Raw genomic sequence first — 57,671 nt, forward strand, 5'->3', positions numbered from 1 at the left:
TTGATTTAGTGTGGTTGGCGAACCTACACTTATTATATCATTGGAGGTTTTTTCTGTAAGCTAAAGCGGCTGTGGACGCACCTGCATAGCAGGTGGTTTATTAAAAGACTGCTATACAACAAAATGGCTGTCCTTATATTAGGACAGCCAACAAATCACTTACACTTTATTTTCTTCCGCAGCAACGCTTATATTTTTTTCCGCTTCCACAAATACACGGATCATTCGGATATATTTTCTTCTTGTTATTCTGCACCAAAAACTGCTCTGTTCTACGCTCAACAATTTCTTTACCAAATGCTTTTAACTCAGCTCTTTTGCTTTCAGGAATATCCTTCTGAGCATATAACCTGTACTGAACCTCCAAAATGTTATCTTGTTCGTCCATCACAATTGTAATAGACCAGCATTCTTTTCTATCATTTTGCGCCAAATTTGCTAATATATACTCTTCTCGCTTTTCGTTCGGATAAAGTATTATATTTGGTATTTCCACGAATAAAGCATAACTACAGTCCCCAAAGCTCATTGCCGGAAGCATTCTACCGAGTTCTCTTTCTCTTCTAGCTAAATTACTTATGGATTTATCGAAGTTTTCCCTACCTTCAGTTGACAAATCCAAAAGAAAATTAGAAAACCGAGTTACCTCATCTTCATTGATTATCACATTTTCCAAAATCTTAGTCATTCGGGGTGGAATTGTTTGCTTAGGCTTTTTATAATTGACTCCAACATGGATGCCAGATAAATACTTATCCAACTCTTCTCTATATCCAACAAAATTCACATGTTGACCTTGACCAATATCTTTAGCCTGCAATGAATACATGTTATGGAATATATACATCCCCAAATGATCCAACTCATCATATGTTGCAATTTCTACCGTTTCAGTAGCAATAGTTCTTTGCTTTAAAAAATGAATGAACTGTAATGGATTATCAAAATAGTACTTGTAAACCCACAAATCATTAAGAGAAATAGCTATTATGCCTTCATGTGCCTTTGCTATTTTAATTTTCTCCATTTGAGATGCAAACTCATTGAAATCAGAGACCGTCACATCAAACATATATATTTGATTATACTTGTTTGTATTTAAAGTAAATGCTTCCGTTTCTAGGTTATCATCGGCATAAAAAACTTTCTCATAGTCCTCGCCATCAGTTATATATTGTTTCACGCGAATGCACTGATTCTCAGCTTTTTCTACTAACGCTTTGAATGACTTTTTGTGGGCGTCAAAATCCATCATTGCTGGAGTATAAACAAACGTACCAGCTTTTACTTCTACAATGAGAAGCACATCTTTATACTCAATTAGAATATCGTTTTCTGCACTATCATTTTTCTTTAATGGATAGTGATTGGAATAGTGCACCTTACATCCAGGTAACAGATTTTCAAATACAATTCCAACCGTCTTTTCGCTAGAGTGTCCCTGAGCCGCGTTCCATCTATCGGCATAATCTTTGCCATGAGATCTTATTGCTCGTTGAAGAGCAACATAAAAGTTATCAAACAAATTATAATAGTCAAAGCAATATGCGATACCATCTATCTCTATAAATGGTTTGTACTGTATTGGCAAATTCCAAATTGGCCATCCCGGAAATTCCTCATAAGATAGAAATGCCTTATCGCTATTAATCCCCAAGGATAAATCGCTAATCAACTCATCTGTCCATTTTGTATTTTCTTTTACCTCAAACAAAGATGTCCCTATCGCTTTTAATACGACTTCTTGGCTTTCTTTCAAGTAATCTTCATCTGGTTCAGCACCTTCAAATATCGCCAATTTATCCATTTGCTCTCCGAAAGCCAACATAGCATCAAGTCTTCCGGACGACAAATTCTTTTCCAATACTGAAAGTCCTGCTATTATATCAGCGACTGATAATCCGTATAGTTCTTTCAGAAGAGCATCATGTGGCAATAATAATTCCTTTAATATCGGAATTCTAAACGCCTGGTATTGTTCGCCACGAACTTGTGACATCATCTGCGCAAAAACTATATACTCCTCATCCTCAGGACTAAGTTCTCCCATTTTCTGTTGTTGAGCTGCCCAATACATATAGAACAACGGCATCTTACTGTATAGTTCTAAACAATGATTTGCTATTTCGTGATAAACAGCCTCTTGTTTATCCTCTTCTATTTCATTTGCCTTATCATGTTCCATCGAAACTAATAAACTTTGGACATATTCTACACTTCTTAATTGAAAGGAAATGTCGGCAGGAATTTCTGATTCTGTAGTCAGTTCTGGACTCATCAACATCATTGAGTTCATTGATGTAAGAAAATTAAACAATGTAAGAGGATCTACCTTGGCAAGCTTTTCTTTGATTATTTCTATAATCGCATCGATCTTTTCTTTTTCCTCAGTGTAATGGCCTGCTAACCCCGAAATCCACTCCTTATGCTGATCTTCGGTCATATTATTATGTGTAACAACGGTATTACCAAATCTCGCTGCCTCAATTAGCCCATTACTAAAGTATTCATCAGGCTTTATTTTTTTCAAATATTATCAGTCCTTCCTTTTTCAGGCATATCCTTTATTCATATTATTTTATTGCCTCTGCAAATCTGTTAATAAAGTACGAAGGATAAGATTCTAGAGTCTCCTTTATCACTTCAAAATGAGATTTTGTTACTGAAATAATTTTGTCATCAGAAATACCCTGTGCTCCAATAATATCAGTAACTTTATCAGCAATAAGTCTTTCGTTACATATTTTTTCACAAATCGAAATAGATGTCTCGGATGAGACTCCGTATTTAACTTTCTTTTGCAGATCCATCATCCCCTGGACATTGATTCCATCATCCTCAAGATAATCAATAATGTTTCCTATACAAAAACTCAATTGAAAAGATATACTCTGACCACATTGCTTTTCTATATCTGTAACTTTTACACCAGTCTTTTTTTCGATTGAATAAAAAGTATCTCCATTAATCCAGCCTGCACAAATTGTCTCATCTATACAATCATCTTCATTTATAGAATTGTAGAATTCCACAATGATTGATAATAGTTTCTCCTGTGGATAAAAAACGGTATTTAATTCCTTTTCAGAAATCAATTCATTTACTGCTTCTGAAATGTTAATATCAATCATAGATTTCGATATCACCTTTGCATATATGCTTTTTTCAGCAATCTTTTTTGCCAAAGATGCAAATAGCTTTTCTAATAGACATTTTTCATCTTCCGAAGCCAAATAGTATGCCAAAGTCTGCTTAACCACCCCAACAGATTCATTTATAACTTGCTGCAAGTTTTCAATAGATATAAGTTCGTTTTTCCCTATTTCATAGCAAAGCTCATTCTCTATAGTTCCAATTATTTTTCGATAAGAATTTACCTTGGATTGTATGATTTTGATATGGTAATCTTTTTTATCATATTCTTCATTCAAAGCACTAATCAAAAGGCCTTTTAAATCCTTATCCCAGTCATTATTAATATTATCTATAATATAATTGATTATTGCTTCCCCTCTGAATACAACATCATAATCAATTTCCATATCCCTAAGCAACATTAGTATTGAGCTGCTACAAGCCTCCGCGTTATTAGGGTCAAATAGGGCAATAGCATCTTTCCAAAGATATGCCCCTCTTCCACCATTCCTATCATCATACAGTTTAGGATCCGAAATAAGAACACTGCCTTCTGTATATACTCCGGACCGAGCTGTCCTTCCAATCAAATTTTGAAAGCTTCTGGTTGTTATCATTTTTGTAGCTGAATTCAAACTGGTCATAACCATGTATTTGATTGGAATATTGACTCCCTGAGCCAAAGTTGAAGTACATACAACAACTTTAATTTTTTCTTTTCGAAAGGCAAACTCCACTGCAAGCCTAAGCCCATTAGGTAATGTTGAATAATGCGGAAATATACCAGCCTTTGCACCCTTTGCGAAAACTGATTTATCCCCATAATACTCTGCAATAAACTTTTGGAGTCTGTCTATTTCATCTACATCAGAGCAATCCATAATATTGGCAAAACTATAATTCTTATTTGCAACTTCAACAAGTCTTTTTATTACTGTAGAAGCGAATCGCCTTTGACTGACATAAATAGCCACTCCACCTTTTTTGCACAATAGATTAGCGTAATATAACGCTATATCATTGGCCTTTTTCTCTGGAAAAATCTTTCTCTTGCTTCCACTCCTGGTTTTTAATTCGGATACCCTAATTGCTCTTGGAATATAGAAATCTTCCTCTTCAAAAGAATCTGAATAATAATGAATCTCTTTTTCAGATGTCAAAAATCCAACTACTTTAGGTGTGCTCCTAATACTTGAATCAAATGCAACAACACCTTTTTCTCCTAGAACCCATTGTTTAATAGATTCTGCATTAGATAAAACTGCCGATAAAATAACTAATTGTTGAACATCATTAAGATGACTCTTTATATCCATCATTAAAAACTCATATAAAGCCCCTCTACTCATATCATCAAACATATGTCCTTCATCAAAAATAAAAAGATCTATAAGAGGTAAAATATCCGGCTGATGATGAAGGATAAACTGTAACTTTTCAGGAGTACATATTAGAATTTTGTTATCTGCTGTGTTATTAAAAGCATCAATGTAATCCACTTCTAAAACATCCGAAAACTGATTGATTGTAGCATCTTCTCTAAAAGCTTTCCGCATATCCCCGGTTATCTCATTACAAAGAGCTCTTAACGGAGCTATTACGAGCGCAATTCTACCTCTATTAGATAAGAACATAGATTGAATTATAAGTTCAATGCTTTTAGTTTTGCCCACACCAGTTGGTAACTGCACTATAGCATTTTTACCAACCAATAATTCTTTCTCTCCAATAAGTATTTGTGATGGCCACATCATACGAACTGAATTCTTCTTCTTAAAATAATCCGCCCATTTTGTAAAATCCAAGTTTGAATATTGAGGTAATAACTTATATGCCGATTTTTCACGTGCAATTTCAATAACAGCAAAAACACTTTCCACCCAGAATAGGTCCGTTTCTTGAGTACTATTAAAAGAACGCTCCCGAATATAACTTAACTTTTCAATAATGTTATTATCTACATTCTCTATAAATGAGCTTTCAAACGCATCAATTACCGAATCTTGAATATCACTTATTCTATGTCCGAAAAAAATAATACTAAATACATTTACTAATACCCCTCTAAAATCTTGTGGAATATCTAAGGTCTTAGCCTCTTTTATCAAGACCAAGGAACTACCAAAATCGCCATGAAAAAAATACGCAACTGCCCCCATCAGAATAAAATCTAGATCATGTATTTCTTGCTCTCTTGATTTTAATGCAGCGTCATAAAACTCGGCACACATAGAAAGATGTTCTTTATATGATTCCATCATTTCTTTATTATTATCTATTACTGCCTGCGCATACTCTGAAATAACATAGACTGTTGGAAAAGCTAACTCCCTGTAATTTAGAGGAAACCTTGGATAATCTTTATGTTCAATTTCGTATTCTAAAAGTTTTACCTTTGCTTTTTGATACTTAAGCATATATTCTGCTTTTGAAAAACTCATTTTGTGCACCTCTCAAATACTTCGTGTGTTAGTTTCATTAGATTTTTTCCATGCACAAAAAAAATACAATTCCCATGACATAGTTTAAGATCATTACCGTCAATTTCAGGAATAATGTGTATTTTTTCCTCCCCGACAGTTACTTCGTCTAGCTCTGCAAGGCTTGTGATACCAGCTGGAACATAGAATATCGAATAATCATACTTAGTTTTAAGTTGAAAACGTTCAATATCCTTGGATTCCTCCAACTTGCCATAATGCTTCAATTTTTTTCTCATATAGTTTAACGTTTGCGCTACTCTATACTCGTCCTTCACAGAATCTTCTACCGCGCTTTTTATAACCGATGTATCTGTTTTAGATAAAACCGCCTTTACCTCTGCAGCAACTAGTTTGTCTTTGGATGATGGTGTCTTGTCTTCTTTTTCAAACTGGTAACCTATAACATCAGTACCATGCTCAGATACAGTTGTTCCAGACATATTTGTTTGTCTTATTCTTGGAACATGAAATCCATAAACAAATTCTAGTAAGTCAGATATCAAGATTTCTGTTATCGTATTGGATCTTGACGTTGGCCCCAAATGAACATTTTTTTGAGGAATTACACTAGCCCTTAAATATTCTTCTGATGTTAATCCTAGTAATGTGCAATCCTCTTCTAGCTCATCGTCCGGTATATAATGTCTTCTAATATGTAAAGCCCAATCATCTAGTACATCTGGATCATTATTATATTCAATACGATAACATTTAAGTGGTATTGAATTATCCTTAATCACACCATCTTCTTTTATTATCCAACGTAGATACTCTGGTTTATTCAATCTATCCTCTCCCAACTACACAATCAATTCACTTAATCCGCCATAACATGTCACGCATGCGCTCTTTCTTGCTCTTGTAAGAGCAACATAAAGCAGACACTTCTCTCCTGTTCTGAATTCCTCAAGAGAAATATCATCTTCAAAATCTGCTCTTGTTCCAAAAGGAAGTACCTTTTTGTTTACTGCTACCGCAAAGACGTGATCGAACTCAAGACCTTTTACTCTATGCATAGTTGCTATTCTTACACCTTCAAAGGAACGATCATCAGTCTTATTGGCTTTAATTTCAAAGGACTTTATTCCAGACCTCTGTAATCCCGCAATATAGTTATCAAGCAGTTTATGAGTCCTTGCTACGATACAGATATTTTTCTGTTCTACACCGGCAGCTTCCAATTCATGGATTCTGTTAATCAAGTAGTCAAGTTCTTCCTCTGGAGTAGCAAACTCCTTAATCTCAGGTTTATCTCCATGAGTAAGTGACTGACACCCTTTACCGTTATCATAATCCTCATCAAGATCATCAAAAGAAACTCCATTAAGCAACCCAAATGCAAACTTTCGGATTTCCTCTGTAGTTCTATAATTGATTCTCAAATAGCTACTTCTTCCACGTACATTAATTCCGCATTTTGAAAGTACTGCCTTGTTTCTATATATTCTCTGATGTGAATCACCCACAATAAAAATATCATTCTGATGCTCATCACCCGCAAGTGCTCTAAGTAACCTATACGCACTTGGACTAAGATCCTGACCTTCATCAACGATAATGGATGTATACTGGCCTGTAAGTTTCTTGTTTTCAAGGATCTTACGACACTCATACATAGCAGTCTCTACGTCACGTTGCAGCTTTTCGTTCATGATATTTTGATATTCATCAAATACATCCCATATCTGCATACGAACTTTTCTATCGAGACGCACTCCTCTGCCGATTCTAGGAGCTTTGCAGTAAGATACTTTGTCATAAACTTCCTGCGCCTGGACTACCTTAACCCACTCATCTTTATAGAAGTTTTCTACAAAACTTAAGTCGCCGCCTGCTATAGCAATAGCATCTCTCCATGCCTTGTCCACTTCTTCATCATAAACAATCTGATATTCATATCCTTGTCTACGCAAGAAATTAGAGACCCACGCATCAAGATTGATAATATCAATTTTCTTCATTTCCTCAGCTGAACAAATTTTTCTAAGGTTCTCTTTTATATCTTCTGCCAAGTTCTTTGTGTAAGTGGTAAAAAGGATCTTTCCTTCAGCTTCTAAATCAGCAGCAAGCATTTTTGCTCTGTGCATGGCAACAACTGTTTTACCTGTTCCAGCTCCGCCTAATACTCGTGCTGGGCCATTGAACTTCTTGCCAACGACTTTGCGCTGTGTTGGATGAAGAAAGATTCTCCACTTCTCAAGAGGCTCTTGCATAATAGCCTGAAGTTCTTCCTCTCCATCGACAATAACAAAGCTTTTTTTACTGGCATCAGTTTGAAGAGCTGCCGCAAAGTCATTTTCCTTAACTTCAACATGGTCTATCTCTGGATACAAAGTATCCAAAACTTCCTCCACCGTAAATCCATTTCCGAGCCATTCAAGACCTTCGAAAGCATCCTCTGGAATAGCCGCCTTCAATGAACGAAGTCCTTCTAATGTCTTGATTGCTTTAATCATAGGGAGCTGTTCTTCAGGAAGACCAATTCTTTCAAACACCTCATCTGAAATGCTTGCAAATAATGCAGGCTCATCAATTGTGTTTTGCTCTTCGATGACCTCTTGAACATCAAAAATCTGCACACTTCCTGTAAGCTTATTGATTGAGCACTTCTTCCTCTTAGCCCATGCATAAGCTTCATCATGGTGATCTACCCAAAGCAGAATATAAACATTACTTTCCGGTTCACGCACAACAATACCTCTATAAGTATCATCAATTCTCACAGAGCAAATATTCTTGTCGATTCCTTCATTTATCTTTTCAAAGTTAATTCCTGGATGCGTAGGATTGTTTCTGAACTTATTAAAAAACTCAGTTACCTTTCCTTGTTTCTGTCTTGGTAGTGCTGCATATGCAGTTAAAAAATCAGCCGAAATAGCTACTGTTGGCTTATTATTCATTTACAGTTCCTCCAAATACATTGATGTTAATTTCTTCACTGCTTAGCAGTACTGTCCAACCTTTACCCTTAAATACATCAGCATAATCTTCCTGTTCAGGTAAAAGCCAAGCGATTTTCTTATCTTCCCAAGCCATTTCAGCCTCAGCTATAGTAGCTCCTGATGATTCATCTGATAGCTCAAAGCCAACAACACTTGGAGCCGGAATTCCATTGTTATGCATCTCAGTTGCGCATGTTATAGCGATATCATCAATGAAATCATCCATAATATCATTCCACTTCTCATCAACCACAATATCTGTGCTTGAAGTCACTTCAGGTGCATCATCTTCAGCAATAATTGTTCCAAGGTTGCTGTATATAGCCTTGCTCATTCCAAGCTTGGATAAGAAGATGGCAGTGCTATTAAACTGCATCACATTTACAAAATGCCAAAAGCCATTCCAGTCTGGTTCATATTTATCGGTTCTTGAATCAGGAACATCATCGATAATTGCCACAACTTTAAGTGGTGCTCCCATCTTCATTCCAGCCATTTCTGTTAGAGAAACTTCAGCAAGCACGTCTATATTTCCCATATCTTGACGAGGACGCCATGTTCCGAAAATAGCCTGACCGAAATCATCCACCTCATCTAATGAACCAACGGCATTAAGCACTGATTTCCATTTACCACTCCACTCTCCATATAAAACCTGATTGCTCATCTGCTTCATGTCTACAATCGACATTGCAAACGATCTTGCGTGAGTCGCAAATAAGTCTTCTGCGTTTGGAATTGATAAATAATCAATTAATAATTCAAAGCCATTTTCCTTTTCAGGATTAATCGATTCAGCATTTGCACTCTTTACTGCCGGCTTATATACTTTCCCAGATGGCATTTTCACGGAGTTTAAAGTCTCCGTTCGGTAATCTCCCTGGCTTTTGAATACATTATGTACATCCTTATATGTAAGGGACCACACTCTATACTTACCGGATAGCATGATAGCCATACGCTTTAGTGTATCTTCCTCTACGATATCCTTGTGATAATAATAGCCGTCTGTAAATACAGCTATAGTCTTCTGATTTCCTGTCGTTCTCTTCGGTCTAATTACAAAATCAGGTCGAGACTTTACAGAAATACCCATAGATGCATCGAAGTCTACCTGTGGTTCGATTGTCCATAAGCTCTCACCAACCTGAAGAGAATAGCCTTCCTTCTCATTAACCAATGTCTTATGAATTCTAATTGGTCTTTCTGCGGTACTCATCTTTTCAAAAGCACCAACAAATTCTCTTTCAAGCTCACTATCAAACAAATGATTTGTATCTACTTGTGAAAGCTTTTTGATTTCAGTTCTATTTTCTTTTCCACTTAAAATTGTCTTTAAAAGTGTTATTGCAGAATCTCTAGAAATCTCACCAATATGCTGACTCTGTCTGTATGCATATAGACACTTGTAGCAACCATCTTTCTGAGGATCATCATTACAACTACAATGTTCCATAGTCTCTAACGCGCCCTCAAAAACATCTATAATACCGTTTTCCTCATTCATGAGCTGCTTAAGATAGCCTGTTCCACCGGGCACAGAATCATATATAACCAAATACTGTTTTCTATAATCAGCCTCAGGAACCGGAACCTCACTAACAGTTGCTCTTAAATGATCAACATTACCAAACTTCTTTTTCATTCCAAGCATGAATGCAGCTACGAAGGATTCGACTCTCACATTTGTAGCATCCATTGTTGTCGCTGGAATTAAAAGACGCAAAGCCTCGGTTTCAAACTCTCTATACAGGAAGAGACACTCTTCAAAAGGATCTGTAACAATAGTATTATCCTTTACCATCTTACAGAAACGAGAATGCTTAGGTTTTTCACCCTGAACTTGAATCTTTCCGCAATATTTACAGATAGTGAATCCTTTTCTAACACCTTCATGTCCTGCGACAAGAAGTTTATCTCCAGTGATTGATTGTTCACCGAAGTTAATCTCACGCATCGTTGCTTTCTGAAGAAATTCATAACCCCACTTGAATTCTTTGTTATCCATTTCAAATGCCTGGATAACATCCTTATCTTCATCTACCTCTACAAGAAGCTCCTTGTCATAGAACATAGATGCACGATCTTCACTGTCATCACCGATTTGGCTTTCTTCCTCTTTCATGTTGGAATATACCATCTGTACCTTGAACATTGAGCGTACCTGCCCAGCATCTGCCCAACCCGGATTACCGCACTTAGGGCATACGTGTGCTGGCGTACTTGAATCCTCAATTGAAGCATGAGAACAGTTCGGACATAATCTCCATGGCTCAACTTTAGCAGTATTAATGTCTACCTGATCAATCGTAAGTTTATGTCCACCCGCATAGAAACTATTTAAAGGCGCGAACTCGCTAATTGCAGACGAAGCAGACCTATTGTATTCATAGGTCGTACTTTCATATTTATTCTTCTCTCTATCGTTCTCGTCTTTTTCAACCCTTGTAAGGACTGCCTTTAATACAATTCCAGCCTCAGGGAATGCATAGTTTGGCAATAATCCCGCATCAGAAAGGAAGTTGAAAACATTCTTCTCGTTAATTTTTGCAACAACGCTTGTCCAAGCAGCACGTTCTGCTTTTAATTCTTTAATCTGTTCATCGTAAGATGAATCCTGTGGCTTATCCTCAAGAGCTTTAATCATCTTGTTAAGCTCTTTTATACTGCTCTGGATACCATCACGCTGTTTCTTTAAATCATAAAATTCATTGTAAATCTTTATATGCATAGGGCTATTAGTTGTACCTTCGCCCATAGCAAATGCTTTAATATCTTTGATTGAGTTTTCGTCAAGACCATCCCCATTTCCTGGATTTACGGAAAATGTCTGGATAAACATTCTTACAAGCTTTGCCATGTTGTTCTGAACATAGTAAAGGAAGTTATTTGGGAATCGATCTTTTGAAGTATCGTCCAATTTAGCTAAGCATTGACTTACTTTATCCGGTACCAATGCAGTTCCAGATTTAACCCAGCAGTCCATACAATAGGCAGTAAACTGTCTTGCAAGTACTGCGGATGCCTTAAGAAACACCTTTGGAGGTTCAACAGCTCCAGCTATCATTTCCATCGGATCCTGATAGAAATAGAGATCATGAGGTCTAGCATTAGCAATTGCAACAGTTAATGCATTACCATCTTTACGTCCACCACGTCCTGCTCTTTGGGCATAGTTTGCCTGTGCAGGCGGAATAGAACTAAGGATAACCGTAGACAAGTCTCCAATATCAATACCCATTTCAAGAGTAGGTGTACACGACAAAAGATTTGGATCCCATGGTTTTTGTTTATCTTTAGACTTTTTGAATTCACGCTCTAAATTCTCACGGTCGTCTCGTTCAAGTAAGCCAGTATGCTCCTTTGCAACAATACGAACAAGCTCACCCTGGCTATATAATTTGCCATAAAAATCCAATCTTTTATCTTCTGCGATATGCATATGACCATTGCAATCATGCCTTGTACAGCATGCACCATCAAAGAATTCCGCATCCGATTCTGACATAGATATTTGGGTACCGCACTCATCACAAACAAGCTGCTTAACTTTGCTTGTTACCCTACATTTTTCAGGATTAATTGACCAAACATCGACGTTATCAGGAGTTTCTACCTTATCCAAAACTCCTACTTTCGTAAGTTCCTCAAGAATAATCTTCATGATATCAGAAGCATCCGAATCCAATGAAAACATTGGAAGATACTTATTAATCCACTTTGAATACCATGACTTACTCTCAATACCATCAAATCCCTTTAATTTCTTAGAACCACGATTGATGGCAACAAACTTAGGAACATTAAGACCTCTGTTTACTCCAGGAAGCCATTTTTTTCGTTCATTAGAAAGATGATAATAGTTGGCTCCATTATTAATGAATTGCTCGAAAGCATAGTAAGTAAAGGCACCATTTGTTTTCATCTGATATAAAACACCTAGTACCATCCTTGTAAATGTTTCTACATCTGCGCTCTGTAGTCTACCTACTTCGTTCGCAACTCTTTCCATTATTCCTGGAATCGCTTTTTCGTACTCAAAAGAAAGTACCGAACATCCAGCCTTTTCAAGAGTTCTACCGATTCTTGAAAGGATTCCATACTCCATGAGGATTTCATATTTAAATCTCTGCTCTACAAAACTTAACAGTGTAGCTGCATCTTCATCTTTTCGAAGTGTACCTTCATTGCACATTCTCTCGTATGCGCGCATCCACGTAAGATTTGCAGGTATAAAATTGGCAACAAAATAATCGTCACCAAGATAATTTTTCCAGTAAGAAACAACCCTCTGAATAAACTCATCAAAAGAGTATTCTTCAGAATCAATGTTAATAAACTGAGTTATTGCGGTTCTGAGTCCAAACTTCCAAGTTCTTGAATTATAGAATCCTGCATGATGAGCAGCATCCTGAACATTATCAGTAAATGCTAAAAGTTTCTTATCATCATTGAACTTTGACGCATACAGCTCCGATATTCCCGCACTTATAGCAGTCGCACTTCTTAAACCTATAAGAGACATTGTTCCCTTACCATTACAGAAAGGACACTTATAGGCTTTAGAATTATTTCTACCTTCCGTCTTTAAGTCTGGTACCCAAATCGGAATCGTTTTATGTCCATTTGAGCATAGAGTTCTATTTGGCTCATCAAACATAATCTCCATACATTCAGGACATAATCTCATACGATTATTAAGATTAAACGCCTCTTCACCTTCCTTGTGTGGGAACATTATTCTCACTTTGGAATCACCAGAGAAGAATGCATTGTAAAAAGCCCTAATATCTCTTATTTCTACACTGCCATTATCCTCTACAGATGCCCAACCAGTCTGTCCACACTCACGGCAATTGATTACCGGCAAATAATGTTTTGCCTGATGTTCATTAAGATCTGTTGAAAGTGCATATTTAATATCCTTTTCTGCCACTTCGCCAACAAGTCTTCTTAACTCTCGCATCCATACCTGAACTTGAACATTTAAAAACGGACGAAGTTTGCCCGATGATGTTCTAGTTCTGGCATGAGAAATCAGAGCATAAAGTGCATCGATAACGATACATGCAAGCTCTTCACCCAATTCACCCAATAACGGGAATCGCTTAATCAAGTTTTCATATGCAAAAGAATTCTGCATATATGAGCCCTTAGCTTCCGCAATAATACTCTGCGTAAAGTTGTGATGCATAAGCTTCTTTCCAAGTTCAACCCTAGCATCATCACTCATGATATTAGCTATTGCTGTGCCATCTTCAAGCCAGCATTCTGCGGCGGCATAAAGATATTCTTTTTCATCTTCCCCAGAAGATAATTCCTTTACTCGAAGAGCTTCTTCTCTTGAAGGTATTTTATAATCAGTTACATCATATCCAGCAAAGAACTCTTCCGAAGACAAACGATCTTCAGTAACAACTGCATCCTCATCAAATATTTCTCCAAATACATCTGAAGCATATTCTCGAATACTCTTAGCACTATCTTTTGCACCCATTGTTGCAGAAGTTCCGATGCAACAGATTTGTCCAGGCAACACATTAAGACGTGCTTTTAATCTTCTAAGAAGGCACGCCAAATCTGTTCCTTGAGCTCCATCAAATGTATGAAGCTCATCAACAGCAATATATTTTAATGTATCCGGAAGATTGTTCTTCCATAATTCAGCATCCTTAGGTCTAACTAAGAGATAATCCAACATCTTATAGTTAGTCATAAGAATATCTGGTGGTGCGGCAAGAAGTGTCTCATGATCTGTAATTACTTTGTCCGGAAGCATCATCTTCGCAGATGAATGCTCCTGGCCTCCGACATACATTCCAACACGAATTCCAGCAGACTTAAGTTCTTCGCTACCATCAACTAGCTCCGCAATACGCTTAGACTGATCTGACGCCAAGGCATTCATCGGGTAAATAATTAACGCCTTAATTCCTTTTTCCCCACGATGCTTATAGCAATATTCAAGAATAGGATAAAGGAAACACTCTGTTTTACCTGAACCAGTTCCTGTAGCAATTAACGTAGATCTACCATCTTCACCTGTAAGACGTTCAAAGGCTCTTTGCTGATGAACATATGGGCTAAACGGCTGATGAATCGCCTCAAATAAATTTTTATCCCCTTCATAAACACGGAAAGGCAGACGCACTGCAACATATGGCTCATGAAACACTGCATCTTTTGTGTTTAGCATATTCCTAATAGACCCTTTGAATATCGGGTTCGTTATAGGAAATGATGTATCAATATAATCAATCAGGCCTTCCTGATATTGTCTTGCAAGAATTGATGGTAACATCTTGCCTGCCTCCAATCTTAATTAAACTAACCTTTTCTCAAAATGATGCCATGCTTCTTCATAATCTGATAATCTATTACACTTGAAGAATGGTGGAATATAAAGCTTTTTGAATAGAACTTCCTCATCACCAAGGTATCCAGCTTTATTCTCAATCTCCACAGGCATCGTCTCTATTCTTACATGTGAATTCCATTCTTCTTTTGAACAACCTATCCCATTAATACTTCTACTATTTGTATAAACGATTTTGCCTTCCTGATCATACCAAGTATCTTGTTCGTACATTTGCATTACTGGGAACTGTACTTTATAAATGGTTTTAAGCTGCTCTAGTGTCATTCCTAATTCCATTGCGACTAATACATCTAATTCAAGTAGTGCTTGTCTTCTTTGATAATCATTTCTAATCGGTGTGTTACTATTCCACTGTTGTGAGATATCACTAAAAGTATCCTTTGGTAAAAGTTCACTTTCTTTTCCCCACTCACACTCTCGATAACTGTCTCTATATTCTTCTTCCCAAAGACTTGAATAATTTGAAGAAAGACAATTAAGTAGCAATGCTCTAATTCTAATGTCATCCGCAAATCGACTCTCAGTCATTAATGGGAATGAAGAAAACGTGTCAAAATGTGCATTAGATTTTCCTGTCACCCTCATGTAATAATCATATGGCAATGAAGCCATTGCCCCAGCAATAATTGCTACATCACTTTTTACAACCATTCCAAATATTCCATTAATATAGGAAGTTCCAGGCGGAAGAATCGATGTATAAAGCGATCGTTCGCTAGTAAGGTTAAGCATCTTTCTCGAACATATCATATAATTCTGATTAAACTTATTCCCCCAATTTGTGTCTATTATTGCCGTAGAAAAATCCTTTTTATTTGCAATATCATAGTTTACTCTTGGAAGATAATCTTCAGGTATAATACTTAAATCAACCGTATCATAATCGCTATTTAATTCACACTTGACTCTAGATGATTTATTAAACGGATTAGCCAATCCTATATGTGGCCCCGAATATATTGCTGATTCTAACGAATCTGGAATATGCACTTCTCTTCTAATTATTTTCTTTTTTTGATCATTAGCCTCGTGCCACATTTCCGAACAAACAATATTTGTACCCAAGGCCTTTATCTGCATATTATAATTTGCAAAGCATTTTAAAACTGAAATATATTCGTTTAGGTGGATTATTGGTAATCTTGCTTCCATCCAAAGATCATTTCCATCAAATACACGAGCAAAAATCTTTAATTCTTCCTTTGATACGCCAATAATGCGATTCTTATGGCCCCTAAGTTCCCAGTTACCTTCATTATTTTTCAATCCTGGGACATCTGCATCACCAAGCTTATCCGAATAACATTCCTCAATTGTAGATGGATCTAACAAATTTGATATCACTTCAAAAAACTCACCAGGGGAATTAGAATATACATTAAGGCTAAAATTGGTATTGTGATGGACCTCATCAAATAGCTTTAATTCGTTCGTAAACTGAAAATGTTTTCTAAGTTTTGGATAAAGTATTCTTCTTAAGCGCCCACCATTTGGATCATCAAAAATACCATTTGGATGAACAAATGCACTTATAGAGTCACTATTTCCAATCTCCCATGCTAATGGCAAAAAACATTTATATAAATTCGTTTGTTGCCCTTTCAGTGAAGAATATAGCATTTCTGTATTTAAAACATTCTGCGTTCCTGTAACGCCTACATACTCAGACAAATATAAGCTATATATATCTTTGTTCTTTAGAATGTTTTCTCTATTATCTGCCACTTGTGAAGCACTTAATTTTTTCACTGACAGAATTGGGTTTTTGTCACCCAAAACTGCCTGTTCATTCCAACTTGTTTTTAACCAAGGTGGATTTCCTATAATACAATCAAATCCTCCTCTTTCAGCAAATACATCTGCAAATTCAAGTTCCCAATGATTAAATTTTTGTTCCATTGCAACTTGGTTCGCTATATTAAGACGTTCATGTCTCTTTCTTAGTTCATCTAAATTAACTCTTCCTAATGTTGCATATTGAGCCTGAAATTCTAAAGCGATTTGGGAACCTTCTGTTACAAGGTTAATTCTTCCCGCATCATCATATGATGCATTTCCTTGACTATCTACAAAACTCAACTGACCAGTAGTATTCGTTGAAACAGATCCAATTGTTCCTTCAAGCAACAATGACATCTCAAAAAAGAATGTTTGTCTATCTGGTAATAATTCTGCTTTTTCGATTGGCCAAAACCAAAGCGAGCACCAATAATCCATTGCTGCTTTTAATCTGGCATATGGCCCTGCGTTATTCATGTGTTCAGATTTGAATAATTCTTTATAAATAGCATCCTTTTCCCTAGTTGTTAAATGCGTTCCTTCTGCCACATCCTCATATCCATATATACTAAGTGGTTCAAAGGTAGCCTCTTCGACTTTCTTTCTCAACTCAACTGTTTTTTTCCATAAGTCATCAATCCTTTCTGAGAGGCTAAGCAAAGTCTTAATGTCATTTTCATCGTACTTCTTAGTAAATTCTTTTCTCCACGAATTTATGAATTTTATTTTTTCCGGTTCTAAAGCTTTAATTACTTTATCAGAATAATTAGCCATTCCCGGATCGCCTAAAAGGAAATGATAAATTTCCTTTGTTCTAGTCTGCTGTCTATCTTTCGTTCGTGTCTCACTTGGCATAATTCTTCTAGGAGCATTGTCATACCATTTCCCAGCCTCTAATGCAGACTGTGAATATACCTGTCGTCTTGCTCCAATAAGTGAATTACCATTTACAAGCTGTGTACCAAACCACGGTACATAAGCACCTTTATAAATAGTATTTAGCCATAACGAAACCTCCGCTAACTCAACAGCTATCGGATTCAAATCACAACCATATACATTTCTATCTGCAATAAACATTTTTACTTTTTGCAATTCTTCAAAACGTTTATCGTAACTTATTGTCTCTCCAAGTTCTTCCTGCTTCTTTGTAAGATATGCTTCTGCAAGCTGATTAATAGTTTCATTTAAGAATGCAGCACTTCCCATCGCAGGCTCACATACTGTTAGATGTAGAATTTCATCAGCGGTCTTATCTTTCAAAAGCTCTTTAAGAGCATACTTAACAAGGCACTTAGTAAGCACCTCAGGAGTATAATATGATGCTGACTTCTCACGTTCTCTTCCAGCGAGTCGATATATGAAGGTTCCCTTCTCATACATTCGAAGTTGACCTTTCTTCTCTCCCGACTCATAACGAACACGTTCCGTCTTTTCGTCATAATTAACTAATTCATTCTCTTTTACAAAATATCCAACATCTAATTCGTTGAATTTATCTCCAGCTCTCTTTACTTCATAAAGATCTTCCTCTGCAATAAAACCTCTATAGCTAAGAAGGGCCTCATATACTGCACCCATCTGGTTAATGCCAAGAGCCGAATATGATATTCTTCCTCTTCTTTCTTTAGAATTTCTTGGCCTTGAGATGCTCATCAAGTCAACAATCTGTAGCATTGCGCAATTTCGAAGTCTTGCCTTTGTAATAAGCTTCGTAAATTCAGGATCGAAGATATGTGCTTTTAAAGCTTCAATAGTAAAAGCATCATGCATAGATGTTTTCTCAATTGCTTTTTTGTACTTTTCCAAGTTTTCCGGATAACCAAAATAAGTCATATGGAAAAGTTTTTTTAGAGTATCATCGATATAATAGCCTTCAGATAAAACTTCACTATCTTCCTTCACTTGATCACACACATCGCGAAGTCCTTCAAGAGAATATCCTTGTACGTATGTCTGAGACTTCATTGGCGCGTAACCTAGCTCTGGTCTGGCCTCGATAAAAAGCATGAAGAGAAAACGATACATATATCTAAGACATTCCAGAGTAAGTTCAGAAGCATCCACAGGGTTTCCATCCAGATTGATTCCCTGTCTTGTTTTCATATCATAGATAACTTCATTTCCAAGTATCTCTATACTTTCTCTTAATGCATATTTAAGTGCATCAGAGACACCTGCACTATGTTTATGCGAGTTTTCATCTAAGGCATCCAATACACTTGCACCATCAACTGGGCACAGGCTCTCCTTATGAAGAAGAACAGTCATGGCCATAAAAGTCGACTCTTCATGTCGACTATAAATATCTTCCATCATGAACTGAAGATATCTCTTTTCATTCCATTTATTTCTGTCGATTAACGCAATCTGATTGATTCCAAATAACAGGATAAATCTAGGTGCTTCTTCTCCTGCAAAGAATAATTTTGCAAGGATCTCATCATTCGAAATATCAACCGATGCGCCATTTTCATCCTCATCGTCACTCTTTTCAAAAATATAGCCCTGAAGGATATCATCATCGCGTTCTGCTGCAACAGACAAAAAAGCCCATAATAAAGGTGCTCCATTTGCTTTAGTAACTTCATGAAAGATAGGTACGTTTAAGCCATCCGCCACTTCTTCCGAAACACTATTTATTGATTCATATCCCAGCGCCTTTAAGTATAGAGTCGCAAGCTCCTGAATCATCGGTTTGCTCACTTCTTCATTTTTAGAGCGAAGATATCTATCACGAATGTTATAGTACTGTGTTCTTACATCACGAAGTCTTTTCCATGGTAATTGGATTTCTTCATCCTTCTCTTTTTGCTTCCACTTCTTTATGGTGTCTTCAGCATTATCCTGAAAAATAGAAGTGAAGTAATGGTTTGTGTAATATTCATTTTTATTTTCAATTCCTGTTAGAATCATTTCCATGTTATCTCACTCCTGTTACAACTGCGATAATTCTAATGTATGGGTTTTCTTCAATTTCCAGAGTGTCCTTTTCCCAGTCCATGAAGTTTGTAAAGATTGCTTCAATTTCACGTTCTTTCTCTGACTTTTTACGTTCCATTCCCGGAATCCCTAGATCAAAGAATGAAAGCTGCGCATCTTTATGTCTCAGCTCCAATTGCTCCAATCTTTCCATCTCTTCATAAATGTACGGATCAGTCTTCTCTTTATATTCAGCACACTTATCTGCCATTATCTTTCTTGCACGACCAACCACATCTTCCAGAAGATTCTGGCCCTTTGATATTTGTTCTTCAGAAACTTTCTGTGTATTTGGTACCTTTACATTCAAATGTGTTTTCTGCAATACCTCACTCATTGAAAGGATGCTTTCGAACTGACCATTTTTGTAAAGCACACCAAACCATTCATCAACGACAGTGGTTGATTTTCTATTTGGTATAAGACCAGCCACGATAAATAGCATTTCTTCCTCACCAATGCTATTAGTCAAACCTAAGACAGGCACTTCACTTCTTTTATAAAAGACTCCGGCTTTATCCTCTATCCAATTAAATACTGGATGAAGTTTCCACAAATACTGTGTTGCTGGCCATGCAGTTTCAGCTAAATCATTCTGCATACAACGCTTCATGTCATTTAAGCAGTACTCTCTGTCTGGAGATAAACGTAAATAGTCATCCGACGGCATTGCTTCTGGTGGGATGAGTTTTTTGATACGTTTCTTCAAATTGTCGGTAAGCTTAATTTCCACACCCTGCGTCCCTGATAAATCAGAATACTTTATTTCTTCCGTATCAGTGAAAATATCCAACGCATTCTTTACATAATCAAGATCAGAGAAGAGAGTTTCTTCGTCACTATATTCAACTTTAACTTCTTTCTCATCCCCAAGTCCCATTAACAATTCCAATGGATCAAATTCTTCTTCATCAGTATCAAGAAGCTTTTCAAAAGCATCTGCTCCTGCTCCACTTTCAATTGCTTTTGCAGTTTCCTCTTCCTCTTCTTCCTGATTGAACTTTCCAAAGAGCATAGCAGGATCTCCAATATTTTTAAGGGCCTGTTCCTCTTTCTTTACAAGTATTTCCATGATTCGAGCATCGCCCTTGATTCTCGGATTATTACTATCAATAAGCATATATCTGATATCTGGTTGCTCAGTCTGACCATATCTATCGACACGACCATTTCTCTGCTGGAATACCATAAGCGACCAAGGAATATCAAAATGAATCAATCTATGTGATAAGTAATGCAAGTTGATACCTTCAGATGCAACGTCAGATGCAACAATAACTCTAATTGGTGATTCTGCTCTACCGAATTCATCTACAATTCTCTGAAGCTCCTTATCACTCATTCCACCATGCATGACTTCGAGCTGATTATCCTTTAATCCAAGATCCTTCTTGAGATTTTCAGCAAGATATTTCATGGTTTCAATTCGTTCAGTAAAGATTACCAAACGATCATTATTCTTTGATGGAGACCATCCATATTCATCACTATTCAAAAGTTTTAATAACTTGGCATATCTTGAAAAATCAGCTGGACTGATTAACTCAAGAGCATCTTTTAATTCTTTCAATGATGCTATGTCAGGCATATCCCCATCCGGATATTTCTTTTCAAGTTTTCTAATTCTTGCCTCAATACTCTTTATACAAGCAGCCGGTGAAGAGAAAAGAGACTTTTCAAGACTCGTCTTAAATAAGATTCCTTTTCCTCTAGTCCTTGATTCATCCATCTCCAGTTTCATATCAGCAAAAATATCATAAGCAGCTTCTTCACGTGCAGAAGCTGCACATCTTTCAATCGTAATTACACGCTCTTTAAATGCACCTGACACCTGATCTTGAATATCTTTCTTGAAACGTCTAATAAGAAGTCCTTCAATATCATCCTTTGTATAGTTTTCCTCATCAGCAATCGCTGTCGGATCCAACATATTCATTAGGGAAGCAACTGACTGCCCTTTTCCATCATGCGGTGTAGCCGTAAGCATAATAAGCGTATCTGAGCGGTTAGCAAGTAGAGAGGCAAGCTTGCTTCTCTGAGAACTTCTATCTCCTCTTTTTGCTACATTATGCGCTTCATCTATAACGATAATATCCCACCATGCATTCTCAAGATGAGTACGGTACTCAAGATCATTTTTCAATGTATCAACTGAGATAATGGTCTTGTCATAGTAGAAAAATGGATTATAGTTTGTTGGAATCTTAGCTCTTACACTCTGAATACTTGAAGAATCAAGACGCACCAAAGGAATAGTAAAACGATTCCACATTTCTTTTTGGAACTGTGTCATCATACTCTTTACTGTAACAACAAGTATTCTTTTCCCCTTACCTCGTGCGATAAGCTCGGACATAAGGATTCCAGCTTCAAGTGTCTTACCAAGTCCTACCGTATCTGCTATAAGAATTCTCTGTCTTGTTTTATTCAAAGTCATCTGTGCAGGCTCAAGCTGATAAGACATTAAGTCCATAGCAGCCTTGTTACCAATATGAATCTTATTGTCAGTTGGAATCTTTCCTCTCCACTGACTCTCGATATAAACTTTTGATTTTCTAAAGAACGCAGAATCATCCGGCACAAGAGTTACCTTCGCCGGATCAACAATCTCTATATCATCTTCAACATCCACAAGGAACATCGACTCATAATCTTTTACAAGCTGAGAAAGACCTATTACATGTAAGGTCTGGTTTCCTAAACTATTCGTCTCAACTTTTTTTACCATCCACTCCTCGCCACGAACGATGATTCTCATCCCCGGAGCGTATTTCACTTCAACCTGTTCCATAAGTATCTTCTCCTGTATCAATTCTGACTTTCGTCTTTTTCAAAATGAATTAAGTCTCCGAAATCGCAATCCAACTCCATGCATATCTTCTCCAAGACACTCATGGACACAGTCTCACCCCTGCTCATTTTGGCAAGTGTGCTACTACTGATTCCGATGTTTTCGTTCTCAACAAGATCCATCTTTTTCATGTTCTTGTCGATCAATAATTTCCATAATCCGTTATAAGATACAGCCATATAATTCCTCTCTTATGGGGATTACCCATATTTGTGAAGAACCTTACGGTTCCTATAAATAGTCCTAGATTACATTATACTCGCACTTTCACATATTTTCAAATACAATTTTCGACTTCTCGAAAGTCATTTTCGAATTAATATTTAAATAGTTTTATTTTTTAAATACAAATTGTTATTCTCTTGTCAAATTCTCCCCGCTCTTCGCGCGGCACCATCTTTGATGGTGTTAGGGCGCGTCTTCGCAAAGTGGCGAGCAGTGCTTTTTTGTACAAAAAGCTATTATCCGCTCGTTGGTGGCTCATCCCCAATCCCCTTGAACAAGCTAAACGCGTGGCTACGCAATTCTTACGAATCGCTATTTTCTTCCGTTGGAAATTTTTTCAGAAATGAAAAAAGACGGGGAACCTGCAAGTACGAAACTTACAAATTCCCCGATAGATTTATAGAGTGATTCCTCGTTTTCTGGTACGTTCCTTCTTCTGCTCTTCATCACTTTTAAGGAACTGATCGATATCGTATTTTGCTCTTTGAATCTCCTGCATATCTTTCTTAACCTGACGATATTCACCGTACAGCTTTTTCTTTTCTGCAAGGATTTCGGCATACTCTGCACTGAGATCTTTTACCTTAGGAAGCTTCTTCAGATGAAGCTCATCAAAGGCATTCTTGGCAGCCTTATGAAGCAGGATTTCCTGTCTGTGTTCTTCCAGGAACTTCTTGCTATATCCGCATTTACGATAATCCGCATATACGTCTTTGGTCTTAAAGTAATCAAAGACATGTTTCTTCAAGACCTGAATCTCAGCAAGTCTCTTCTCCTTTTCCTTGATAGAAGCTGAAATTTTCGTAAATCGTTCTGTTGCTGTTTTCACATTTTTTTCAAGATCATCATAGCTTCGAATGTCATGCTGCTTCAGATATAAAACTGCCTTAGACACCTGCTTAGTATTAAAGTTCTTGGCAAAGCGGACGTAATATTTTCCTTTGCCCTGAGCCAGTTTCTTTTGAATATCGATAAGAAGGTCAAACTCATGATCTTCCTTTTTTCGTTGGTAAGTCTTTGGCTGTTTCTCAGCTTTTTCATTATCTTCAAATGCATGCTCCATCTCACCGGCAAGAATCTTCTTAAGGTCATCTTCTGAATAACCAGCACCCAGGGAACGTAATCGGATGAAGCGCTTCTGATTTTTTCCCTTTAAAGAAATATGCTTTCCACGCTTAATCTCGTATCCGGCATCTTCCAGTTTATAAAACAGCTCATCAAAATCTTTTGCGCTACATTCCTTAAGAATCTGATCAATCGCCTCTCTGATATCGTCTCGAAAGGATTTCTTCTCAGGATAGGTCGTTCGCTTAATACGCTCACTTGGCTTTTTCTTTTCTATGACAGATAAGCCATGCTCCAGGCAGATGATATCTGATAATCTCTGCAGAGCTAAGCCTACGAAAAAGAAATCCCTGAACTTATGAGTACAATCTAGACTCGTAGAATTAAAGATGATGTGATTGTGAATATGCGCCTTATCTGTATGAGTCGCTACGATAAAAGCATGATTGCCTTTGGTAAATCGCATGGCGGTTTCATAGCCTACCTGGTTTGCTTCCTCCGGTGTGATTTCTCCTGGCTTAAAGGATTGCCTGATCTGATAAGCGATGATATTGCCCTTCGGATGTCTTCCAGTAAGGCGCTCATATTCTCTTTTTGATAGCATGAATTCTTCATCAACACTCTCAGCCTGGCAAGCGTAGGAACTGATATATTGACCATGTTCCGTCTTCTCTCCATTCTTGGCATAATCTGTTCTGTCGCTAAGAGACTTCGCTACGCTTTTACCTTTATTCTGATGCATCGTGATAAGTCTTGTAGCCGCCATGCGCATTCACCTCCTTCCTTAGATTGTAGACAGGCGCTTTAGTATTTCCTTCATCACTTTCCAAAGTTCTTCCTGATGAAGTCTGATATCATCGATATCTTCTTTGTAGATACTGCCGGTTTCATTTGCTTTCTTTGCATACTGATTCATGTTGGAAGATGTGATGCCAAGAAGCCTTACAGCCTCTTTGACATCACTTAAATCCATCTGGATAAGATAACCATCAATCGCCATTTTGCGAAGATAAGCACTCTCATTTAAGATGCCGATTTCTTTCTCCCTGTCACGAATCAGTTTAGCTTCCTCAGGAGTTGCAAAGAAATGAAACTGCTCCGTTCTGTTATTCATGATTACATCTCCCTACAGGGACAAATCACAGGAGTCTTCTTCTCAGATTCCGGTATTGGAGCCAGCTTCACTTTTTCCTGCTGCTCTTTTATCTTCTCCATCACAGAAGCCTTGGTATCTGCAATAATATCCTCCTGATCTGCCTTTTCATTGATTTCTGCAAAATCAGGCACAGGAGCTGCAGGCACATTATTGATGATTCCGTCAAATGAATTATCATTCTGTTCCACCATATCCTCGATACCGCGCATATGATTTCTGCTGATAGATGGACCTGCACCAACATCCTCTATCGGATCAATGGACTCAGGAATCTGTTCCTCTACTGCATTTCCTGTGACTTCATCCCATTTTCTGATTTTCTTCATCTTTGCCATCTGGACGCTCCTTTCTTCGGATACTTTTTATACTGTTTGTACTGACGAGGTGGAAAGAGTTTATCTGCACCCTTTACAGGCTCATAGGTCTCAATCAGATCAACAATCATATCCTTGATTTCAGCCATAAAGTCTTCCGATGCAATATCTTGTTTCTCCACTTCCAAAAGTTTCTGCTCCCACTCAGCTGTCATCGATGCCGATTGAATCTGTTCCGGCATGACAGTAATAAGAGAAGTTCCCTTTTCTGTTGGAACCAGATATTTTGTTTTCTTACTACCCTGTCTTTCTACAAAACCAATACGAACCAGCTTCTCAATAACACCGGCTCTTGTTGCAGGAGTGCCAAGCCCTTTACGCTCTACCTCATCCGGCATATCTTTAGCACCGGCTGATTCCATAGCAGAAAGAAGTGAGTCTTCGGTAAATCTTTTCTTAGGAGTTGTTTTTCCTTCCTTTACCTTAGGATCTCTGGCAGGAAGCTCACGACCTTCTGATAAAAGAGAAGCATCCGCTTCCAGGATTTCCAAAATGCCATGTGAACCACCATCATCTTTTTTACCGGAGTCCTCTTCCTCCTCGTCCTGCTTTTTTCCAAGAATCCAGTCTTCCAATAGATGCCAGCCAGGACTTGTGATGCACTTACTCTTTGCCTTAAAAACTTCACCGGCACATTCTACTTCCAGGGCATACTCTGTAATCTCAGCCGAATCTCCAACAGAAGAAAGAAGCCTTGCAGTTACAAGGCCAAGAATCTTTTGTTCACCGGATGGGATTTCTGAGTAATCAGCATCTGAAACATTTTCTGTAGGAATAATCGCGTGGTGATCTGATACTTTGCTGCTGTTTAGAACCTGCTTTGTAGAAATAGGAACCATCTTCGTATATCCGTATTTATCTTTCATCAGGCAGCAGAGACGAGCTGTACTGTCATCCATATCATCTGTAAGATATCTGCTGTCTGTTCTTGGATAAGTAACAAGCTTTTTCTCATAAAGACTCTGGGTATAGTCAAGAGTCTGCTGAGCAGTAAAGCCATAATACTTATTAGCATCCCTCTGAAGACTTGTCAGATCATAAAGAAGTGGTGGCTTCTCAGTTTTCGTAGTGGTCTCCATTTTAGAAATTTTCGCCTTATCAGCTGCATTGATTTTCTCTACAAGTTCATCTGCCTCCTGCTTATGTTTAAAGCGTTTTGAGGTAACAACAACACCGGAAACCATCATCTGAACGGTATAGAAGTTCTCAGGCTTAAAGCCCTTGATCTCAGCTTCACGCTCTACAATCATTGCAAGTGTTGGAGTCATGACACGGCCAACATTTAAAGTCTGACCGTAAACTGTAGAAAAGAATCTTGTAGCATTGATACCAACAAGCCAGTCGGCACGTTCACGGCAAAGAGCAGCTTCATAGAGATCATCATAGTCTACGCTTGGTTTCAGATTAGCAAAGCCATCTCTGATCGCTTTATCTTCCATGGATGAAATCCAAAGTCTCTCAAAAGGCTTTTTACACCCTGCCTGATCATAAACAAGTCGAAAGATAAGCTCTCCTTCACGTCCTGCATCAGTTGCTTCTACAAGGCTTTCTACATCGGAACGCTTCATGAGTTCCTTTAATACCTGATACTGCTTTTTCGTGGAAGCTGTTACCTGATATGAAAATGGCACAGGGAAAATCGGTAAATCTTCCTTGCGCCACTTCTTATATTTCTCATCATAATATTCTGGGTTCGCCAGCTCGATCAGATGCCCTACGCACCAGCTGACAATATAACCATTACCTTCCAGGTAGCCATCTTTTTTCTGATTTGCTCCAATGACTTTCGACAGCGATTGAGCAACCGAAGGCTTTTCCGCAATCACTAACTTCATATAGCAACTTCCTCCTTCTTCTTTGATGTTTTGGATTTCTTAGGCCTTGCAGTCTTCGCCTTTTCCTTAATCTTTTTGGATACAGATTCTTCTTTTTCAGTTCCATTAAGTTCAGGTAAAAGCTTTGTGATTTCATCAGCTGCTTTCACAACAAGAGGATGTGCTGCCAGATCAGGAAGGATATCTTTCATCTCCTGCATATTCAATCTGTTGCCAACAACTAGGTCATATTCATTAGCAAGAAGCTGATCATCTTTGATGACAAAACCAATTGTCTTTACACCATTCATCCTGTCAGACGGAATCGACTTATAGATGTCTACTGCCTGCTGCAAGGTCAGATTCTCATGAAACTCGCCCATGGAATGAAACTCACCACATTCAGCTACATAGAAACTGATAGGTTCCTTCTCTGCGGTAAGCTCCTGTACTTTCGCATCAATCTTTGTAATAAGATCAGCTGCTGCCTCACGAATCGTATTAAGTGATTCCTTTAACTCAGGCATCTCCTTTCCCTGAGACCAGGTTGCAACATATGCAAAGCTGTAATCAGAAGTATCAATGCCATAATGCTGACACACGGTATAGGCAACGCTCTCAGCTTCCACCTCTTTGCTGTTTTTGGACTGCTTGTTATCTTTCTGAGCTTCCAAATTATGAAGCTTGGCATGAGCCATTTCATGAATTGCAGTCTTTACTGTCTGAATCTCACTCATGCCTTTATTGATAGCAATGCGATTATCTTCAACATGAAAATATCCCTTGGCACCGGACTTGATATCCTCAAATCCGATAGGTACAGGACTTGCTGCCTTGATTGCTTCAAAGAATGTCTGATATCCTTCCACACTTCCGGTAAGCTCATCTACACCGATGGATGGAAGTGGTTCACCTTCTGTCTGAGAGATATCAAAAGTACTCACAGGCTTAAATGCAGTAAGATTGATTTCCACCTTTTCCTTTACAGCTTCGCCATCTTTATCAAGAATGACTTTGCCAGCCTCATCCACCTTTTCCTGTTCTTTTTCCAACTTAAAAGGAGCCGGGGCAAGGATACGGATTCCCTTCTCACTCTTCTTTACAAAGCGTCCCATCTTCTTCCATCCGGTATAGGATTGAACAAGCGTTGCGTCCGGCTTTTGCATCATGATAAGGATATTGTTATTCACCGAGTAATGCGGAAACTTCGCCATGGTATCCAAAAGATTTTGAAACTGCTCTGAACCAAAGACATCCTGCACACCTTTTTCCAGCTTTTCTGTAATATCCTTCATTTCAGCTTTTCGCTGCTCAGCTGCCTTTTCAGGATCAAAATTTGTGGTTTTACCCATTCTCCCTCACCTCCTTTTTGTACTGATTCAATTTCCTGGTAAGAGACTTTTCCTTTTCGATTTTTCTACGTTTTTCATGCTTGGCTTTCAGCTGTTCCAAGCCTTCCACGTAACACAAATATCTTGATTTTCTTGCCATAATCTGCCCTCCAAAACAAACCAGGGCAGCCCTTATGGACTGCCCCGTGAAATCAATTATTCAATTACTCATCCTCTTCAGAATCAGGCTCTTCCGATATATCTTCCTCAGCCTCAGGAACTTCTTCATCAGGTTCCTCTTCTGCATCTTCAAGATAATCGTCCTCTTCATCCTCTAAGTAATCTTCATCAGGATCAGGTGATGTCGATACCTTCTTAGGCTTCTTTTCCTTCAAGTACTTAAATCCCATATATCCACCTGCACCAAGGAAAATAATAAGCGCTACAATAGCAGCCGGACCAACAGAAGGTTTCTTCTTTTCTTCCTTTACCTCAGGCTCCGGTGTGGTCTCAGTCTCTTCAACTGTTTCCTTTGTAGTTTCCTCTTTTTCCGCGCTCTCTAAAGATTCCTGGAGAGCTTTCTGTTCATCCTCATCCATTAGTGACAAGAGATCAGCTTCATCCACCATATTCAAGAAATGAACGGTTTCTGTACCGTTATCATCACGGTCTATGATGATATAGAAGTAATTACCTTTCTTGGTAACAACAGTAATAAACTGCTTACCACCAGCTTCCACCGAACCATAATCATCTACCAAAGTCAGATTACCATCCGGAGTAAGAGGCCCCATCTTCTCTTCTTCCTTTTCCTCAGGTTCCGCAGGCTTCTCTTCACCCTGACAGATAGAAATATCCTCTTTGCATACAGGGCACTCTTCATTTACACAGTCCTCTGTGCATTTCGTCTCACAGGTACATTCCGCTTCCGGACCTGTATGCGCAAAGGCTGTCATGGGAGTCATCCCAATAAAAAGAGCTGCAGCACATGCTACAGCTCCAGTAAGTCGCTTATTTAATTTAGTAATCTTCATCCGCTGATTCCTCCTTATTATCATCACTGTCATCATCCCCATAGATGGATGATGTAGTTTCTGTAGTTGTGTTTTCCGTCTTATTCTCAGCTGTTGGAACAGAAAGCTGTCCGGATGCAGCAAGCTGTAAAAGCTTTGCCACCTCTTCCGGAGAAAGCTTCAAAGCGCCTACATCAGACAAGATCTGACTGGCCTCTGCATCCTTTAATTTTGCCTGAGCAGCTTTTAAGCGCTCATTAGCTTCATCTCTACGCTTTTCACAGCGCCTGACTTCTTCACGAAGTTTATCTAATTTCTCAAACATGCTATTTCCTCCTATCGAATTCTTCCAAATGTGTAAAAATGCTGTTGCCAATAGTTTGTATTAATGGATGTGTACTGAATCGGATTGCCGCAATGAATCATCATGCCATTACCTACATAGATGCCTACATGACTGGCTCCTGATGTATCATAAGTTCCCTGGAAGAAAATAAGATCTCCAGGTTTTGCATCTTCTTTTGAAACTCTGGTGCAACAATTATTGAGAAGTCCATCCGCAGTCTGTCTACCATAGCTCCATCCATTACCACAGTGATTGATGACGTAGCTTACAAAACCTGAACAGTCGAAGCTGGTACTTGGACTGCTTCCTCCCCACACATATGGATAGCCAAGATACTTTTCTGCCTCACGAATCATATTGGCAAATCTGGTATCTGTAAGAGCTTCCGGTGGGATGTCATAGTCCTGATAATCACCCGGATCGGGATTGGAATAAGGATCACCCTCAAAGAGATAAGCCTTGTTACCTCTTGTTTCTAACAGAAGTTCATAACGGCTCATCTGATCCTCAGTCAGTCCCATATTTCTTACAACAGAATCCATAGTGTTGTTGGTAAGAGTTGTCACAAGAACATGCCAATCATACTCAACTTCCACCGTATAAGTGTAGGAATGCGTATTACCTTGCTCATCTGTATAATGACCGGTCCTGGTTTCTGTCCTGGTTCTCGTCTCAACGACTTCCCTTGTCGTAAGCTTATATTGTGCGTTGAAGATTTCTGTAAGCTTAGCTTCCACTTCTTCCTTCGTATAATCCTCATACAGTACTGTCAAAAGGGCTGCCAGCTGATAAGGATTATGATTGATTTCAGCCAGGTTATAACGGTATTCATCATATCCAGGATGTGTTGTAGGGATGTTGTTTACCTGCGTCTGCAGATCTGACTCCTTACTCTTATAATCCCGCTCTACAGCACGAATATCATCGTCATCTGCAGTATAAGAAGTAGCTATTGTAGTATCACTGAAGGAACCAAGCATTCCTCCTGCAAGACCGGCACTGCCGGAAAGCATCAGAATCAGAATAAGAATCACAAGCGCAATAATGATTACCAGCGGATTATCCATGATTTTCTCACGAATCCATTCTGCGAATCTGCCAACCAGGTCTTCTGCCTTATCGACAAATTTCTTTGATATGCTTCCAACCTGATTAGCAGCTTCTTTCTGTGATTTCTTATAGGCAGCTCTTTGAAATTCCTTTTTCATGTAATTCTTTTGAACTGCCTTTGTGGATGTGGTCTCCTCAGCGCCCTTTTTGACATCCTTCTGAAGTTTCTTAGAATACCTGCTCTGATGAAGTGTTTTTGCTGTATTTTCAGCAGTCGCTGTAGTCTTATTCAAAGCCTCTGTACCCACATTCTGATCTTCATTCGTTTTGTCAATCTGACGATGAACGGATACGTTCTCAGCTACTTCACGGCGGATTTTATGCCGCCCCTGTACCTGAAGCTTTTTAATCTTTTTCTTTTCCTCTGCAGTAAGCTCCAGGTCCTTTTTTCCATGACGGAACTTCTTTCCATAAGCCTTTTTAGCAGAGGTTTCACTTTTCAGCTTCTCCCCCTGGCTTTTTTGTCTGTACCTGCCGGAGGCTCTCTTCCGTGACTTTTCCTTCGAAAACTTCTTATCTTCATTCATTTACATCTCCTCCTGAGACTGTGCCACCTCATCAAGCTTGGTGGTCATGATACGATAAAGTTCCAGATCCTTAGGGAAGCGATCCACAAACGGAAGGATGACATTGCCATAAAATAAAAGCCCTTCACCTTCTCCCGAATGTGTTACATACGAGAGCTGATGAGGGCTGATATTCAGCTGCTTGGCAAGGATTGCTCGATCTCCTACCGCCTGATTTAACATATAAATAAAATCAGAGTTCTCAAAGATATTCTCAACTTCCTTAGAAGCAAGTAAGTCCTTTACGTTCTGGGTGATACCGGTCGGAATACCACCCCACTTTCTGAAACGCTTCCAGATTTCTACGGTATAGGCTGCTGTCTGCTCCTCACGAAGAAGAAGGTGCATCTCATCCATGTAGTATCTGGTAGATTTACCCTGGCTTCTGTTCTCTGTAACTCTGCCCCAGACCTGATCCTGAACAACCAACATTCCGATTTTCTTCAGCTGCTTTCCAAGGTCTTTGATGTCATAACATACAAGTCTGTTTGTGATATCCACGTTGGTTCTGTGATTAAATACATTCAGGGAACCTGTAACATAGATTTCAAGGGCTGTTGCTACATTCTTAGCTTCCGGCTCATCCTGTTTTAAAAGCGCATTGTAAAGGTCCTCAAGAAGAGGCATGTTCTCAGGAACAGGATTCAGGAAGTACTTCTGATAAATCTGATGAATACAACGGTCAATGACAGTCTTCTCAACAGGCTTAAGTCCTTCCTTTCCACCGACAATAAGCTCACACAAAGACAGGATAAAATCTGCCTTTAAGGCAATCGGATTATCATCATCGGAATAGTTCATATTGATATCCATCGGGTTGATGTACTGACTGCTGGTAGGACTGATCTTAATGACCTGACCACCAAATCTTTTTACAAGGGCGCTGTACTCTGACTCAGGATCTGAGATGATAACATCATCATCTGTAACAAGAAACGCATTTGCAATTTCTCTTTTTGCCGAGAACGATTTACCGGCACCAGGTGTACCAAGGATAAGACCATTCGGATTCTTAAGCTTCTTTCTATCCACCATAATCAGGTTATTAGAAAGAGCATTCAGGCCATAATACAAAGCCTCATCTCCTGCTTGGAATAATTCCTGCGTTGTAAACGGAACAAAAATTGCTGTAGAGCTGGTAGTCATTCCACGCTGAATCTCAATCTCGTTATAGGCAAGAGGCAATGAACTCATAAGTCCCTGTTCCTGCTGGAAATTAAGTCTTACCAGATTGCAGTTATGCTTCTGGGCAATGGAATTTGCCTGGAACACATTGTTCTCAAGCTCCTGCTCTGTCTTTCCGGTATTCAATACCAGGAATGTCAAAAGAAACATACGCTCATTCTGACTCTGCAATTCCTTTAAGAGTGCTTTTGCATCCTTACCATAGGTTGCAAGGTCTGATGGAATAATGTCCATATCATAACCGGCTCTTACCGCCTTCTTCTGCTCCTCAATCTTGCTTCGATCAAGTTCTGTAATGGTATGTTTTACCGTTTTAATCGCCTCAGTCTGATCTACTGACTGCACATGCATAGTTACAATCTGACTAGACTCCATACCAAGGAAATCTGCAAGCATTCTGTCTGAGATATCAGACGCTGTGATGCTTAAGAAGCTCATGGCTCCATAGAGATTACCCATCTGGAATAATCTGCCGTTTTTGAAATTAAGTCCTGCAGGTGCAACAAAGTCTTTTACAGAAAGGCCGCTTCCCACAAGCCATTTCCAGTCGAAGAAGAACTTCTCATCATCTCCCATATGAAACTGCTGGTGAATCAGCTCTAAGCGTTCTGCACCATTTAGTGTGTTTGCCTGGACACCAAGTCTCTTGAAGTTGTTAAGAAGATCCATCTCGATATGAATAAGTCTCGGTTTTGCAGCTTTCATAGACTCTGCATGAATACCAAAGGATAAATACTTGGTCTTGGTAAGACCATTATTACCAGCTTCCATCTGACGTTTTAACATGCCGGTATACTCATCCCTGACTTCATTAAAGCCATCGTTCTGATGTGGTATGGCAATGGACTTTTCAAACTTCTCAGCATCCGTAGCCATATTCATGAAGCTGAGTTCAAAGTGAACCGAGCTGTCAAAGAAATTCAGGAAGCTGCACCATTCCTCAAAAATCTCTGTCTGATCTTCCTGCTGTGCCAGCTGATAATTGATATCCTGAAACTGAATCGTCTTTGTATAATAATCGCTGCCTATTCTGCAAATGCCATCCTTAAACATCCTGTCAAAAGGAATGCTCTGCTGAGCTGTTCTGGGAACACCATCATTTTTCTGAGCTTCTTTGATGACGGCTCTTACTCTTTTCTGGTCTGCTCTCGATAACCCTGCCGGCATTGCGATGTCTCTTTTTTTCGCTTTCAGAAACAATTTTTTCTACCTCCTTCTCTGCTTTCTCCTGCCTCATCAGGGCAGCGTAATAATTATCTGTTTTGTAAGGCCGGATCTTCGGCCTGATAAATGTTGCCTGAATAAAGTGATGCAAGAATACCTCAAGCGGCTGTCCGTTCTTTTCATACATTGCAAAGAAAAACAGCGGCATCATTACAATCATCATGCCCATAGCTGCAAAGGTTGAGTCTCCAATCTTTTTCAAAAGGAAAAAGGTAGGAACACCAATAGCTGCAGCTATACAGAAGCAGATGAGCTGACGCTTGGTGAGGTTGAATGCCACTTTACTCTTTACCTTCGTGAGATCACGAGGCACCGGAATATAAGATGCCATTTCTTTTCCTCCTTAATGTGCGTGGAATACAGATCTTGCAATAGAACCTGTCTTAAACAAAGTGAATGCAAGAAGTAATGTGATACCAAGGACATTCCACAAAGAGCCCATGATATCTGAAGAAAATGAAACTGACTGAACCAAAGCTGCATAAATTGCAACACAAACCATGATTAAAAATCCCTGGAAGCCAAGAGCAAAAAGGGATCTCAAATAGTTCTGTCCGATCATGCTCTGTTCTCTATTGCCAAAGGTCGCAAAAGGAATCGGAGCAAGGCTGATAGTCAAATAGATTTCTATCATTCGACCATAAACAATAGCCCAGATCAGAATTGATAAAATCTCAAATAAGAACTTCACCGCAAAGGACTGTAGGAATATACCAAACAATGGCCCGACATCCATTCCTTCCAGTGTCGTCCTCATGGTATCCAGCGTAGAACCATCTACTGCTGTACTTCCCGCTATGAGTGATCCTGATTGATTGACCACATGTTGTGCTACATCAAAGACTGCCATGGTGATATTAAAGGTATTTGTAATCAGCGTTACTGCTACAAAGGTCTTGAATACCCACTTGAAAAAGATCCAAGTTTCAAAGTTTGCCAGATTGTTGTGAGCAATGACCAACTGTATCAGCTCATAACAGGCAATAAACGTAAGGATAATTCCTGCTATGGGTAGAATCACATTCTCCGACAAGTTCCTGATCAGGTTATAAACCGTAGGCTGGAACTGGTCCGGAGTCTGTGCTACCTGTGCTGTTACTTCTCCAATCTTCTGATTCAAAGTTGAAAATGTAGATGTGAGATTATCCATAATCCCACCCACCAGCATATCTTTGAGCCAATCAGTCAGTTTTTCTAACAAACTATCCAACGATTGCCTCCTTTCTCAGGGAAGGGCAGCTTGTTACGCTGCCCCTCCTGATTTTTGTTGGTGATAGGCCGGATTAGAAAAGTCCGGAAAGAAGTGGAACGAGTGTAGTACCGATGAGGGCAACTCCACCACCGGCCATGAGCTGCTTCATGCCCTGTGACTTAGCTCCAGGGTTGTCATTGCCGTAACCCTCCATAAGGTTTACAACGCCCCAAATTCCAAGACCTGCACCAAGTGCGATAACGAGTGTCTGAAGTACGCCTACTGCTGAGTTGAAAAATGCCATAATAAAATCCTCCTTGTGATTAAAAAAAATTGATTGTTTGTAGTTGCGGGCATTAAAAAAGAGCCATGGCTGATCAGGCCGTGACTCTCGTTAATTACCCTTGTAAAAAGTTCCTTATTCAGTTGTAAGCCGAATGTCTTCTGCAGTGACTTTTCCGGCACAGCGCTGCATTAATTAACGCGGAATCTTCCGCTATACTCCTCTACAGGAGTAAATACGGCGGCAGGTTATGACTCCTGCTTTACAATCGCCCTAGGGCTACGCCGCAATTTTTTATAAAATAGTTACCATTGAATCAATTGGATTTCTTTTTTTATCGCTAGATACACCTTTGAAATCGCTAGCGCGAAATCCCAAATCCAGGAAACAAATAGGATAGATGTTTTCTGGCAGGTCAAAAACCTTCTGTGTTTTAAGAACATCATTCACTCCAGCCCAACATGTATCCAATCCTATATCTGTTGCTGCCAGCATCATATGTGTTGCTGCAATAACACCATCTGTCAAATAGCTATTTCCACCCTGAAAATTACTTGCAGCATTTTTATCGGAACATACTAGAATTACCATCGGTGCTCCATAACGGCATGGATGAACACTGTCCATCCTCTGAAGAGCTTCTTCACTTTTTAGTATATACACTCGTTGTGGTTGTTTATTAAAAGCTGTTGGTGCTAAGCGCCCTGCTTCTAGAATATATTTCACTTGATCTTCTGTTGGCTTTGTATCACTGTACTTACGAACAGACTCTCTCTTCTGAATAACTTTATTAAATTCCATATCTATAATCTCCTTTGCTACATTGATTCTGTTATTTAAAAGATATGGTAGTTACTCAAAAAATCCAAAACTCCACAGTAACATAGCAAATTTCATGAATCTCATTCCTCCAGCGAACATACTAAGTATAAGTTAAATAACTCATCCTCAATTATACGGGATGAATTTTAAAAATGTCAGTGAAAAATTTCTTCTCTTATACTCCATTAGCCTAGGCATCGTTAAATAATTCGTATTCATCATTTGGATGTAGGACAAGCTTTCTGTTAAGATATTTCTCAATGTCAAACCAATTCTTCTTGTCATAATCTGCTGTTAGCGGATAGTTTGGATGCTTTGTCAGGTCATACTTATCTGAGAGAAAAGGTCTCACACCTCTCACCTGCACGATACATTTACTGCCATCCATAACTGCAAGCTCATCCATACTCATCAGCTCTTTTCCGAGCTTCTGATAATTCATGTTGTAAGACTCCTGGGAGCCCTTGGTATTTCCTGTGGTGTACATATCAATGGTTTCCTTGCCAAGAATCTCTGTAAGATCCTTAAGCGTTGTCTTCTCAGTTCCTCCAAGGAAAATCTGTGAATCCATGTTACCGATAATGGTATCAGCATTATCTTTGTAGATTGCCTTAAGCTGTGACTTTGCCTGAAGCACTAGGCAGGCACTAATCTCACGGGAGCGGATGGTTGCAACCAGCTTCTCCAGGTTAGGGATCTGTCCGATATTGGCGCACTCATCCACAAGGCACCTTACATGAACCGGAAGCCTTCCACCGTAAACATCATCAGCCTTCTCACAAAGGAGATTAAACAGCTGCGTATACACCATAGATATCAGGAAATTAAAAGTGGCGTCCGTATCTGACATAATCAGAAACAACGCCGTTTTCTTATCACCGATCGTATCCAGTTGTAATTCATCATAAGCTGTAATCTCTCGAAGCTCCTTGATATCGAATGGTGCTAATCTCGCACCACAGCTTACAAGGATTGACTTAGCTGTCTTTCCAGCTGCCAATTTGTATTTCTTATATTGGCGAACTGCAAAATGATTTGGATCTTTTTCTTCCAGCTCATCAAAGAGCATATCGACTGCGTTTTTGAACTCCTCATCATCTTCTCTGACCTCCATTGCGTTAATCATTTCAAGAAGTGTTGTGAAGTTCTGTTCCTCTATCGGAGCCTCATAATGGATGTAGCCTATAAGCGCTGAATACAGCAATTTTTCGGCCTTTTCCCAGAATTCATCACCACCTTTTCCTTCTCCTTTAGTATTGGCAATCAGCGTAGTTACAAGCTTTAGGATATCCTTCTCACTATGAATATAAGCGAAAGGATTGTAATGCATACTCTTGTTAAAGTTGATGGTATTGAAGATTTTAATTCGATACCCCTTCTTCAAAAGTGCATTGCCACATTCAAGAACTACGCTTCCCTTTGGATCAGTTACTACGAATGAACAAGGATAATCCTTACTGTCACACTGTAGCAAATTCGGCTTAATAAAAAACCTCGTTTTACCTGAACCGGAACCACCTACAACCAGCACGTTCTTATTTCTTGCGTACTTTGGCTGAGACGGTCTGGAACTAAGTGTAATCTGCTCTGTCTGGGAGAGAATCACATTATTCTTCGGATCAGGATCTTTGAAAGGTTCTATGTCGGAGGGCTTCCCCCATCTGGCTGAACCATATTCTTGTCCATGCCGAAACTTCTTTGCATTCTTTCCCTTTAGATAAACTGCAAGTCGTAGTGCTGCGCCACAGGCTGCACCAATGAGTAAATCAAAGGGATGTAAACTAGGAAGCGGATTCGTAAATGCGGTTTGAAATCCACCTCCGATAATAAGCCCCTGAAGCTTTTCCGAAACATTCATCCCGTCTGCAATTCTCCAGGCCTCACCTAAATTGGTGGCAAACAGACCTATTGCAACATAAGGGATATTCAGGATAATCTTCTTTTTTAATTTCTGATTCATCGTGTCTGCTCCTTCCTCTTCTCTACTACCTTGCGAGGTATAGAAGCAACCTTTTCCTTAAGTTTCTTAAGCTTACCAAGTACGCTCTCCTTTGCACCTTTTTCTTTTCCAAGGGTTCTCTTGGTATAATCAGCCACCAGATCAGAGATAGCATCTGCATCCTGAGCCTTGAAAAAGATCTTATACGTACCAGCCTCTTTATCTTTTACCACGGCGTAATCTACACCGTACTTCCTGGCAAGGCGATTAAACAAATGGATATCTTCACCATCCAGCTCAATTTTCTGAGCACCTTTGCCCTGCTTAATGAGCTTTTTCACAGGCATCTTACCTGTTTTAACTTTTTCCTTTTGCTTTTGATTCTGTGCTTTAAGCTGGAGACAGATTTTTTCCAAAGATTTTATGATTTCTTTTGCTGCAGGCTTCACAGCATAATCAACCACAAAATGAAGCGACTTGGCTGATAGTTCTTCATTTACCATAATCTATCGCCCCCTTCCTGAAATCCACCCATCATAGGCCAATTACTCCATCTAAGGTTGTCACAATAACCTTGGATTTTCTGGCTATTGCGATATCATCCTTCACTTCTTCATTCTGCTTATTACCACAGATAACAAGGAATCTTGCTCTACGAAGCAGATCTTCAGACATCTCCTTGAATCTCTTATGAGCTTCTGTGTCCTCAGCTGAAAAGATTCCATCAAAAGCAAGGATAGGGCAAAGTGGAAGATATCCTTCTTTTACCAGTTCCTGACAGTATTTCTTAGCATCCTCTTTTGCTATAACCGGATTCTTATTCCATGCTGCAGTAACATAGGCTCTTGGTATTGTTCTACTCATGATTTTCCTCCCTTAATCAACACGCATTGCAGAAAAGCAGGCATCTCCTGCCTTCAAAGTATCCATCTGTGCCATAGCAACCTCTAAGAGATCACCAATCTCATCATCAGGAATAGCCTTGAGCACATTCCCTGCTCTTTGAAAAATGAGAACACTGCCTACCAGGTACTCCTCACCTTCAGCCTTAAAAAGCTTATCTTTGTTGTAAACAGCAATATAATCTGACTTTCCAAGGTGAGTTCCTGCCCCACAAGTAGCCATCTGATCAAGGATTGTCTCTGCTTCCTTCATAGAAATCTGTCTGATTTTGCCGTTGGTTCCAAGAATCACAGCATGAGCATCTGGCCTGGATACATCTGTCTCCGGTACTTTTATTCCATCCTTCATAGGATCAAGCTGAATATCAATTGTAATCTGTTCCATTGTCATTCCTCCTTAGATTTTTCCTGTCGCCATGTCATGTTGGACCAGCGACTGATAATAGTTGTTAATCGTAATTGGCGCATTATAAAGTGCTGCCACTATGTATTTCTTTACATTGCGAACCTTTGTAGTCTTGTCCTTCATACTGTCCATTACAAACTGAATATGGCTGCTATCCAGCTTCATGAATCTGCTTTTCACTACGTTAATAGGCTTTTTATCCCCGGATATAGTGATAAACTTCTGATTGCTGCACAGCACATCCAGGATTATGTCAAAAATCTCATCTATCTCTTCTACTCCATAGGGATAGCGCTCTTTGAGTATCTCTATATCCAGTGACTGGTATAAATATTGTCTGTATAGCTCCCTCTCATCTTCTCTGCTCTTAGATAAGATAAGATTAGTATTACTACACTCAGTATTATTTAACTCAGTATTATTAGGTGGTGATTCTCGACATTCCGGTCTGGTGATTTTCACTACACCGGCATGGTGATTTTCACCACTCCGGTCTGGTGATTCCTGAAGCAGGATAAAATTCTTCACATAGATCCTGTCAGGTTTACAAAGTCCCTGCTTAACTCTTTCGATAAGTCCATAGCTCTCAAGCTCCTTTAAAAGCTTTAATGCCTTCTGACTTGCACAATGCAAATCCTCCTGGATACTGACAAGGGTGTAATAGACATACACTCTGCCTTCTTCATCAATCCAGTGATTCTTCTTGGAAAGGGATACCCGATTCAGAAATAATCCATACAGAACCTTGGCATCCGTAGAAAGCTTTGCGAACTTTTCATCCTTAAAGAGCACCTGGGGAATCCTATAGAAGGCAAACTGCTCAGACTCTTCTTCATGAAAATAGCCAAAGTCCATACCACACCTCTTTAGGCATTACCTGTAGCAACACTGTTACTTCTGCTGTCAGCAACAAGATTCTTATAGCAGGGAAAGCAAAATGATCTTCCATTACCGTAAGGGCAAGGATTACTGCAATTGCAAGGTGTAACTGGGCCAAGCTTAGGTGCTACACTGTGAGGCACTCTTGAAATGCCATTCTTATTAAAGTTCTTCTGAACTCTCATATATTTCTTACTCATCTTAGATATCTCCTTTCGCCATTGAAAAAGGCCTCCCTAAAAATAGGGAAGCCTCTCTCTTACTTATTGATGGAGCTTATAAAGAAGTCTCATGCTTCTTGGTTGCAGCCTTTGTTGCTGCATCCTTAGCCGGATCTTTCTTTGCAATCTCCTGTTTCTTTTCTTTAAGATCTCCAAGGACCGAATCCTTATCAGGTGCATCATGTTCAGCCTCACGCTGACGTTCCTCATACTTATCAGCCAGCTCAAAAATATGATTCTGACTGTCGTAATGATAAACATGATCCGTAAGCTGATCTGCAGGCTCAACCTGAGTAGCATTGACCTCTTTGACCATGTTTTCCAGCTCCTTGGCTGTCATCTGGCCATTGTCCTTTACAAGCAACACCTCATGGATACTGCTTGGGAGAACGAAGAAGTCACCGCCCATCTTCTGAGCTGCATCCTCCATGAAATTCGGATATGCGATAACACCGGCTCCATGAATCTTATCCGGAACTGTAGCAACAAACATCTGCTCATCTTCCGGTGCAACCTCAGGAATCATGCCAGGTGCAAGTTCACTCATCACTTCAGACATACCTCTGATCTCAGATGGTCTGATTTCAGGTGCATTCTCCATGGCATCAGCGCGAAGCTGCTCTTTGGTAATGCCATACTGATCAAGCAACTGATTAGTAACAAGGATTGTCCCGTTACCGGAATCTGTCTGATCAAGCACAAAGCGATAAACAACCGCCATATCCTCCATTCTTTCATGAGGTACGCTTTCAAGAAGTTCTGCATTCTTCTCTGCAGATACCACTTCCATAGAAAGCTTGCTCTTCATCTGCTCATAATCAGAAAGCGACTCCAAATCTACCTGAGGGGATTCACGGAATCCTTTCTCTACTGCATCAGCAAAATGCTCTGCAATCTCAGGGATTGGCGTTCCATTCTCATAAGCAGCAAACGCCTTTTCAACGCTGATGTTTACTCCAATAGAACTGTCCGTAGGTCTTACTGTGATAGCATCATAGCTTTCATTCATCTTATCTACTCTTCGAGCAGTAAGTTCAACATCAGCTCCTCTAACAGCTAGTTCAGCCTTTAAGGCATCCTGGAAACCTTCTTTGAAACGTTCATAATCCATATTCAATTTTCTCCTTTTCTTTGACAGTTTTAATAGAAACACCGGCGCGCGCTTTCCGGTTTCGGGTAACAAAAAAAGCGCCGCACACGACCTTGAGGGTTTGGTCATGTGGACGCTTAAATCTGCTTCCTATTCTTCTGCAAAAGAAAAACAAGTGAGTGGCTTTTGTTTACCTCTCACTTGTCTATGATAATAATAGCACCGTTAAATCTATAAGAAAAGTGCTAATGTCGGTCGAGACGAGACAAAACGAGTCAAAACGAGACAATGTCGGTCAAGAACTCAACAAACAGGAAGTTGCCAGCTGATTTTCATATTCCGTGAAAGAATATTAATATTTCAACAGATCATCCGTTGTGTTTGTTATGCCAATAAGTTTTACCCCTTTAGGGGAAAATTTCAGATCAACATTCCAGCACTCCACGCCTTTTCCAACAGCCTCACGCATCACCGCTGATACTTCTTCAAAATTTGTGCTATGAAGATGCGGCTTTATTTCAGTAGGCTCATACTGATGCACTGTCAGCAGGATTGCCCTCTCATGATTTTTAAGTGACCCTGCCAGTTCCTTCACGTGTTTTACCATTCTATCTGTGGAAGAAAACGGCGTTACCTTCTTTGTCTTGACCTTATCGCCATATTTCACGTTGATTGTTGTAAGAGGCGTTTTTACTTCAAGGTAAGTGCTCCCCACAAGAAAATCCAATTTTGAAATACCAAGAAAGACCTCCCGCTTCACTTCATCGTAATCGGATACCATATTATCCAACTGATGCGTACTCAGCAGAAACTCTACGATCTTGTTTGAAAGAATCAGGTTAATTCCCACCCATTTCTTATCCTTCTCATCAGGATTGTCCATCGAAACTGCTTCTACTGTATATTTAAGTTTTCTCTTTGGGTCATCGCTCACGGAAACAAGACAATGAAGACCGGCCACATCTACGTCTCCAATCCTGGTCGTGGCGGGACAATGACATTTTTCTTCCCGGCCATCAATCAGCACATTCATGGTAAACTGCGAATTGCGCTTTATGATGACCGCCTCTTTCAGTTCTTTGTTAAATATATATTCCAGCAATTATCAAACCTCCACAGACTTCGGAACAACCGTAAATATCACAAGATCCTCATCACCGTCATTTATGATACTGTGATTCTGGCCGTTCCTGCAGTAATGGCATGTTCCGGGAGTCAGTTCTTCCTCTTCCCCGTTACAGATTGCTTTGCCATGCCCGCTTATCACATAATTAATATCGGCGCTTCCATTATGTGTATGCATCCCAATGGAACTGCCCGGATGAATGCGGCAGTAGACCATCCTGTTTTCAGCATCCGCATACATCCTTGATGACATAGTGCCGGTTCCATCATTCATGCCCGGACAGGTAATCTCCTGCATAGAATTAAAGTCAAGCAGCATTTACATACCTCCAAGATCGGCAATATGAAGAGCCGGAACATCATTTTCTTTTCCGGAAAGCATCTCAAGGCAAACCATATTTGCCGTATCCACGCCTTCAATCTTCACTCTCTTTATCACACGGCACTTGATTGCAGTTCTTGCGTTGTCAATCAGGATAGCTCCATCATCCTCTGTGTAGGATATACTCGCAAGCTTATCCACAGTATCCGAATGCTTCTCCATATCACCCAAAGTAAAGCAGACCATCTGCTGTCCATTTGCAAGATTTGAGAAGCCAACAATATCGCCTTCTTCTATGGCGTTCCCTGTACTGCTCTGTCCACCGACTGCGCACAGGATGTAATCAGCAGAAATCTGTGTAGCCCATGCAACACACATTCCATAGCGCTTTCCATTCTTTTTCATTGCCAATACATTTACATTATGATCGATTGCTTTGATATCCATCTTATTTCCTCCTACGGTTGACTTTATGCAACATTTGTTGCATAATCAAGATATCACAAACAAAAAACCATTTCAACACTTCAAGTACTAGGTGCAACAAAGCCAAATAAATTGTTGCTTAACAGGAGGCGCTATGAAACATAAAAATGTTACCAACGAAATGATAAGGGATTATGTCGTGGAAGCCCTGCTTATTCTCATGCATACAAAAGATTACAACAGTATCACCATCGGTCAGATCACGGAAAAAGCAGGAGTGAACCGATCCACATATTATCGTAACTTTGACTCCAAGGAGGATATCATCCGCCGCTTCTATGCCAGGCTACTCGAAAAGAGCCTCGACAGTATTGATGAGAATGTCAAAGCATCCATGCGAAGCTATCTAAGAGTCCATTTCAACACTTTTTATGAGAAAAAGAATGAACTGCTTCTCATCCATAAAGCAGGGCTTTCTTATCTTCTCCTTGATGTACTTAACATGATCTTCATAGACAAGCAGCATCTGGAGCATGATTTCATCAAAGAGATTTCCGTATATTATCATACCGGCGGAATCTTTAATTCTTTTATTCTCTGGTTTGAAAAAGGAATGTCGATTTCCCCAGATGACTTTGCCAGCATCTGTGCGGAAATCTATCCAAGTGAGAAAAAGCCCATGCTTCTCTAAAATCGATCAATATCATCCTGAGATGCCATTTTTGTTGAAGTTTTTCTGAACTCTAATATATTTCTTACTCATCTTAGATACCTTCTTTGAATAGTGAATAGTTACTGCTCAAAATGAGCACAAAAACCTGCTAAGAAAAGTCAAGCGTAAAATTGCTTTTCCCAGCAGGTTTTCTTTTTGCCCTATTCTTATTATTTTTGTGCACACTAAAAAGGCTGACTTTTATCAGCCAATAATAAGCTATATTTTCTACTTTTTATGCTTTGTAAACTTCGCTTACACGAGCATAGTAAATTCGCAGAAACTTATTTAGTCCTGCTATCTTAGCCTGACGTTTAGATTTCCCTTCGGCCTCTTTCTTTAGAATAAACCGGTATACCGCATCATCCTCTGGAGCTTTGTGCGTTTTTAAAACTCTCATTGTCTCATAACCAATCTTGCGCAGTAGCTTTGAACCACGTTTGCTAATCTTTCGATTAGTTCCCACAAATTGGCCGGACTCATATGGCGGTGCATCTATACCTGCAAATGCAATAAGCGCCTTACCACTATGAAATCTTCTTATATCGCCTATCTCCGCAATCAGTTTAGGTGCCAAGACATCCCCAACACCTCCCATCGCTCGTACAGTTTCATATTCAGGAAGTGTCTTTGCCAGTTCTTTCATTCGTGTTATTATCTTTAGTAAGGTACTGTCGATTTCTCGAAGTACCCTTACTGCTTCCAATACTAGCATTTTGGTCGATGGGGTATTGGCAGGCAATGTTGGGATACCATCAGATGCAAGATCATAAAGCGTAGCTGCTTTTGTTCGATTCTGGTGGTATTTCTTTTCGGCAGCCCAGGAAATATAGTCCTCAATAAAGTCTTCTTTGGTCATCGCCGTTATATTATCGAAATGCCAGTACCTCTCTACGAAATCACTTAGTTTGTCCTTCCCGTTGCTCTCATTCCAACTGTTAAACTCCTTCTTTACTCCTGGCATTGTATAATCCAGCATATGCGTTAATTCAAGCAGTGCCTTTACGTGAAGCTCCATGTAATGGCAATACTGCCTTCCCAAAAGCTTTAGTTCTGAGTACACATCGTCACTTCCTTGATGGTTTTCCAAGCGATACCAGTTATCAATTCCATAGTTCGCGATAGTGATTGAATCCTGCTTATCGGTCTTTACCCTTCTAAGTCCTCTGGATGCATACTCCTTCATTTCAAAAGGATTGATCACAGCCACAAAAAAGTTCTGGTCTTGAAGCGCTGACAACATTGGCAAATGATATATGCCGGTTGCCTCCATAACTATACGAATTTCTCCATCCAGCCGCTGAATCATTTGAATCAGATTATTCAACTCACTCTCTGTGTGCCTTACCTCAAATGGGCTTGCGACAATCTCTCCATAAGGTTTCAGTATACACACTGTACTTTTTCCCTTTGAAACATCAATACCTACGCTGATCATACATAACCTCCTATACTTGAATTAGTAATTGTTTACCACCCACACTTATTACCATTCATTTTAGTTGGTTACACGGGAGCTTATCCCTACCTGCTTAAGCGAATACTTATAATAAGGGGTTGGTTGACAGTTTTTGTTGCCGGATGTGATAATCCAAAAAGCAGCTCGCCATACCAATTACTCCCCTTATTATAAAAAAATAAGTGCAGATGTCAGAGTTAATTACTCTCTAACAACTACACTTTTATGGTACTAAAAAGCAGCTATCTCGATTGAGATAACTGCTATGTAACGTTCAATATTCAATTAGGTCGACAAATTTGAATTTGTGCGATTAACTTCCGGTTTATTCTTCCATCAAGGATTATGTATTACATTTCTCTTTCCACTATTGGCAGTTCCTCTTACTTCTTCGTGGTAAAAGTAATCTACGATTGTTGGATGTCCTTTTTCTACTCTCTCATACGGAGTTTCATTATCAACAAACCTGCAATCATACTTTTTAGCCAGCTCTTCTGCTTTCTTTTCCAGCGCTTCAAAATAGCTGCGGTTCTTTTTGTTATAAATTTCGTCATACAGCGGCACCAGATCCGGATGTTTATCGGAAATGTATTTCATGATATCTGCCTTAAAACCTCCGCGAAGATTCAGATTCTCAAGCCATATAAGGTCACACTGATCTTTTGTCCTGTCTATGATTGCTTCTATATCCGTAATCCCCGGGAACACGGGTGAAATGAAGCAAATTGTACGAATGCCTGCCGCATATACCTCTTTCATTGCAGCAAGCCTTCTTTCTATGCTTACTGCCGCATCCATATCATCTTTAAACTCTTCATCGAGAGTATTGATTGACCATGATACTGTAAGTCTGTTATTTTCATTGATCTCTTTTAGCAGATCCAGATCTCTTAGTACAAGGTCTGACTTTGTGCAGATAAGTATGTCCGCACCACTGTCCTTTAGTTCTTCCAAAAGTCTTCTTGTATTTTTATATGTTTCCTCTAGCGGATTATAACCATCCGTAACTGTTCCAATGATCACCTTCTGGCCGGCATACTTCTTTGGATTCTTTATTTCAGGCCAGTCTTTCACATCCATGAAGGTTCCCCATTCCTCCGTATGCCCTGTAAAGCGTTTCATAAAAGATGCGTAGCAGTATTTACAGGCATGGGGACACCCCACATAGGGATTCACCGAATATCCTCCAATAGGAGTATTCGATTTTGTCATTACACTTTTTGTTTCTATATGATTTACTTTGATTTCTGCTTGTTCCATATTCTCTGTTCCTCCAGCACTTTGTTAAAAGCATCCGGCATTTCCTGTATCATTTCTTCTCCCATAATCGGAACAAGATCTTCTTTCCAGAATACAGGAATGTTCAGTTCATGAGCCTGTTCTGTCAATGAATAAACCCACACGGGATCTGTTTTAACAGTCCTGCTCTTTGCACCTGTCATGGTTCCCACCACAATCCAGTCAATGCCTGTAAGATCAACCTTACCCGGATCATCGAACAAAGGCTCAAAGGTAACGTGATATTTTTTTGCCTTCACATTGCTCCGCAGTGCATCAATACGCCATAACTCAGACTTTCTCGTAACTGTGACGCCAAACCATGCATTATCAAGATCTGTTTCAAAAGACAGAAGATCCGGTCGTTTGGTAAGAAAAAGAAACTGGTGCTGAGGATTCTCTGCTATCTTTTTAAAGACTTCCTCTCTCCATTCCTCATGCCAGCCCGAGAGATCGCTCATACCGGTCAGCAGAAAATTCTGCGGCTTTTTCTTTTCCATCATACGAAGCTTTCCTTGAAAAAACTGTGGCTTTTCAAAATCATCTATGATGTGATAACGCCTCGTATTGTTTCTGGCATAGCAGTATGGACATCCTACATTGCACCCAATTACAAGATTCATGTTCTGAATCTGATCTTTAATACAAATACTCATTTGTCACTCCATTCCTCAAGGTTTACCCTGATGCGGTTAAGATACTCTTCAAACTGAATAATCTCTTTATCCGTAAAATCGCGATAATAAATATTCCCCATCTCATTGGATACGGAGTCATAAGCTCCTTTAAGTTCTTTGGCTTTATCTGTGAGGAACAGAAGAGTTTTTCTCTTATCAGCTTCATCAGTTTTGCGGCTTATCAGTCCGTTTTTTTCCATCCGCTCAAGCATGGTTGTAAGTGAAGTAATTGCAAGTCCGCTTTTCTCGGAAATAATTTTAATAGGAACACCATCTTCCTGCCATAAGACATAAAGAATCCTTCCCTGAGCTCCGTTAAATGCATCAATGTTTTTTTCTGCCAGTATCCTTTCAAATATACGATCACCCAGCTGTTTTATTTTTGTAACAAGAAATCCACCATTTGTCTTCATAATTAAATACTCCTATATCGTAGTTTTATACTACGATATAGGAGTATTTTTGTCAAGCACACATATCATAACTTCCAATTTCTCAAAATAAGCACTTTTTCGTGCTGCTTCTTATCTTAATGCACTATAGCTTTATATTCTTGCTAATAATTCCTTTAAGCAACCAATCCCTTCAGCTCCCCATAGAGTTAATGCCTGAGGAACCACTGCAACAAGAATACCTACAATAAGTCCTTGCCATCCAAGAGAAGCAGATCCATTAATAAATGAACAAATACCACCAATCACAAAGAAAACACCCAGCACCCAGCATACAAGATTTGCTAGGCCACCGATAAAACCAATTGCAAGCATCAGCAATGTAAGAACTGCTTGTACAGGTAATAATGCTATTCTAAGGATAACTCTTAAAACTGTTCCAATACCATACAATACTGTCATTATAGGTTCCCCCTTTCCTTCTCCATCTTAACTTTATAAGCAATCAATCGAAGAACATAATCTGGAGCCTGTCTACGTCCCAGCTCCCATTCTTGCATTGTTCGATAAGGAATTCCAAGCCAATCAGAAAAGTCTTTACGATTCATACCAGCTTGTTCTCTAATAGCCTTAAACTGATATGCTATAAGTCTACGTTCACGATCAGCATCATCCTTATCTATATGTTCTACTTCAATTTCAATGCCTTCAACATTGTAGATTTCTTTCTTCATAGCCGCCTCCTTTATGTAGTCAATGCGTATATCTCTATCTAAATTATAATGTAGTCAATGCGTATATCTCTATCTAAATTATAATGTAGTCATTGCGTATATGTCAACTTAAAAAATACCCGCAAAGCAGGTGTAATCTGCAATGCGGGCATCCTGAGTCTTATTTAGTTTTTAAAGCACTCCTTCAACCTTACGCTTTATTACCCAATAAACATCTTCAATATCACGATCAGATAATTTCTCAAGTAATTTAAAGAACGAACTGTACTTAGCTGCAAGTCTCTGCTCTTCACCGGCTTCTGTAAACTCTAGGAACAGTAATTCTCTTACATCAACTTCATAAATACGAGAGAACTGTGCAAGTTCATCAGCAGATAAATTTCTCTGTGCCGCTTCAATCTGACTGATAGCTCTCTTATTCAACTTCATAAGACTAGCTGCTTCATCCTGTGACAATCCTGCTCTCACACGTGCTTCTTTAAGCTTCTTAGCTGTAAATTCCGACATTTTTAAACCTCCTTCAAAGTTTCGATTTTCGAAACAAAATCAAAAATGGGTCATTTTTCGTGTTACGATTTTCGAAACAAATGCTTCGAATTTTTGTCGAATGCAGTCAACAATTTCTTGTGTCTAGCTCTCATTACAGCCTGGTTGAAATTATTCTTAAGTAAAAAAATATAGGGTGTCTAAGCAGACACCCTATACTAGGAATAGCTTTATTTCAAGCTTTTCTGGGTAATGGAAAGTATTTTCCGGATGATAAATCCTCATACTTTGCTTCATGAAATCTTTGGAGATTTCAAAAGTTCCCAAAAAACAGCTTGCATCTTTTACTGACGTGACTCGGCGATAGCTGCCTGTGCTGCTGCCAGTCTTGCAATCGGCACACGGAACGGGGAGCAGGATACATAGTCAAGACCAATCTTATGGCAGAATTCAACGGAAGAAGGATCTCCGCCGTGCTCGCCGCAGATACCTACATGCATATCAGGACGTACTCCTTTGCCTAACTTAATTGCAGTCTCCATCAGCTTGCCTACGCCGGTCTGGTCCAGCTTTGCAAATGGATCACTCTCGAAGATCTTGGTATCGTAGTAGGCATTTAAGAACTTGCCTGCATCATCACGGGAGAAACCATAGGTCATCTGAGTTAAGTCATTGGTTCCAAAGCAGAAGAATTCTGCATCTTTTGCAATATCATCTGCAGTCAGTGCTGCTCTCGGAATCTCAATCATGGTTCCTACCTGATATGTTAATTTGCTGCCTGCTGCTGCAATCTCTGCATCTGCAGTCTCAACAACAATCTTCTTCACAAATCTTAATTCCTTCTCATCACAGATCAGAGGAATCATGATTTCAGGACATACATTCCAGTCCGGATGTGCCTTCTGAACGTTGATTGCAGCGCGTATCACTGCTTTTGTCTGCATTTTTGCAATCTCCGGATAAGTGACAGCAAGACGGCATCCTCTGTGTCCCATCATCGGGTTGAACTCGCGAAGAGAATCAATGATTGTCTTGATCTGCTCCACAGTCTTGCCCTGTGTTTCAGCCAGCTTTTTAATATCCTCTTCCTCTGTAGGTACAAACTCATGAAGAGGCGGATCTAAGAAGCGGATTGTAACAGGATTTCCTTCCAGTGCCTCGTAGAGAGCCTCAAAATCACCCTGCTGTACCGGAAGAATTTTCTCCAGTGCTGCTTCTCTTTCCTGAACCGTATCGGAACAGATCATCTCGCGGAATGCGTCGATTCTGTCTCCTTCAAAGAACATGTGCTCGGTACGGCAAAGACCGATTCCCTCTGCACCAAGCTCTCTGGCCTTCTTTGCATCAGAAGGTGTATCTGCATTGGTTCTTACTTTCAGTTTTCTATATTTGTCAGCCCATGCCATGATTCTTCCGAACTCTCCGGCAATAGCTGCGTCTACTGTAGGAATAATTCCATCGTAGATCCGTCCGGTAGATCCATCCAGAGAGATCCAGTCTCCTTCATGGTATTCCTTACCTGCAAGAACAAACTTTTTCGCTGCTTCATTCATGGCTATCTCTGAACAACCAGATACGCAGCAGGTTCCCATTCCTCTTGCAACTACCGCTGCATGAGAGGTCATTCCTCCTCTTACAGTCAGAATACCCTGAGCAGCCTTCATACCTTCAATATCTTCAGGAGAGGTTTCCAAACGGACTAAAACCACTTTTTCGCCTCGTTCCTTCCATGCTTTCGCATCATCTGCAGTAAATACAATCTTACCGCAGGCAGCACCCGGAGATGCGGCCAGTGCTTTTCCAACCGGCTCTGTCTTCTTTAATACTTCTGCATCAAATTGAGGATGAAGCAGAGTATCCAAGTTTCTCGGGTCAATCATCTTAACTGCCTTTTCCTCTGTGATCATAAACTCGTCAACTAAATCACAGGCAATCTTTAAAGCAGCTTTTGCTGTTCTTTTGCCGTTACGGGTCTGAAGCATATAAAGTTTCTTATCTTCGATGGTAAACTCCATATCCTGCATATCTTTGTAATGATCTTCCAGAATACTGCAAATGCCTACAAATTTGTGATATACTTCCGGCATAATCTCTTTTAACTGTTCGATCTTCTGCGGAGTTCTCACACCGGCAACTACATCTTCTCCCTGGGCATTCATTAAGAATTCTCCCATCAGATGTTTTTCACCAGTCGCAGGATCACGGGTGAATGCCACACCGGTACCCGAGGTTTCTCCCATGTTTCCAAATGCCATCATCTGAACGTTAACAGCGGTTCCCCAGGAGTAAGGAATATCGTTGTCACGGCGGTAAATGTTCGCTCTTGGGTTGTCCCAGGAACGGAATACGGCTTTGATCGCCTCCATTAACTGTTCTTTGGGATCAGTCGGGAAATCGGAACCGATTTTTTTCTTATACTCTTCTTTAAACTGTACTGCAAGCTGTTTTAGATCTTCTGCAGTCAGGTCCACATCCTGGGTCACGCCCTTCTTTTCCTTCATCTCATCAATCAGTTCTTCGAAGTACTTCTTTCCCACTTCCATAACTACATCAGAGAACATCTGGATAAACCTTCTGTAGCAGTCCCATGCCCAGCGGGGATTACCAGATTTTTCAGCAAGCACTTCCACCACCTGCTCATTTAATCCGAGATTTAAGATCGTATCCATCATGCCTGGCATGGATGCCCTGGCTCCGGAACGAACGGAGACCAGAAGTGGATTTTCATTATCACCAAACTTTTTGCCGGTGATTTTCTCCATCTTTTCGATATGATCCATGATCTGCCCCATAATCTCGTCATTAATCGTTTTCCCATCTTCATAATACTGAGTACATGCCTCAGTCGTAATCGTAAACCCCTGCGGAACCGGCAGACCTAAATTGGTCATCTCTGCCAGGTTTGCCCCTTTGCCACCTAACAGGTTTTTCATATCTGCACTACCCTCAGTGAACAAATAAACCCATTTTCTTGCCATAAGTAAAATCCTCCTCAAAATGTGTAAATTATGCTGCTCCCCCGCGCTTTCCATTGCGGAAAAGCCCTGAAAGTATTATAGCACAATTAAAGGGGTAGTAAAGAGGTTTTCATTGATTATTTAAAGTAATTTTCTCTTTTTTAAATACAATTGCATTGAAAGCACTTACAAAGTCTGTCTTTTTCCGATATGCGATTTTCGTTCGTATATACGAAACTTCATTCGTCAAGAGTCCTGTTTCTTCAACATAATTCGACATACCACAAGGGTCAGTGCTTCTGTCACAGGCATAACTGCCCAGACTCCGGTGATTCCCATGAAAGCGGGAAAAAGGAAAACCAGAAAGCTGTTTAATACAATCCCCCGAAGCAGGCAGATTTTCAGTGCAGCCGCAGGTTTCATGACTGACTGGAACCAGGTCGTGTATAACACATTCATACCCATTGCGGCAAAGGACAGGAAGTAAATTCTTACTGCTGGGACCGCCATAGCCAGAATTTCCGGATCGGGCTTTACAAACGCTTCTGTCACCAGCGCTGGAACCAGAAGTCCTGTCACTGCAAACACAGCTCCGGATATAAGGGCTGTTCTCTCTGCCAGCTGCCTCACTTTTGTTAACCTCTCCTTTTTACCTGCACCGAAATTCGTTGCCAGGATTGGCTGGACTGCCTGGGATATCCCGTTATTGACAGATGATGCAATATAGGAACTGTTGGATATAATTCCGTAAACCACCACTCCCAGCTCTCCGGCTATGGAAAGAATCTGGCGGTTAAAAAGGAACGTGACAACCCCATTGCACATATCCAGCAAAAAGCTGGAAATTCCGTTTTTTACCACTTCCGCCGCCTGTCCAATCTGTGCTCCTGCAACAAATCGCAGGGTATTTTCTTTTGAAACCAGGTGCGTCAGCAGAATTACAAGCGTTAGGGCTGAACCTGTCACTGTGGCAGCCGCAGCCCCTGCCATACCCATCTTCATGGAAAATATCAGAATATAATCCAGGATAATATTAAAAACTCCCCCGGATACCACAGCAGTCATAGCAATTTTGGGAGCTTTGTCATTGCGCACAAATACCTGATAAAAAGAAGAAAATAAAAAAGCCGGAGCACCGGATATCAATATTCTTCCATACTCCTCCACATAAGGAGCCATTGTTTCATTACTTCCTAAAAACCTGGTGACAGGTGTGAAAAATACTTGTCCCAAAACTGTATAAACCGCACTCATCACTACAGCCATAAGAAATGCAGACGTATAATACTGATTTGCTGCTAAATCATTCATTTTCCCTTTTGATACTGATAAGAGAATTCCTCCTCCTGCTCCAAACAGCATACCGGTGGCAAAAAACAGACTGAACAGGGGCAGCAGTATATTTAAAGCGGCAATTCCAATGGCCCCCACACCCCTTCCAATCATCAGAGTGTCAGCTAATATATAGATTGATGTGACCATTGTTGCACTAATTGATGGAAGTAAGTATCTTGCAAATAATTTATTCACAGGATCTTCTAGTAAATTTACTTGTTTCATAATTAAGTCTCCTCGTATCATTCTTAAAATAGTTTAACATAATTTAATTAAATAACAAGGAAAAGAAGGAAAGAGCCTGTTAACATTTAAAAGTAAAATCATTTCCTTTAAAATAACTGATATTTTTATCTTAGTTTTTCATCAAAATATCATCGATTAAGATTGTTTCCATTGCCAAAATATGATACATTAAAGGTATCTCTGAAAATCTATTAATAACAGGAGGAAAAATAGAATTATGAAGAAAAGAGCTCTCGCATTAGCTATGGCAGTCATGATGGCTGCAACACTCAGCGCATGTGGTTCTTCCAACTCCGGAACCGCCACAACAGCAGCCTCTTCCGCAGAAACCACCACTGCAGCAGAAAAAACTGCAGAAACCACAGGTGCAACTTCTGTAAAGTCTGATTCATCAGACGGATATGAACTGGCGCTGGTTACCGACCTTGGTACTATTGATGACAAATCATTTAACCAGGGTGCGTGGGAAGGTATGAAAAAGTACGCAGAGGAGAACAAGATTTCCTACAAGTACTATCAGCCTCAGGAGGGTACCACAGATTCTTATTTAGAAACCATTGGCCTTGCGATTGAAGGCGGTGCCAAATTAGTTGTATGCCCTGGCTACTTATTTGAAGAGCCGGTATTCCTTGCACAGGATCAGTATAAGGATGTACACTTCATTCTTCTTGACGGAGTTCCACACAACGCAGATTATTCTGAATATAGGACAGAATCCAATGTTATGCCTATCCTGTTCCAGGAGGACGAGCCCGGTTTCTTAGCCGGTTATGCTGCAGTAAAAGACGGCAATACAAAGCTTGGCTTCTTAGGCGGTATGGCAGTTCCTGCAGTAATCCGTTATGGTTACGGATTTGCTGAAGGTGCAGACTACGCTGCGAAAGAAATGGGCATTGATAACGTTGAAATTATGTACAACTATACCGGTGCTTTCGCTGCTACTCCGGAAGCACAGTCCATGGCTGCCTCCTGGTATCAGAACGGAACAGAAGTTATCTTTGGCTGCGGTGGTGCTGTAGGTAACTCTGTTATGGCTGCTGCTCAGGAAAAGGGCAAAAAAGTAATCGGTGTTGACGTAGACCAGAGCTTTGAATCCGATACAGTCATCACATCTGCCATGAAACAGCTTTCCGTTTCTGTATACGATGGTGTGAAAGATTTCTATGACAACAAGTTCCCAGGCGGCGAGACAAGTGTCTTCTCAGCTAAGAATGATGGAATTGGTCTTCCTATGGAAACTTCCAAATTTACCAAATTTACCAAAGATGATTACTCAAAAATTCTCGGTGAATTAAAGGATGGCAAGGTAACCCTGGTACAGCCGTCTGAGGATAATAACGATCCAACCAAAGACTTAAAGCTTGAAAAAACAAAAATTAACTTTGTAGAATAATCCGAAGAGGTAACTCTTCGGGGACATAACAAGGAAAGGAGATGCCGTTTGATTCACCAGTCATATCAGATCTGGTCTCTTACGGCATCTTCTTTTTGATTCAGAACTTTATTAACCTGGTACCGGGTCCCAGAGATAGGTACCGAAGTAAGGGGGATTTTATGGACTACATTATTGAGATGCTTCATATCACAAAAGAATTTCCCGGTATCATTGCCAATGATGACATTACACTTCAGCTGAAAAAAGGCGAGATACATGCCCTCCTCGGAGAAAACGGAGCAGGAAAATCCACTCTCATGAGCGTTTTATTCGGATTATACCAGCCTGAAAAAGGTACGATACGGGTTCGTGGTAACGAAGAAAAAATCACAGGTCCGCTGGATGCCAATGCACTTGGTATCGGCATGGTGCACCAGCATTTTAAGCTGGTAGAGAATTTCACAGTTTTACAAAATATCGTACTTGGTATGGAAACAACCAGACATGGATTTTTAAAAATGGATGATTCCCGAAAAAAAGTTATGGAATTAAGCGAACAGTACAAACTGTTTGTGGATCCGGATGCATTGATTTCTGATATTACTGTTGGTATGCAGCAAAGGGTTGAGATCTTAAAAATGCTGTACCGTGACAATGAAATCATGATATTTGATGAACCTACGGCAGTTTTGACTCCTCAGGAAATCGATGAACTGATGCAGATCATGCGGGATCTTGTAAAGGAAGGAAAATCCATTCTGTTCATCACTCATAAGCTCAATGAAATCAAGGCGGTTGCAGACCGCTGTTCCGTTCTGCGCCGCGGTAAATATATTGGAACTGTAGATGTGGCAGATACCTCCAGGGAAGAGATGTCAGAGATGATGGTGGGCCGTAAGGTCAATTTAACCATTCAGAAAAAAGCATCTGAGCCTGGCGAAGTAGTTTTAGAGGTAAACGGCTTATCCGTAGAAGCGAAACGGGAAGGACAGACCAAAAAGCTGGTTCATGATGTCTCCTTTCAGGTAAGAAGAGGTGAAATCGTCTGTATTGCCGGAATCGACGGCAACGGGCAGACAGAACTGATCCATGCAATCACCGGCCTATCCGATCCAAATTCCGGTTCTGTTTTAATAAACGGAGAAGATATGACAAAAAAAAGTATCCGGTATAAAAACACCCATGGACTCTCCCACATACCGGAGGACCGCCACAAACATGGTCTGGTACTGGAATACAACCTGGCATACAATCTGGTTCTCCAGCAGTACTTCGATAAGGAATTCCAGAGCGGTTCATTTTTAAAGAATGACCAGATCTTTGATTACGCACAGAAGCTGATTGAAAATTATGATATCCGAAGCAGTGAGGGGACCTTTACCACTACGCGCAGCATGTCCGGCGGCAATCAGCAAAAGGCAATCGTTGCCAGGGAGATCTCAAAGGCACCGGACATTCTTCTTGCAGTACAGCCTACCAGAGGACTGGATGTTGGCGCCATTGAATACATTCACAACCAGCTGGTAAAGCAGCGTGATGCAGGTGCCGCAATCTTACTGGTATCACTTGAATTGGATGAAGTTATGAATTTAAGCGACCGTATTTTAGTCATGTATGAAGGAGGCATTGTAGCCGACTTAGATCCGCAGAACATTACAGTTCAGGAATTAGGTCTTTATATGGCAGGCGCTAAGAAAGAAGGTGGCAGACAATGAAACCGAAACAGATCAAAGATCATACAGGTATCGTCTCTTCCGTTTTCGCCATTATTCTGGGTCTGATTGTGGGACTGATTATCCTGTTTCTGTGTAACAGAGAGCAGGCGCTTCCGGGGTTTGCTACCATATTAACAGGAGCCTTTACCCACGGTTCAAAGGGGATCGGCCAGGTATTTTATTATGCGACCCCGATTATTCTCACCGGTCTTTCCGTAGGATTCGCATTTAAAACCGGTCTCTTTAACATCGGTACTCCCGGTCAGTTTATCATGGGAGGCTTTGGAGCCGTATACGTGGGCATTCTCTGGACCTCACTGGGGCCGGTTCACTGGATAGCAGCCCTTGCTGCAAGTGTGATTCTGGGCGCATTGTGGGGACTGGTACCTGGAATTTTAAAGGCTTACTACAACGTGAATGAAGTAATTGCCTCTATTATGATGAATTATATCGGTATGTATCTGGTAAACTGGATTACCAAAAGCTACAAACCGCTGTTTAACAATCTGCGGAATGAATCAAAGAACGTGGCTGCTACTGCCAATATTCCAAAGATGGGTCTGGATAAGATTTTCCAGGGCTCCAGTGTCAACGGCGGAATTATAATCGCCATACTGGTTGTCATTCTCATCTGGGTTGTTTTAAATAAAACCACATTCGGCTACGAATTAAAGGCTGTAGGCTTTAACCGGGATGCCAGCAAATATGCCGGTATTAATGAAAAAAGAAGCATTATAC

At 39.8% G+C, this 57,671-nt stretch carries 45 protein-coding genes (1 of these 45 running past the window's edge); 4 read left to right on the forward strand and 41 right to left on the reverse strand.

The features are described 5' to 3' along the window. Positions 1-166 precede the first annotated feature (166 nt). The 32 genes from CRO04_RS26895 to CRO04_RS17480 form a co-directional block, all read right to left on the reverse strand. Positions 167-2,530, reverse strand: a complete 2,364-nt coding sequence (locus CRO04_RS26895) for an SEC-C metal-binding domain-containing protein (RefSeq protein WP_242974533.1) — start codon at positions 2,528-2,530, stop codon at positions 167-169. A gap of 43 nt (positions 2,531-2,573) precedes the next feature. Further along, complete coding sequence (locus tag CRO04_RS17335) at positions 2,574-5,576, reverse strand: DEAD/DEAH box helicase (RefSeq protein ID WP_097005505.1); 3,003 nt, start codon at positions 5,574-5,576, stop codon at positions 2,574-2,576. Continuing rightward, positions 5,573-6,403, reverse strand: a complete 831-nt coding sequence (locus CRO04_RS17340; protein ID WP_097005506.1) for a hypothetical protein — start codon at positions 6,401-6,403, stop codon at positions 5,573-5,575. Before CRO04_RS17340 ends, CRO04_RS17335 begins: the two co-directional genes overlap by 4 nt. Before the next feature lie 15 nt (positions 6,404-6,418). Continuing rightward, a complete protein-coding gene (locus tag CRO04_RS17345) occupies positions 6,419-8,518 on the reverse strand; it encodes a UvrD-helicase domain-containing protein (RefSeq protein WP_097005507.1) in 2,100 nt (699 codons plus the stop codon). Next, a complete protein-coding gene (locus CRO04_RS17350) occupies positions 8,511-14,861 on the reverse strand; it encodes a DEAD/DEAH box helicase (RefSeq protein ID WP_097005508.1) in 6,351 nt (2,116 codons plus the stop codon). The genes CRO04_RS17345 and CRO04_RS17350 overlap by 8 nt, the downstream gene beginning before the upstream one ends. Before the next feature lie 21 nt (positions 14,862-14,882). Beyond that, entirely contained in the window at positions 14,883-19,640 is a 4,758-nt protein-coding gene (locus CRO04_RS17355; protein WP_242974535.1) for an Eco57I restriction-modification methylase domain-containing protein, read from the reverse strand. Between the two features lies 1 nt (position 19,641). Further along, positions 19,642-22,491, reverse strand: a complete 2,850-nt coding sequence (locus CRO04_RS17360; RefSeq protein ID WP_097005509.1) for a DEAD/DEAH box helicase — start codon at positions 22,489-22,491, stop codon at positions 19,642-19,644. A 17-nt stretch (positions 22,492-22,508) separates the two neighbouring features. Next, positions 22,509-22,730: a helix-turn-helix domain-containing protein gene (locus CRO04_RS17365; RefSeq protein WP_097005510.1), complete on the reverse strand. Its 222-nt coding sequence runs from the start codon at positions 22,728-22,730 to the stop codon at positions 22,509-22,511. 443 nt (positions 22,731-23,173) lie between these two features. Then, positions 23,174-24,607 (reverse strand): relaxase/mobilization nuclease domain-containing protein, encoded by a 1,434-nt coding sequence (locus tag CRO04_RS17370; RefSeq protein WP_097005511.1) that lies wholly within the window; start codon positions 24,605-24,607, stop codon positions 23,174-23,176. Between the two features lie 18 nt (positions 24,608-24,625). Continuing rightward, positions 24,626-24,955: a plasmid mobilization protein gene (locus tag CRO04_RS17375; RefSeq protein WP_004602770.1), complete on the reverse strand. Its 330-nt coding sequence runs from the start codon at positions 24,953-24,955 to the stop codon at positions 24,626-24,628. A 2-nt stretch (positions 24,956-24,957) separates the two neighbouring features. After that, positions 24,958-25,332: a DUF4316 domain-containing protein gene (locus CRO04_RS17380; RefSeq protein ID WP_097005512.1), complete on the reverse strand. Its 375-nt coding sequence runs from the start codon at positions 25,330-25,332 to the stop codon at positions 24,958-24,960. Beyond that, positions 25,320-27,206 carry a DNA topoisomerase 3 gene (locus CRO04_RS17385; RefSeq protein WP_097005513.1) on the reverse strand — a complete coding sequence of 629 codons (1,887 nt, stop codon included), beginning with the start codon at positions 27,204-27,206 and terminating at the stop codon, positions 25,320-25,322. The genes CRO04_RS17380 and CRO04_RS17385 overlap by 13 nt, the downstream gene beginning before the upstream one ends. Next, positions 27,203-28,537, reverse strand: coding sequence for an ArdC family protein (locus CRO04_RS17390; protein WP_097005514.1), 1,335 nt, complete (start codon positions 28,535-28,537; stop codon positions 27,203-27,205). The genes CRO04_RS17385 and CRO04_RS17390 overlap by 4 nt, the downstream gene beginning before the upstream one ends. Further along, positions 28,530-28,676: a hypothetical protein gene (locus tag CRO04_RS26355; protein ID WP_166432600.1), complete on the reverse strand. Its 147-nt coding sequence runs from the start codon at positions 28,674-28,676 to the stop codon at positions 28,530-28,532. The genes CRO04_RS17390 and CRO04_RS26355 overlap by 8 nt, the downstream gene beginning before the upstream one ends. Positions 28,677-28,740: 64 nt before the next feature. Further along, positions 28,741-29,550 (reverse strand): DUF4366 domain-containing protein, encoded by an 810-nt coding sequence (locus CRO04_RS17395; RefSeq protein ID WP_166432601.1) that lies wholly within the window; start codon positions 29,548-29,550, stop codon positions 28,741-28,743. After that, a complete protein-coding gene (locus CRO04_RS17400) occupies positions 29,537-29,854 on the reverse strand; it encodes a DUF4315 family protein (RefSeq protein WP_097005516.1) in 318 nt (105 codons plus the stop codon). The genes CRO04_RS17395 and CRO04_RS17400 overlap by 14 nt, the downstream gene beginning before the upstream one ends. A gap of 11 nt (positions 29,855-29,865) precedes the next feature. Next, positions 29,866-31,512, reverse strand: coding sequence for a C40 family peptidase (locus tag CRO04_RS17405; RefSeq protein ID WP_097005517.1), 1,647 nt, complete (start codon positions 31,510-31,512; stop codon positions 29,866-29,868). Next, entirely contained in the window at positions 31,513-33,903 is a 2,391-nt protein-coding gene (locus tag CRO04_RS17410) for a VirB4-like conjugal transfer ATPase, CD1110 family (protein ID WP_097005518.1), read from the reverse strand. Beyond that, the gene (locus CRO04_RS17415; RefSeq protein ID WP_026508817.1) at positions 33,833-34,291 is read right to left on the reverse strand and encodes a PrgI family protein; all 459 of its coding nucleotides are present in this window, start codon (positions 34,289-34,291) and stop codon (positions 33,833-33,835) included. The genes CRO04_RS17410 and CRO04_RS17415 overlap by 71 nt, the downstream gene beginning before the upstream one ends. Before the next feature lie 12 nt (positions 34,292-34,303). Further along, a complete protein-coding gene (locus CRO04_RS17420) occupies positions 34,304-35,170 on the reverse strand; it encodes a VirB6/TrbL-like conjugal transfer protein, CD1112 family (RefSeq protein ID WP_097005519.1) in 867 nt (288 codons plus the stop codon). Positions 35,171-35,243: 73 nt separating this feature from the next. Further along, positions 35,244-35,456, reverse strand: a complete 213-nt coding sequence (locus CRO04_RS17425) for a Maff2 family mobile element protein (protein ID WP_004602781.1) — start codon at positions 35,454-35,456, stop codon at positions 35,244-35,246. 273 nt (positions 35,457-35,729) lie between these two features. Further along, on the reverse strand, positions 35,730-36,236 hold the full coding sequence (locus CRO04_RS17430) for a nitroreductase family protein (protein ID WP_097005520.1): 507 nt from the start codon (positions 36,234-36,236) through the stop codon (positions 35,730-35,732). 211 nt (positions 36,237-36,447) lie between these two features. Further along, a complete protein-coding gene (locus tag CRO04_RS17435) occupies positions 36,448-38,217 on the reverse strand; it encodes a VirD4-like conjugal transfer protein, CD1115 family (RefSeq protein WP_097005521.1) in 1,770 nt (589 codons plus the stop codon). Beyond that, a complete protein-coding gene (locus tag CRO04_RS17440) occupies positions 38,214-38,699 on the reverse strand; it encodes a PcfB family protein (protein ID WP_097005522.1) in 486 nt (161 codons plus the stop codon). The genes CRO04_RS17435 and CRO04_RS17440 overlap by 4 nt, the downstream gene beginning before the upstream one ends. Positions 38,700-38,730: 31 nt before the next feature. Then, complete coding sequence (locus tag CRO04_RS17445; protein ID WP_097005523.1) at positions 38,731-39,060, reverse strand: hypothetical protein; 330 nt, start codon at positions 39,058-39,060, stop codon at positions 38,731-38,733. Positions 39,061-39,072: 12 nt separating this feature from the next. After that, positions 39,073-39,483: a hypothetical protein gene (locus CRO04_RS17450; RefSeq protein WP_074758297.1), complete on the reverse strand. Its 411-nt coding sequence runs from the start codon at positions 39,481-39,483 to the stop codon at positions 39,073-39,075. A 12-nt stretch (positions 39,484-39,495) separates the two neighbouring features. Then, positions 39,496-40,359, reverse strand: a complete 864-nt coding sequence (locus CRO04_RS17455) for a DUF6017 domain-containing protein (protein WP_097005524.1) — start codon at positions 40,357-40,359, stop codon at positions 39,496-39,498. Positions 40,360-40,370: 11 nt separating this feature from the next. Continuing rightward, positions 40,371-40,583, reverse strand: coding sequence for a hypothetical protein (locus CRO04_RS17460; RefSeq protein WP_097005525.1), 213 nt, complete (start codon positions 40,581-40,583; stop codon positions 40,371-40,373). A 76-nt stretch (positions 40,584-40,659) separates the two neighbouring features. Then, complete coding sequence (locus tag CRO04_RS17465) at positions 40,660-41,715, reverse strand: DUF5688 family protein (RefSeq protein ID WP_097005526.1); 1,056 nt, start codon at positions 41,713-41,715, stop codon at positions 40,660-40,662. Between the two features lie 331 nt (positions 41,716-42,046). Continuing rightward, positions 42,047-42,796, reverse strand: a complete 750-nt coding sequence (locus tag CRO04_RS17470; RefSeq protein ID WP_207654468.1) for a DNA/RNA nuclease SfsA — start codon at positions 42,794-42,796, stop codon at positions 42,047-42,049. A 3-nt stretch (positions 42,797-42,799) separates the two neighbouring features. Then, positions 42,800-43,138, reverse strand: coding sequence for a cupin domain-containing protein (locus CRO04_RS17475; RefSeq protein WP_166432602.1), 339 nt, complete (start codon positions 43,136-43,138; stop codon positions 42,800-42,802). After that, positions 43,139-43,588, reverse strand: a complete 450-nt coding sequence (locus CRO04_RS17480; protein WP_097005527.1) for a flavin reductase — start codon at positions 43,586-43,588, stop codon at positions 43,139-43,141. It abuts the gene before it with no gap. Between the two features lie 133 nt (positions 43,589-43,721). Between CRO04_RS17480 and CRO04_RS17485 the strand changes: the two genes are divergently transcribed. Then, positions 43,722-44,258 (forward strand): TetR/AcrR family transcriptional regulator, encoded by a 537-nt coding sequence (locus CRO04_RS17485; RefSeq protein ID WP_097005528.1) that lies wholly within the window; start codon positions 43,722-43,724, stop codon positions 44,256-44,258. 256 nt (positions 44,259-44,514) lie between these two features. Here the strand turns inward: CRO04_RS17485 and CRO04_RS17490 are convergent, their stop codons facing one another. The 9 genes from CRO04_RS17490 to CRO04_RS17530 all read right to left on the reverse strand — a co-directional run bounded on the left by CRO04_RS17490 (position 44,515) and on the right by CRO04_RS17530 (position 53,822). Next, positions 44,515-45,717, reverse strand: a complete 1,203-nt coding sequence (locus tag CRO04_RS17490) for an IS110 family transposase (RefSeq protein ID WP_097005529.1) — start codon at positions 45,715-45,717, stop codon at positions 44,515-44,517. Between the two features lie 357 nt (positions 45,718-46,074). Continuing rightward, positions 46,075-46,998, reverse strand: coding sequence for a radical SAM mobile pair protein B (locus CRO04_RS17495; protein ID WP_097005530.1), 924 nt, complete (start codon positions 46,996-46,998; stop codon positions 46,075-46,077). After that, positions 46,974-47,672, reverse strand: a complete 699-nt coding sequence (locus tag CRO04_RS17500) for a radical SAM mobile pair protein A (RefSeq protein ID WP_097005531.1) — start codon at positions 47,670-47,672, stop codon at positions 46,974-46,976. Before CRO04_RS17500 ends, CRO04_RS17495 begins: the two co-directional genes overlap by 25 nt. Then, positions 47,669-48,106: a radical SAM mobile pair system MarR family transcriptional regulator gene (locus CRO04_RS17505; RefSeq protein WP_097005532.1), complete on the reverse strand. Its 438-nt coding sequence runs from the start codon at positions 48,104-48,106 to the stop codon at positions 47,669-47,671. Before CRO04_RS17505 ends, CRO04_RS17500 begins: the two co-directional genes overlap by 4 nt. Positions 48,107-48,238: 132 nt before the next feature. Beyond that, complete coding sequence (locus CRO04_RS17510) at positions 48,239-48,547, reverse strand: hypothetical protein (protein WP_097005533.1); 309 nt, start codon at positions 48,545-48,547, stop codon at positions 48,239-48,241. Then, positions 48,547-48,819, reverse strand: a complete 273-nt coding sequence (locus CRO04_RS17515) for a helix-turn-helix domain-containing protein (protein ID WP_097005534.1) — start codon at positions 48,817-48,819, stop codon at positions 48,547-48,549. Before CRO04_RS17515 ends, CRO04_RS17510 begins: the two co-directional genes overlap by 1 nt. Before the next feature lie 171 nt (positions 48,820-48,990). Next, entirely contained in the window at positions 48,991-49,326 is a 336-nt protein-coding gene (locus CRO04_RS17520; protein ID WP_097005535.1) for a helix-turn-helix transcriptional regulator, read from the reverse strand. 323 nt (positions 49,327-49,649) lie between these two features. Next, positions 49,650-52,283, reverse strand: coding sequence for a pyruvate, phosphate dikinase (gene ppdK / locus CRO04_RS17525; RefSeq protein WP_097005536.1), 2,634 nt, complete (start codon positions 52,281-52,283; stop codon positions 49,650-49,652). A gap of 225 nt (positions 52,284-52,508) precedes the next feature. Continuing rightward, a complete protein-coding gene (locus tag CRO04_RS17530; protein ID WP_097005537.1) occupies positions 52,509-53,822 on the reverse strand; it encodes an MATE family efflux transporter in 1,314 nt (437 codons plus the stop codon). Between the two features lie 238 nt (positions 53,823-54,060). Between CRO04_RS17530 and CRO04_RS17535 the strand changes: the two genes are divergently transcribed. The 3 genes from CRO04_RS17535 to CRO04_RS17545 form a co-directional block, all read left to right on the forward strand. Beyond that, the gene (locus CRO04_RS17535) at positions 54,061-55,236 is read left to right on the forward strand and encodes a BMP family lipoprotein (protein ID WP_097005538.1); all 1,176 of its coding nucleotides are present in this window, start codon (positions 54,061-54,063) and stop codon (positions 55,234-55,236) included. A 161-nt stretch (positions 55,237-55,397) separates the two neighbouring features. Further along, positions 55,398-56,933, forward strand: a complete 1,536-nt coding sequence (locus tag CRO04_RS17540) for an ABC transporter ATP-binding protein (protein ID WP_097005631.1) — start codon at positions 55,398-55,400, stop codon at positions 56,931-56,933. Continuing rightward, a protein-coding gene (locus CRO04_RS17545) for an ABC transporter permease (RefSeq protein WP_097005539.1) crosses the window boundary here: on the forward strand, positions 56,930-57,671 show its 5' portion. The gene runs 368 nt beyond the window's last position; 742 of the gene's 1,110 nt are visible here — the first part of the coding sequence; the start codon lies at positions 56,930-56,932; its stop codon lies beyond the right edge, outside the window. Before CRO04_RS17540 ends, CRO04_RS17545 begins: the two co-directional genes overlap by 4 nt.

The sequence above is a fragment of the Lacrimispora amygdalina genome (assembly GCF_900205965.1).
GTDB classification, from domain to species: domain Bacteria; phylum Bacillota; class Clostridia; order Lachnospirales; family Lachnospiraceae; genus Lacrimispora; species Lacrimispora amygdalina_A.

Bases quoted from the DNA above. Each gene is read 5' to 3' on its own strand.
- CRO04_RS17505 (WP_097005532.1), bottom strand. From the start codon at position 48,106: ATGAAGACAAATGGTGGATTTCTTGTTACAAAAATAAAACAGCTGGGT.
- CRO04_RS17445 (WP_097005523.1), bottom strand. From the start codon at position 39,060: ATGAGTAGAACAATACCAAGAGCCTATGTTACTGCAGCATGGAATAAG.
- CRO04_RS17520 (WP_097005535.1), bottom strand. From the start codon at position 49,326: ATGTCGGAATTTACAGCTAAGAAGCTTAAAGAAGCACGTGTGAGAGCA.
- CRO04_RS17385 (WP_097005513.1), bottom strand. From the start codon at position 27,206: ATGAAGTTAGTGATTGCGGAAAAGCCTTCGGTTGCTCAATCGCTGTCG.
- CRO04_RS17430 (WP_097005520.1), bottom strand. From the start codon at position 36,236: ATGGAATTTAATAAAGTTATTCAGAAGAGAGAGTCTGTTCGTAAGTAC.
- CRO04_RS17475 (WP_166432602.1), bottom strand. From the start codon at position 43,138: ATGCTGCTTGACTTTAATTCTATGCAGGAGATTACCTGTCCGGGCATG.
- CRO04_RS17405 (WP_097005517.1), bottom strand. From the start codon at position 31,512: ATGAATGAAGATAAGAAGTTTTCGAAGGAAAAGTCACGGAAGAGAGCC.
- CRO04_RS17490 (WP_097005529.1), bottom strand. From the start codon at position 45,717: ATGATCAGCGTAGGTATTGATGTTTCAAAGGGAAAAAGTACAGTGTGT.
- CRO04_RS17425 (WP_004602781.1), bottom strand. From the start codon at position 35,456: ATGGCATTTTTCAACTCAGCAGTAGGCGTACTTCAGACACTCGTTATC.
- CRO04_RS17380 (WP_097005512.1), bottom strand. From the start codon at position 25,332: ATGGCAAAGATGAAGAAAATCAGAAAATGGGATGAAGTCACAGGAAAT.
- CRO04_RS17355 (WP_242974535.1), bottom strand. From the start codon at position 19,640: ATGGAAATGATTCTAACAGGAATTGAAAATAAAAATGAATATTACACA.
- CRO04_RS17535 (WP_097005538.1), top strand. From the start codon at position 54,061: ATGAAGAAAAGAGCTCTCGCATTAGCTATGGCAGTCATGATGGCTGCA.
- CRO04_RS17345 (WP_097005507.1), bottom strand. From the start codon at position 8,518: ATGAATAATAAGCCAACAGTAGCTATTTCGGCTGATTTTTTAACTGCA.
- CRO04_RS17530 (WP_097005537.1), bottom strand. From the start codon at position 53,822: ATGAAACAAGTAAATTTACTAGAAGATCCTGTGAATAAATTATTTGCA.
- CRO04_RS17495 (WP_097005530.1), bottom strand. From the start codon at position 46,998: ATGGAACAAGCAGAAATCAAAGTAAATCATATAGAAACAAAAAGTGTA.
- ppdK (WP_097005536.1), bottom strand. From the start codon at position 52,283: ATGGCAAGAAAATGGGTTTATTTGTTCACTGAGGGTAGTGCAGATATG.
- CRO04_RS17485 (WP_097005528.1), top strand. From the start codon at position 43,722: ATGAAACATAAAAATGTTACCAACGAAATGATAAGGGATTATGTCGTG.
- CRO04_RS17450 (WP_074758297.1), bottom strand. From the start codon at position 39,483: ATGGAACAGATTACAATTGATATTCAGCTTGATCCTATGAAGGATGGA.
- CRO04_RS17435 (WP_097005521.1), bottom strand. From the start codon at position 38,217: ATGAATCAGAAATTAAAAAAGAAGATTATCCTGAATATCCCTTATGTT.
- CRO04_RS17360 (WP_097005509.1), bottom strand. From the start codon at position 22,491: ATGGAACAGGTTGAAGTGAAATACGCTCCGGGGATGAGAATCATCGTT.
- CRO04_RS17375 (WP_004602770.1), bottom strand. From the start codon at position 24,955: ATGAATAACAGAACGGAGCAGTTTCATTTCTTTGCAACTCCTGAGGAA.
- CRO04_RS17365 (WP_097005510.1), bottom strand. From the start codon at position 22,730: ATGGCTGTATCTTATAACGGATTATGGAAATTATTGATCGACAAGAAC.
- CRO04_RS17460 (WP_097005525.1), bottom strand. From the start codon at position 40,583: ATGAGTAAGAAATATATGAGAGTTCAGAAGAACTTTAATAAGAATGGC.
- CRO04_RS17540 (WP_097005631.1), top strand. From the start codon at position 55,398: ATGGACTACATTATTGAGATGCTTCATATCACAAAAGAATTTCCCGGT.
- CRO04_RS26355 (WP_166432600.1), bottom strand. From the start codon at position 28,676: ATGGCAAGAAAATCAAGATATTTGTGTTACGTGGAAGGCTTGGAACAG.
- CRO04_RS17410 (WP_097005518.1), bottom strand. From the start codon at position 33,903: ATGCCGGCAGGGTTATCGAGAGCAGACCAGAAAAGAGTAAGAGCCGTC.
- CRO04_RS17500 (WP_097005531.1), bottom strand. From the start codon at position 47,672: ATGAGTATTTGTATTAAAGATCAGATTCAGAACATGAATCTTGTAATT.
- CRO04_RS17350 (WP_097005508.1), bottom strand. From the start codon at position 14,861: ATGTTACCATCAATTCTTGCAAGACAATATCAGGAAGGCCTGATTGAT.
- CRO04_RS17515 (WP_097005534.1), bottom strand. From the start codon at position 48,819: ATGAAGAAAGAAATCTACAATGTTGAAGGCATTGAAATTGAAGTAGAA.
- CRO04_RS17370 (WP_097005511.1), bottom strand. From the start codon at position 24,607: ATGGCGGCTACAAGACTTATCACGATGCATCAGAATAAAGGTAAAAGC.
- CRO04_RS17455 (WP_097005524.1), bottom strand. From the start codon at position 40,359: ATGGACTTTGGCTATTTTCATGAAGAAGAGTCTGAGCAGTTTGCCTTC.
- CRO04_RS17335 (WP_097005505.1), bottom strand. From the start codon at position 5,576: ATGAGTTTTTCAAAAGCAGAATATATGCTTAAGTATCAAAAAGCAAAG.
- CRO04_RS17400 (WP_097005516.1), bottom strand. From the start codon at position 29,854: ATGTTTGAGAAATTAGATAAACTTCGTGAAGAAGTCAGGCGCTGTGAA.
- CRO04_RS17415 (WP_026508817.1), bottom strand. From the start codon at position 34,291: ATGGCATCTTATATTCCGGTGCCTCGTGATCTCACGAAGGTAAAGAGT.
- CRO04_RS17465 (WP_097005526.1), bottom strand. From the start codon at position 41,715: ATGGATTATGAACGTTTCAAAGAAGGTTTCCAGGATGCCTTAAAGGCT.
- CRO04_RS17440 (WP_097005522.1), bottom strand. From the start codon at position 38,699: ATGGTAAATGAAGAACTATCAGCCAAGTCGCTTCATTTTGTGGTTGAT.
- CRO04_RS17480 (WP_097005527.1), bottom strand. From the start codon at position 43,588: ATGGATATCAAAGCAATCGATCATAATGTAAATGTATTGGCAATGAAA.
- CRO04_RS17395 (WP_166432601.1), bottom strand. From the start codon at position 29,550: ATGAAGATTACTAAATTAAATAAGCGACTTACTGGAGCTGTAGCATGT.
- CRO04_RS17510 (WP_097005533.1), bottom strand. From the start codon at position 48,547: ATGACAGTATTGTATGGTATTGGAACAGTTTTAAGAGTTATCCTTAGA.
- CRO04_RS17390 (WP_097005514.1), bottom strand. From the start codon at position 28,537: ATGGGTAAAACCACAAATTTTGATCCTGAAAAGGCAGCTGAGCAGCGA.